This is a genomic window from Mycobacterium parascrofulaceum ATCC BAA-614, assembly GCF_000164135.1.
Taxonomy (GTDB): Bacteria; Actinomycetota; Actinomycetes; order Mycobacteriales; family Mycobacteriaceae; genus Mycobacterium; species Mycobacterium parascrofulaceum.
The window spans coordinates 140,113-189,337 of record NZ_GG770553.1 but is presented as its reverse complement, the minus strand read 5'-3'; the positions used below and the strand labels follow the sequence as shown (position 1 = coordinate 189,337).

General features: G+C 67.5%; 48 protein-coding genes. 31 read left to right on the top strand and 17 right to left on the bottom strand.

The features are described 5' to 3' along the window. Positions 1 to 79: 79 nt before the first annotated feature. From ipdE1 to fadA6, 14 genes are all read left to right on the top strand, one after another. Positions 80 to 1,228, top strand: a complete 1,149-nt coding sequence (gene ipdE1, locus HMPREF0591_RS00970; protein WP_007166508.1) for an acyl-CoA dehydrogenase IpdE1 — start codon at positions 80 to 82, stop codon at positions 1,226 to 1,228. Continuing rightward, positions 1,225 to 2,013 (top strand): (5R,7aS)-5-hydroxy-7a-methyl-1-oxo-2,3,5,6,7,7a-hexahydro-1H-indene-carboxyl-CoA reductase, encoded by a 789-nt coding sequence (gene ipdF, locus HMPREF0591_RS00965; RefSeq protein WP_007166507.1) that lies wholly within the window; start codon positions 1,225 to 1,227, stop codon positions 2,011 to 2,013. The genes ipdE1 and ipdF overlap by 4 nt, the downstream gene beginning before the upstream one ends. Positions 2,014 to 2,093: 80 nt before the next feature. Then, the gene (locus HMPREF0591_RS34620; protein ID WP_244268780.1) at positions 2,094 to 2,756 is read left to right on the top strand and encodes a DUF4190 domain-containing protein; all 663 of its coding nucleotides are present in this window, start codon (positions 2,094 to 2,096) and stop codon (positions 2,754 to 2,756) included. 101 nt (positions 2,757 to 2,857) lie between these two features. After that, complete coding sequence (locus HMPREF0591_RS30205) at positions 2,858 to 3,592, top strand: DUF4190 domain-containing protein (protein WP_083212271.1); 735 nt, start codon at positions 2,858 to 2,860, stop codon at positions 3,590 to 3,592. 264 nt (positions 3,593 to 3,856) lie between these two features. Next, the gene (locus HMPREF0591_RS30200) at positions 3,857 to 4,243 is read left to right on the top strand and encodes a hypothetical protein (protein ID WP_167310109.1); all 387 of its coding nucleotides are present in this window, start codon (positions 3,857 to 3,859) and stop codon (positions 4,241 to 4,243) included. 16 nt (positions 4,244 to 4,259) lie between these two features. Next, positions 4,260 to 6,950 carry a vWA domain-containing protein gene (locus HMPREF0591_RS00945; protein WP_244268779.1) on the top strand — a complete coding sequence of 897 codons (2,691 nt, stop codon included), beginning with the start codon at positions 4,260 to 4,262 and terminating at the stop codon, positions 6,948 to 6,950. Then, positions 6,950 to 10,507, top strand: coding sequence for a tubulin-like doman-containing protein (locus HMPREF0591_RS00940; RefSeq protein ID WP_007166502.1), 3,558 nt, complete (start codon positions 6,950 to 6,952; stop codon positions 10,505 to 10,507). The genes HMPREF0591_RS00945 and HMPREF0591_RS00940 overlap by 1 nt, the downstream gene beginning before the upstream one ends. A 2-nt stretch (positions 10,508 to 10,509) precedes the next feature. After that, positions 10,510 to 13,143 carry a hypothetical protein gene (locus tag HMPREF0591_RS00935; protein WP_007166501.1) on the top strand — a complete coding sequence of 878 codons (2,634 nt, stop codon included), beginning with the start codon at positions 10,510 to 10,512 and terminating at the stop codon, positions 13,141 to 13,143. Then, the gene (locus HMPREF0591_RS00930; protein ID WP_007166500.1) at positions 13,143 to 15,134 is read left to right on the top strand and encodes a SaeA-related protein; all 1,992 of its coding nucleotides are present in this window, start codon (positions 13,143 to 13,145) and stop codon (positions 15,132 to 15,134) included. Before HMPREF0591_RS00935 ends, HMPREF0591_RS00930 begins: the two co-directional genes overlap by 1 nt. Then, complete coding sequence (locus HMPREF0591_RS00925) at positions 15,131 to 16,225, top strand: GAP1-N2 domain-containing protein (RefSeq protein ID WP_007166499.1); 1,095 nt, start codon at positions 15,131 to 15,133, stop codon at positions 16,223 to 16,225. The genes HMPREF0591_RS00930 and HMPREF0591_RS00925 overlap by 4 nt, the downstream gene beginning before the upstream one ends. Further along, a complete protein-coding gene (locus tag HMPREF0591_RS00920) occupies positions 16,225 to 17,139 on the top strand; it encodes a hypothetical protein (protein WP_040621591.1) in 915 nt (304 codons plus the stop codon). Before HMPREF0591_RS00925 ends, HMPREF0591_RS00920 begins: the two co-directional genes overlap by 1 nt. Positions 17,140 to 17,146: 7 nt before the next feature. After that, positions 17,147 to 18,310 carry a hypothetical protein gene (locus tag HMPREF0591_RS00915; protein ID WP_007166497.1) on the top strand — a complete coding sequence of 388 codons (1,164 nt, stop codon included), beginning with the start codon at positions 17,147 to 17,149 and terminating at the stop codon, positions 18,308 to 18,310. Positions 18,311 to 18,360: 50 nt separating this feature from the next. After that, a complete protein-coding gene (gene kstR2 / locus HMPREF0591_RS00910; protein WP_007166496.1) occupies positions 18,361 to 18,963 on the top strand; it encodes a TetR family transcriptional regulator KstR2 in 603 nt (200 codons plus the stop codon). A gap of 55 nt (positions 18,964 to 19,018) precedes the next feature. Beyond that, positions 19,019 to 20,179 (top strand): steroid 3-ketoacyl-CoA thiolase FadA6, encoded by a 1,161-nt coding sequence (fadA6, locus tag HMPREF0591_RS00905; protein ID WP_040620846.1) that lies wholly within the window; start codon positions 19,019 to 19,021, stop codon positions 20,177 to 20,179. An 89-nt stretch (positions 20,180 to 20,268) separates the two neighbouring features. Here fadA6 and HMPREF0591_RS00900 read toward each other — a convergent pair whose 3' ends face one another. The 9 genes from HMPREF0591_RS00900 to echA20 form a co-directional block, all read right to left on the bottom strand. After that, complete coding sequence (locus HMPREF0591_RS00900) at positions 20,269 to 20,700, bottom strand: VOC family protein (protein WP_007166494.1); 432 nt, start codon at positions 20,698 to 20,700, stop codon at positions 20,269 to 20,271. After that, complete coding sequence (locus HMPREF0591_RS00895) at positions 20,693 to 21,169, bottom strand: helix-turn-helix transcriptional regulator (protein WP_007166493.1); 477 nt, start codon at positions 21,167 to 21,169, stop codon at positions 20,693 to 20,695. Before HMPREF0591_RS00895 ends, HMPREF0591_RS00900 begins: the two co-directional genes overlap by 8 nt. 19 nt (positions 21,170 to 21,188) lie before the next feature. Beyond that, on the bottom strand, positions 21,189 to 21,929 hold the full coding sequence (locus HMPREF0591_RS00890) for a hypothetical protein (RefSeq protein WP_007166492.1): 741 nt from the start codon (positions 21,927 to 21,929) through the stop codon (positions 21,189 to 21,191). Then, positions 21,926 to 22,573, bottom strand: coding sequence for a SatD family protein (locus tag HMPREF0591_RS00885; RefSeq protein WP_007166491.1), 648 nt, complete (start codon positions 22,571 to 22,573; stop codon positions 21,926 to 21,928). Before HMPREF0591_RS00885 ends, HMPREF0591_RS00890 begins: the two co-directional genes overlap by 4 nt. A gap of 70 nt (positions 22,574 to 22,643) precedes the next feature. After that, on the bottom strand, positions 22,644 to 23,066 hold the full coding sequence (locus tag HMPREF0591_RS00880) for a nitroreductase family deazaflavin-dependent oxidoreductase (RefSeq protein WP_007166490.1): 423 nt from the start codon (positions 23,064 to 23,066) through the stop codon (positions 22,644 to 22,646). 54 nt (positions 23,067 to 23,120) lie between these two features. Beyond that, positions 23,121 to 24,194, bottom strand: a complete 1,074-nt coding sequence (gene ipdC, locus HMPREF0591_RS00875; protein ID WP_007166489.1) for a (3aS,4S,5R,7aS)-5-hydroxy-7a-methyl-1-oxo-octahydro-1H-indene-4-carboxyl-CoA dehydrogenase — start codon at positions 24,192 to 24,194, stop codon at positions 23,121 to 23,123. Continuing rightward, complete coding sequence (gene ipdB, locus HMPREF0591_RS00870; RefSeq protein WP_007166488.1) at positions 24,191 to 24,934, bottom strand: cholesterol ring-cleaving hydrolase subunit IpdB; 744 nt, start codon at positions 24,932 to 24,934, stop codon at positions 24,191 to 24,193. The genes ipdC and ipdB overlap by 4 nt, the downstream gene beginning before the upstream one ends. Continuing rightward, the gene (gene ipdA, locus HMPREF0591_RS00865; protein WP_007166487.1) at positions 24,931 to 25,815 is read right to left on the bottom strand and encodes a cholesterol ring-cleaving hydrolase subunit IpdA; all 885 of its coding nucleotides are present in this window, start codon (positions 25,813 to 25,815) and stop codon (positions 24,931 to 24,933) included. Before ipdA ends, ipdB begins: the two co-directional genes overlap by 4 nt. Then, positions 25,812 to 26,567, bottom strand: a complete 756-nt coding sequence (echA20, locus tag HMPREF0591_RS00860) for a (7aS)-7a-methyl-1,5-dioxo-2,3,5,6,7,7a-hexahydro-1H-indene-carboxyl-CoA hydrolase (protein ID WP_007166486.1) — start codon at positions 26,565 to 26,567, stop codon at positions 25,812 to 25,814. The genes ipdA and echA20 overlap by 4 nt, the downstream gene beginning before the upstream one ends. Positions 26,568 to 26,626: 59 nt before the next feature. On the opposite strand from echA20, the gene HMPREF0591_RS00855 reads away from it, so the two are divergent. Beyond that, complete coding sequence (locus HMPREF0591_RS00855; protein WP_425270110.1) at positions 26,627 to 27,424, top strand: SDR family oxidoreductase; 798 nt, start codon at positions 26,627 to 26,629, stop codon at positions 27,422 to 27,424. A gap of 14 nt (positions 27,425 to 27,438) precedes the next feature. Next, entirely contained in the window at positions 27,439 to 28,344 is a 906-nt protein-coding gene (locus HMPREF0591_RS00850; protein ID WP_007166484.1) for an SDR family oxidoreductase, read from the top strand. Positions 28,345 to 28,408: 64 nt separating this feature from the next. Here HMPREF0591_RS00850 and HMPREF0591_RS00845 read toward each other — a convergent pair whose 3' ends face one another. From HMPREF0591_RS00845 to HMPREF0591_RS00830, 4 genes are read right to left on the bottom strand one after another with little or no spacing between them, the layout of a single operon-like run. Next, positions 28,409 to 28,864 carry a nitroreductase family deazaflavin-dependent oxidoreductase gene (locus HMPREF0591_RS00845; protein ID WP_040621579.1) on the bottom strand — a complete coding sequence of 152 codons (456 nt, stop codon included), beginning with the start codon at positions 28,862 to 28,864 and terminating at the stop codon, positions 28,409 to 28,411. 39 nt (positions 28,865 to 28,903) lie between these two features. Next, positions 28,904 to 29,356 (bottom strand): nitroreductase family deazaflavin-dependent oxidoreductase, encoded by a 453-nt coding sequence (locus tag HMPREF0591_RS00840; RefSeq protein WP_007166482.1) that lies wholly within the window; start codon positions 29,354 to 29,356, stop codon positions 28,904 to 28,906. A 9-nt stretch (positions 29,357 to 29,365) separates the two neighbouring features. Then, on the bottom strand, positions 29,366 to 29,752 hold the full coding sequence (locus HMPREF0591_RS00835) for a DUF8021 domain-containing protein (RefSeq protein WP_007166481.1): 387 nt from the start codon (positions 29,750 to 29,752) through the stop codon (positions 29,366 to 29,368). 3 nt (positions 29,753 to 29,755) lie between these two features. Further along, complete coding sequence (locus HMPREF0591_RS00830; protein WP_007166480.1) at positions 29,756 to 30,919, bottom strand: steroid 3-ketoacyl-CoA thiolase; 1,164 nt, start codon at positions 30,917 to 30,919, stop codon at positions 29,756 to 29,758. A 122-nt stretch (positions 30,920 to 31,041) separates the two neighbouring features. Between HMPREF0591_RS00830 and HMPREF0591_RS00825 the strand changes: the two genes are divergently transcribed. The 7 genes from HMPREF0591_RS00825 (at position 31,042) to HMPREF0591_RS00795 (ending at position 37,951) form a co-directional block, all read left to right on the top strand. After that, the gene (locus HMPREF0591_RS00825; protein WP_007166478.1) at positions 31,042 to 32,283 is read left to right on the top strand and encodes a cytochrome P450; all 1,242 of its coding nucleotides are present in this window, start codon (positions 31,042 to 31,044) and stop codon (positions 32,281 to 32,283) included. A 7-nt stretch (positions 32,284 to 32,290) separates the two neighbouring features. Further along, positions 32,291 to 33,304: an acyl-CoA dehydrogenase family protein gene (locus HMPREF0591_RS00820; protein WP_007166477.1), complete on the top strand. Its 1,014-nt coding sequence runs from the start codon at positions 32,291 to 32,293 to the stop codon at positions 33,302 to 33,304. Then, positions 33,295 to 34,458, top strand: a complete 1,164-nt coding sequence (fadE29, locus tag HMPREF0591_RS00815; RefSeq protein ID WP_007166476.1) for an acyl-CoA dehydrogenase FadE29 — start codon at positions 33,295 to 33,297, stop codon at positions 34,456 to 34,458. Before HMPREF0591_RS00820 ends, fadE29 begins: the two co-directional genes overlap by 10 nt. Continuing rightward, positions 34,455 to 35,408 (top strand): bifunctional MaoC family dehydratase N-terminal/OB-fold nucleic acid binding domain-containing protein, encoded by a 954-nt coding sequence (locus HMPREF0591_RS00810; protein ID WP_007166475.1) that lies wholly within the window; start codon positions 34,455 to 34,457, stop codon positions 35,406 to 35,408. Before fadE29 ends, HMPREF0591_RS00810 begins: the two co-directional genes overlap by 4 nt. After that, a complete protein-coding gene (locus HMPREF0591_RS00805; RefSeq protein ID WP_007166474.1) occupies positions 35,405 to 35,806 on the top strand; it encodes a MaoC family dehydratase in 402 nt (133 codons plus the stop codon). Before HMPREF0591_RS00810 ends, HMPREF0591_RS00805 begins: the two co-directional genes overlap by 4 nt. Beyond that, positions 35,806 to 36,975 carry a lipid-transfer protein gene (locus HMPREF0591_RS00800; protein ID WP_007166473.1) on the top strand — a complete coding sequence of 390 codons (1,170 nt, stop codon included), beginning with the start codon at positions 35,806 to 35,808 and terminating at the stop codon, positions 36,973 to 36,975. Before HMPREF0591_RS00805 ends, HMPREF0591_RS00800 begins: the two co-directional genes overlap by 1 nt. A gap of 130 nt (positions 36,976 to 37,105) precedes the next feature. Further along, a complete protein-coding gene (locus HMPREF0591_RS00795) occupies positions 37,106 to 37,951 on the top strand; it encodes a DUF559 domain-containing protein (RefSeq protein WP_007166472.1) in 846 nt (281 codons plus the stop codon). Between the two features lie 96 nt (positions 37,952 to 38,047). On the opposite strand, the gene HMPREF0591_RS00790 is transcribed toward HMPREF0591_RS00795, so the two are convergent. Together HMPREF0591_RS00790 and kstD are read right to left on the bottom strand one after the other, a co-directional pair. Beyond that, a complete protein-coding gene (locus tag HMPREF0591_RS00790; protein ID WP_007166471.1) occupies positions 38,048 to 38,908 on the bottom strand; it encodes a MaoC/PaaZ C-terminal domain-containing protein in 861 nt (286 codons plus the stop codon). A gap of 1 nt (position 38,909) precedes the next feature. Continuing rightward, positions 38,910 to 40,592, bottom strand: a complete 1,683-nt coding sequence (kstD, locus tag HMPREF0591_RS00785) for a 3-oxosteroid 1-dehydrogenase (RefSeq protein WP_040621577.1) — start codon at positions 40,590 to 40,592, stop codon at positions 38,910 to 38,912. A gap of 72 nt (positions 40,593 to 40,664) precedes the next feature. Between kstD and HMPREF0591_RS00780 the strand changes: the two genes are divergently transcribed. The 7 genes from HMPREF0591_RS00780 (at position 40,665) to HMPREF0591_RS00750 (ending at position 46,941) form a co-directional block, all read left to right on the top strand. Beyond that, on the top strand, positions 40,665 to 41,450 hold the full coding sequence (locus HMPREF0591_RS00780) for a 2-keto-4-pentenoate hydratase (protein ID WP_007166469.1): 786 nt from the start codon (positions 40,665 to 40,667) through the stop codon (positions 41,448 to 41,450). A gap of 10 nt (positions 41,451 to 41,460) precedes the next feature. Beyond that, positions 41,461 to 42,381: an acetaldehyde dehydrogenase (acetylating) gene (locus HMPREF0591_RS00775; RefSeq protein ID WP_040620839.1), complete on the top strand. Its 921-nt coding sequence runs from the start codon at positions 41,461 to 41,463 to the stop codon at positions 42,379 to 42,381. Beyond that, on the top strand, positions 42,378 to 43,439 hold the full coding sequence (gene dmpG, locus HMPREF0591_RS00770) for a 4-hydroxy-2-oxovalerate aldolase (protein ID WP_007166467.1): 1,062 nt from the start codon (positions 42,378 to 42,380) through the stop codon (positions 43,437 to 43,439). Before HMPREF0591_RS00775 ends, dmpG begins: the two co-directional genes overlap by 4 nt. A gap of 53 nt (positions 43,440 to 43,492) precedes the next feature. Beyond that, positions 43,493 to 43,795: an amidohydrolase family protein gene (locus HMPREF0591_RS30620; protein WP_007166466.1), complete on the top strand. Its 303-nt coding sequence runs from the start codon at positions 43,493 to 43,495 to the stop codon at positions 43,793 to 43,795. Between the two features lie 88 nt (positions 43,796 to 43,883). After that, on the top strand, positions 43,884 to 45,011 hold the full coding sequence (locus tag HMPREF0591_RS00760; protein ID WP_007166465.1) for a hypothetical protein: 1,128 nt from the start codon (positions 43,884 to 43,886) through the stop codon (positions 45,009 to 45,011). A 2-nt stretch (positions 45,012 to 45,013) separates the two neighbouring features. Next, complete coding sequence (locus HMPREF0591_RS00755) at positions 45,014 to 45,796, top strand: SDR family oxidoreductase (protein ID WP_040620835.1); 783 nt, start codon at positions 45,014 to 45,016, stop codon at positions 45,794 to 45,796. After that, positions 45,796 to 46,941, top strand: coding sequence for a sulfotransferase family protein (locus tag HMPREF0591_RS00750; protein WP_007166463.1), 1,146 nt, complete (start codon positions 45,796 to 45,798; stop codon positions 46,939 to 46,941). Before HMPREF0591_RS00755 ends, HMPREF0591_RS00750 begins: the two co-directional genes overlap by 1 nt. A 1-nt stretch (position 46,942) precedes the next feature. Here HMPREF0591_RS00750 and HMPREF0591_RS00745 read toward each other — a convergent pair whose 3' ends face one another. Beyond that, positions 46,943 to 47,410: a hypothetical protein gene (locus tag HMPREF0591_RS00745; protein ID WP_007166462.1), complete on the bottom strand. Its 468-nt coding sequence runs from the start codon at positions 47,408 to 47,410 to the stop codon at positions 46,943 to 46,945. A gap of 5 nt (positions 47,411 to 47,415) precedes the next feature. Further along, complete coding sequence (locus HMPREF0591_RS00740; RefSeq protein ID WP_007166461.1) at positions 47,416 to 48,576, bottom strand: 3-ketosteroid-9-alpha-monooxygenase, oxygenase component; 1,161 nt, start codon at positions 48,574 to 48,576, stop codon at positions 47,416 to 47,418. A 126-nt stretch (positions 48,577 to 48,702) separates the two neighbouring features. On the opposite strand from HMPREF0591_RS00740, the gene HMPREF0591_RS00735 reads away from it, so the two are divergent. Then, positions 48,703 to 49,225 (top strand): gamma carbonic anhydrase family protein (locus tag HMPREF0591_RS00735; protein WP_007166460.1); only part of this gene is annotated, 523 nt, incomplete at its 3' end.

Genomic DNA, 49,225 nt, shown 5'->3' with positions numbered 1-49,225 from the left:
TTTCCCATCACCTTCATACCGACCACGACACCCAAACAAAGCCTTGCCAACCGGCAGCGGCTTGACATAGGAGAAACGCATGCAGGACGTCGAGGAGTTCCGGGCGGAGGTCCGCGGTTGGCTCGCCGACAATCTGGTCGGCGAATTCGCCGCCCTCAAGGGCCTTGGCGGACCGGGGCGCGAGCACGAGGCCTTCGAAGAGCGCCGGGCCTGGAACCAGCATCTCGCCAAGGCCGGTCTGACCTGCCTGGGCTGGCCGGTCGAACACGGCGGCCGCGGGCTGTCCACCGCGCACCGGGTGGCCTTCTACGAGGAGTACGCCCGCGCCGACGCGCCGGACAAGGTCAACCACTTCGGCGAGGAACTGCTCGGCCCGACGCTCATCGCCTTCGGCACCCCCGAGCAGCAGCGGCGCTTCCTGCCGAAGATCCTCGACGTCACCGAGCTGTGGTGCCAGGGCTACTCCGAACCCGGCGCCGGCAGCGACCTGGCCAACGTGTCGACCACCGCCGAGTTGGACGGCGACGAGTGGGTGATCAACGGCCAGAAGGTGTGGACCTCGTTGGCGCACTGGGCGCAGTGGTGCTTCGTGGTGGCCCGCACCGAGAAGGGCTCCAAGCGGCATGCCGGGCTGTCCTACCTGCTGGTGCCGCTGGATCAGCCCGGGGTGCAGGTCCGGCCGATCATCCAGCTGACCGGCGACTCGGAATTCAACGAGGTCTTCTTCGACGACGCGCGCACCGAGGCTCAGCTGGTGGTGGGCGAGCCCGGCGACGGCTGGCGGGTCGCCATGGGCACGCTGACCTTCGAGCGCGGCGTGTCCACGCTGGGGCAGCAGATCCGCTATGCCCGTGAGCTTTCCAACCTGGCCGACCTCGCGCGGCGCAACGGCGCCGCCGACGACCCCTTCATCCGGGAGCGGCTGACCCGGGCGTGGACCGGGCTCCGGGCCATGCGTTCGTACGCGCTGGCCACGATGGACGTCGAGCAGCCCGGCCAGGACAACGTGTCGAAGTTGTTGTGGGCGAACTGGCATCGCGGTCTGGGCGAGCTGGCGATGGACGTGATCGGCAAGCCGGGCCTGACCCTCTCGGACGGCGAATTCGACGAATGGCAACGGCTCTTCCTGTTCACCCGCGCCGACACCATCTACGGCGGCTCCAACGAGATCCAGCGCAACATCATCGCCGAGCGCGTGCTCGGCCTGCCCCGGGAGGTAAAGGGATGAGCCTGTCCGAAGCTCCGAAAGAGGTTGCCGGACACGGGCTCCTGCAAGGTAGGGTGGTCGTCGTAACCGCGGCGGCGGGCACCGGCATCGGCTCCGCGACCGCGCGCCGCGCCCTGGTCGAGGGCGCCGACGTGGTGGTGTCCGACCACCACGAACGCCGGCTCGGGGAGACCGCCGACGAACTGTCCGCCCTGGGGCTGGGCCGCGTCGAGAGCGTGCTGTGCGACGTGACGTCCACCGCGCAGGTGGACGCGCTGATCGCCTCGACCACCGCCCGGATGGGCCGGCTCGACGTCTTGGTCAACAACGCCGGGCTGGGCGGCCAGACGCCGGTGGTCGACATGACCGACGACGAGTGGGACCGCGTCCTGAACGTGACGCTGTCGTCGGTGTTCCGGGCCACCCGCGCGGCGCTGCGTTACTTCCGCCAGGCCGGCCACGGCGGGGTGATCGTCAACAACGCCAGCGTCCTGGGCTGGCGGGCGCAGCACTCGCAGTCGCATTATGCCGCCGCCAAGGCGGGCGTGATGGCGTTGACCCGTTGCAGCGCAATCGAAGCCGTCGAATACGGGGTGCGGATCAACGCGGTGTCCCCCAGCATCGCCCGGCACAAGTTCCTGGACAAGACCACCTCGGCGGACCTGCTCGACCGGCTGTCCGCCGGTGAGGCGTTCGGGCGGGCCGCCGAGCCCTGGGAGGTGGCGGCCACCGTCGCGTTCCTGGCCAGCGACTACTCCAGCTACCTGACCGGCGAGGTCATTTCCGTCTCCAGCCAGCATCCATAAAACGAACGGCTCTGCGCGAGCGGGTTAGGCTGGGCATTGCTCGGAGGTGGTCGGGGGAAAGCGATCACCAGGGGGTGCTTGTGAGTTTCGCCGGCCAGCGCGCGGAGGGGCCGAATCCGTTCGACGGGGATCCGTTCGGCACGTCTGGGTCTTTGACCCAAGAGCCAATGCCGTTGCCCGGGCGGCCGCCGTCGCCATCGAGTGGCGAGGTCAACACGTTCGCCACGTTGTCGGTTGTCTTTGCGTTCGTGTTTGCGCCCGCGGGAGCGGTGCTGGGCCACCTCGCCCTCGCCCAGATCAAACGCACTCGCCAACCGGGGCATCGGCGGGCGGTGCTCGGTCTGACGCTGTCGTACGTCTTTATCACGCTGGCAGTAATTGCCCTCGTCGTCTGGCTGCTGCTGGGAGACCACGGTGGTGACAACGGCAGCACGAAACAGTCGGCCGCCGTGGCGCCGCCCGTGATCACGTCCACCGTGATCACTCCGCCGCCGCAGAGCCGTCCGCGGGTCAGCGTGGCGGAGCTGCGGGTCGGCGACTGCGTCGAGATCCAAAAGAACCAGCCCGACCCCACCAGGGCCAACACCGACCAGGTCTTCATCTACCGAACCCGGTGCGAAGTCCGCGACGGCGTCTTCCAGGTGCGGCGGAAGGGCACGGATGCCGCCCAATGTCCGCCAGGCGAATACCTCACGAACGATCAAGAGAACATCGTCGCGTGCTTTGTGAAATACGGGCAGTGATTGGAACCCGACGGCCGCACCGGATGCGCCGCGCGCGCAGCCGGTTTCGCCATGTGCACCACATGTGTAATGCGTGCGAGGCGGGGTAGGACCGCGAAGTGATGAGCAGTGGGGACCCCTTCGCACCGCCATCGGGTGATCCATTCGCCGCCTATGGCGTGGCTCCCGATGATGATGCCGGCCCGCCGACCAGTTACGGCGGGCCGCAGACGGAACCGTCCGACGGCGGCCGGCCGGACAACGCATCCGCGCCTGGGGATCCGTTCGACTTCGCGCCGGCACCGCCTCCGGCGGCGCGCCCGCCGCTGAATACCTACGCATTGCTCGCACCGGTGTTCGGCGTCCTGGCGCCCCCCGCCGGTGTGGTGCTCGGGCACCTGGCCCTGCCACAGATCAAGCGCACCGGCGAGCGAGGATGGCTGGCTGCCGTGTGTGGGCTGGTCGTCGGCTACCTGCTCTCGGTCGTCCTGGTGGCCTTGCTGATTTGGCTCCTGGCGCGGGATGGCGGCGCAGCGAACGGCGGCCGTGCCGCCTCGCCGGCGGGTGCCGCTCCATCGACGAGCGTCATCACGTCCGTCGCGCCCCGCCCGATGCGGCCCAGGCACAAGATCACACTCGATCACGCGACGGTTGGCAAGTGCGTCGAGATCGAAAAGCGCGACAGCAGTGGCGGCGTCAGCGATGACGAAGCGCTGGACCTATTCGAGGTGCCCTGTGAGCACCGCGTCGGCGTTTACACGGTGACCTCGCGGGTACCCGCCGACGCGGAGTGCAACTCCACCTATGTTGCCGCGCCTCCGGACCGGTCTTTCGCCGTCTGCCTGAACCGGTATTGACCAGACAGCGACACCCGGGACAGGCCGTGTGAGCGGGGCCCAAATCACACTGAAACCCAACCACAGCCTCCATAGAACTGATGGGAGAGCCTGATGGATAGCATCAGCGTCGACCGGACGGCACCGGCGTCATCCGCCTCGGATCCGTTCGACTTCAGCGACTTCGGCGGTCGCGCCTCCGGGGGGCCGGGGCACCCCGAACTTCAGTCGCGACCGGGCGTGCCGAGCGGCGGTTTCGACCCATTCGAGGGTCAGGCACCGACGGTGACGACATCGGCCGTTGCGGAAACCTTCGCCGATCCGGCAAACGCGGAGCCGGCCTCCGCCTTTGCGGTGGCAGGCCCACCCCTGCGACTCTTCAGCGCGGCGTTTGCGGTCGCCGCCCTGGGCGTGGTATCGGCGCTCCTCAGTTATATTGCAACGCAGGGCAATTCGTCTGTCATGCTGGCGTTCGTCGGCTGGTTGCTCGCCGGACCGGCCGCGATCGGTGTCCTGGCCTGGTGCAGTCGGCTTGACACCCGTCGGCGCTTGAGCGCGGTGTATTCGGCGCCGGCCTGGCTGCGCCCCGCCTATTGGGCGGTGCTGGCAACTTGTGCGGCGGGGATCGGGATGGGCGCCTGGCAACTCGCGCTGTGGGCCGGCAGGTTCTAGGGGCGCCGCGGCGATGATGCATCTGCGACGGACCCGATGGCCGGTTGTCGCCCGGCTGATTGCGGCCGTCGTGATGCCGTTCGGCATTCTGCTGGCCGGCTTGCTCACCCCGCTCGCGGGTGCCGATACTCCCGACCGTAGCGCCGCCGTCAGCCGCTACGGCGGTTGTCTCGCGTCGCAGAAGGCAGGGGACCTCCTGCTCCTGGTCGACGAGTCGGGCAGCCTGAAGAGCACGGACCCGAAGGCGGCGCGGGTAGATGCGGCGAAGTACCTCGTGAAAACCCTTGGTGATTACGCGGATCGGACAAATGTAAATCTTGACGTGGCGATCGCCGGCTTCTCCGAGGGTTATGCGGTCAGGCAAGGCTGGAGACGGTTGGATTCGGCATCGGTCGACTCCGTCGACGACCAACTGCAGACGCTGGCTCAACACAACAGCGGTGCCGACACCGATTACTGGTTGGCGCTGGACGGGGCACGACAAACGCTGGCCGACCACGTGCAGGGCAATCCCAACCGGTGCCAGGCAATCGCCTGGTTCTCTGACGGCAAGCTCGACTTCAGCAAACGACCGGGCGGGCGGCCCTACGCCCCCGGAGTGGATCTGGGCAGCGACGACGGTGTCGCCGAAATGATTCGCCGGGCAACAGATTCCATCTGCAGGCCGGGCGGACTGGCCGATCAGCTCAGGGCCGCGCATGTAGTGATGTTGGGCGTCGGCCTCGGGAATGACGACTCCGATTTCGACGTGATGTCGGCGATCAGCACCGGCGCCGGCCCGAACGGCACCCGCTGCGGCGGCATCACCGACCCCAAACCCGGCGCCTTCTATCGTGTTTCGAACATCGACCAGATGCTTTTCGCGTTCGATGCGCTCAATCCCACGCCCCGATCCGACGACAGCAAGCCGGTCTGCCGAGAGAAGGTGTGCCAGGAGGCACGGCACAATTTCGTACTGGACCGGTCGGTGAAGTCGGTCAACATCGTGGGCTCCGGCGGAATGCCCGGCATAGTGCCGTACCTGATCTCGCCGTCGGGACAACAGGTGCAGCTACCCAAAAAAGACGGCAACGTCAGCGTCAACGTCGACGGCATACCGGTCAGCTACCAGTGGCCGTCCGAGTCGGCGCAGACGATCTCCATGCATGACGCCGGCAACCCGAGCTGGCCGGGCCAGTGGGCGATCGTGTACGTCGACACCACCGGCAAACATCCCGGCGCCGTGTCGCGCGTCGCCATCCACATCAGCACGGACATCTTCCCGGCCGTCAACAGCGACAAGGAATCCTGGCACGCCGGCCAGGTAGTGAAGGGCGTTACGTTCGGATTGGTCGACGGAAAGGGCAATCCCGTCGATCCCACCGGCCTCGCCGGTGATGCCACCGTGTCCGCGGTCCTCGCCGTCGGCGGCGCCGCACCGGTCAAATTGCTGGACTCGGTGCCCAAGGCCGACATCGGCAAACCGGTCGACGTCGACCTCACCAAGGTGAAGCCGGGTCCGGCGACCGTACGCATGTCGCTGGTGATCACCACTGCGCCCGCGCCGAATCCCCACGGCGGCCCGCCGATCGCCGGCACCACCCTCTCGCCGCAGCACGTCGACACGCCCGTGCGGATTTTGCCCAGGGTCGGTCTGCCCGCGCCGGGCGAACGAATCGACTTCGGAACGGTCGAGGGCAGCAAGGGCGCCGCGGCCACACTCGATATCACCGGGCCGGGCTGCGTGTGGATCGCGAAGGGTGACCGGCCGTCGATCGTGGCGGCACCCGAGGATCTGGGTTCCGTCGAGGTCAGCTCGACGGCCGACGGGCCGGGCAACTGTCTCAAGGTCGACCGGGACCGGAAGGCCGCCCTGCCCGTCACGCTGCAAACCCAGCACAACGGCCACGGCGGCCTCACCGGCACCGTTCCCGTTCACATTGCGGCCGAACACAACCCGAACGATGCACAGGTCGTCGACGTCACCTTCGTGGCCTCCATGGTGCGTCCCTTGAGCACGACCAACTTCCTGCTGGTGCTCATCGCGGCGTTGCTGCTGGGTCCCGGCATACCGTTGGCCCTGCTGTATGCGGCCAAGTGGTATGTGGGAAAGATTCCCCCCGTTCCCATGGTTGCCGAACGCATTCCCGTCGAAGTCGTCGACGGCATCGTCCTGCGGGACGGCAGGCCCTTCGAGATGGCTGATACGGATCTCGTGACGCCGGTTACCGGTCTGTCGCGCGGCACTCGGCACTTGACCGTGCTTGGTGTGCAGTTGTCGGCGGAATTGGGCCGCAGTCCATTCGGGACTGCCCATGTGCACGTCGACGCTCCTGGATACGTCACCGCCGGGTCGGAGTTACCGTCAACCGACGACAGCGGGCTGCGCGCTGTGCTGCCGCTGGCGGTACACGGCAAATGGGTTGTCCTGCACAACCCGAACGACGCGCCAAACAGGGCCGAAGTACTACTGATGGTCAACGGGCAAGCCGATGTCACCCAGCGCAAGAAGATCTACGAAGCCGTCGAACGCCGGCTGCCGGAGGTGCTGAGCCAACTACGCCACCGCGCGGCGGAAGCGCTGCTCACCGCCAAGGAACCCGGTGAGCCGGACGCTTCCTCACCTTTCGGCCCCAGTCCCGTACCCGACACCGGCTTCGACCCTTTCGCGGACACCGACGACGTTCGCGCTGAGCAGAAGCCGTTCAACCCAGGAGGAGGAACCTGATGCGTCGGTTTTTGGTGGTCGGTTGCGGCGGGTCCGGCGGAGCCACGCTGGCCTACATGATGGACCAGCTGCGCTCCGAACTCCTTGCGGCAGGGGTCCAATCACTGCCGATCGGCTGGCAATTCGTCCACATCGACGTTCCCAGCGGCGCTGAAGCGGGACCCGACGGCCTGGCCAACGTCGCCGGCCAAGGCGGAACGTACATCGGGGCCGGGCCGCAGGGCAGCAGTTACGCGATCCTGGACAGCGCCTTGTCGCACCGGCTGACCGCCGAGTCGGCGCTCGACACCATCGCGACGTGGGCGCCGCGTCAGCCCGATGCGGTGACGAACCCGATCTCCGCCGGCGCCGGCCAGTACCGCGCCATCGGCAGGATGATCACCTTGAGCAAGGCCGGCGAGATACGGCAACGGCTGCAGAACGCGTGGGACCAATTGTTCCGCGTGGAGGCGATGTCCCAGATGGCGCAGCTCGACGTTCCCGGCATGGGTGCATTCGACCCCAACGAGCCCCCGCTGGTGTTGGTGGTGTCGTCGATGGCCGGTGGCGCGGGCGCCTCGATGGCGCTCGACGTGTGCCGGCTCCTGACTCTGGTCGCGGGCCTGGACCCCAAGCTGATGGGGGTGTTCATGGTAACTCCCGACATCTTCGACTCGCTGCCGGAAAGCGCACGAATCGGCGTGCGCGCCAACGCGTTGGCGCTGCTCGGCGAAATTGTGGCGAGCCAATCGGGAGCCGCCCGGGACCATGACGTACGCATTCTGCGCGCGCTCGGCCAGCAGCACGGCGAGGGCGAGGCGATTCCGTTCGCGCGTGTCTTCCCGGTCGGCCGCTACGTCGGTGCCGACCGAACGCTTTTCGGTGACGGCTCCCAAAACGCCGTCTATCGCGGGCTGGGCCGTGGGCTGGCCGGACTGATGATGAGCGGGACGGCCAGCGAACAGTTCGTTTCGTACGACCTGGGAAACACCGCTTCCCCATCCGGAGACCGGGATCTGCTCGGCTGGGGCAACGAGGTGTGGGACCCATTGCCCTGGGGCACCTATGGTTTCGGCAGCCTGTCGATGGGCCGGGACCGCTACGCCGAGTACGCGGCACAACGGCTCGCGCGCAGCTGCGTGGACAAGCTGCTGTTCGGTCATTTGCAGCGCGGAAATCCGGCGTCGGGCGGTGAGCAACTCGAATCGCTGTTGGACAGCCAGTGGCCGGCGACTTGTGACAGCCTCGGCCTCCCCGCCACCTCTGGTGAAGAGACCAGCCGCGTGCGGCTGCTGGGCAACTGGATTACGACCGTGGCTTTTCCGGCCCGTGCCGGCAGCTCCACCACCGCCACTCTCATCGACCGTCAGCTCCGCGGATTCCTGCCCAGCCCGGAAGGCGTGATGGCCGAGCAATGGGTGCCGATCTTCCGCCAGGCGGTGGCCAACCGGCGGGCGCCGCTGACCAAAGCGGTGAACGACGCCGCATACGCGATGGCATTCGCGTGGCACCGCGAATTCCTGCACCGCATCGACACCCTGGTCACACGGTGCGTCGCCGACTTCGGCCTGCCCTACACCCGCGGTGTCGTCGAGCGCCTGCGTCGTTACATCGACGAGGAACTGACCACGGCCGTCGAGGATCTGGGCTCGATGGGGCCTAAAGACGTTGTGGCGTTGGCATCCAACGTCGAATCCGCGGTGAACTCCCTGCGCGGCGTCATGTCGAATGCCGACCAGGTGCTGCGCACCGCGCTCGACGGGTTCCAGGGCAACATCCGCCGCGCCCTGTACGCCAGCGCCTCCACCAAGGTCGCCGACGTCCTCAAAGTCATAGGCGGCGAACTCCTGGGGCCGTTGAGCGCCGCGCTGAGTGAGGCGCAGGTGATCCTCGAGAACGCGCAATCCGAGGCGCCGTCCGACGTCGGGCTGGCGCGGCTGGTCACCGACCAGTACACCGCCTGGCCCTCGGATGCCGACGAGCTGGTGCCGGGCCGCTTCGCCGAAGCGAACAACGAGGTGCTGTTGATCAATTCCACCGCCTTCAAGGAGCGCTACGAAGTCGACTTGCCCAAGGCGCTGGTTACCGGGCACGCATCGCCACCGTTTTCCGACGCCGTCGTGGAGAGCACGGCCCGGGTGATCGCCGGAGAGTGGAGAACCACCGGCGGGGTACCGGCGCCGGGCGGGCTGCTGGACCGCACCTCGAATTGGGTGACACGGGCCTTCGGCGCCGACCCCGACACGGGCGCTTCACTGGTCCCGTCGTTGGCTCAGTACGATATCCACACGCACCCAACGGAATTGCTCAGGCGGGCGCGACTATACGTGGGACGCCCCGGAGAAGCCTTTGCGGAGTTCTGCAAAGTGTCGCTGCGCGATTTCGTCCAGGGCGCGGGTGTGCCCGAGTCCGAGCTCGCCACCCGGCGCCGCGACATCGTCGCCAAGTTCAACGAAGCGCTCGCGCTGGCGCGGCCACTTGCCAGCATCAACGATCAGTCACTGCAGGCGGTGCACCCCGGACAGCAGCTCGAGTACCGCTACAAATTCTCCGAAATCCCCTTCCTGGGGCAGTCGGTCGCGGAGGCGCTCAGCGACGCGCTGCGCCAGAATCCCAGAATCGACCAGGCGACGAAGGACAATTTCGCCCGGTCGCTCAGCGACGAGGACAGCGTGACCCGTATCGACATCTTCGGGTCCTATCCGAATTACTCGCCGCTTGCCTTCGATTCGGTACTCACCCCGGCGGCCCAACAGTGGTCGGCGACGGCCGGCCCGGGCAGGGCCGCGTTCTGGCGGTACCGGCGCAGCCGCCCACTGCAGGCCTCCTTGCCGATGGCGGACGCGGAACGCCGGTCGATGACCGCGGGCTGGTTCCTGGGTCAACTGACCGGCCAGATACAGATCCCGTCGTCGCCGTTTACCGAGCCCGTCCGGATCTTCGACGAAGAGCATCTGCAGTGGCTGGCCTTCCCAAACCCGTTGCTTACCCCGCCCGCCCAATTCACCGCATCGTATGACTGGCTCCCCGCGGTCCTGGAAGGCATTTTGCTGGCGATCGCGCAATCGCACGAGCCCCCGGTCATGCGGTCACTGCGCCCATACCAGGTCCTGCGCCGGCTTTTCGATTCGCACTCACAAGATCCGGCGAGCGGCATCGTGGAACTGGCGGCGGCCGGGCGGCTAGTGGAATTCCTGCGCGGCGGAAGCGAAGCCCACCAACTGGTTTCCCGCATCCCGGAGGTGGCGGCCGCCGAAACGCCCGCCGCGCGAGCCGATGCCGCCGTGGAGTGGCTGTCCACCATCCGTGGCGTGGCCGCCGAGTACCTGCCCGCAGGCAACGACGGGGCGGCCGCGACCGGCAGCTATACGCAGATCGGAAGTCGGGGCAAGGCGGGCAGGACCCCGATTTTCCGTGACGTGGCACCCGATGTGTATTGGGCCACGGGCATCCTCGCCCGGTTGGTGCGGGAAGCCCAGGACGAACTGGAAAAGCAACCTGTCGCGCACCACGTCGCCAACGATGGCGCCCCGGTCGGAGCGGAAGACGCGGTGATTCCGCAAGGCGGGACGTTCTGACCGTGACCCCCGCCGACCGTGCCCCAGGCCAGTCTGCGCTGACCGTGCTGCTCGCCGCGCGTGGTGACGCTGATGAAGTCGTCGCCCTGCTTGCCGACTACGCCGCCGTCGGGCTGGTTGCCCCGTTCGTCTGGGTCTACGCGTCCAACGTCGACGGCTCGTCGGTTCCCGCGACCCTCGTCCGGGACGGGCGTTCGTCAGCGGTAGTGCTGCAACAGTTTCTGACGGCAGAGCGCTTTGACCGCCTCCGGCTCGCCGTCTTGGTTCCCGCGGACGCGCCGGCCGACCAACGGGTGCCCTGTGCGGCCGAACAGACGCTCGAACAGATGGTCCGCGGCTGTGCGGTGGGCGCCCCGGTGACGTTGCTGCGGTTGCTGTTCTGTCGCGGCGCCCCCGCGCGGCACAGCAACGGCCGGTATGCTCCCGAGTTGGTCCTCGAGGGCTGGCACAACCTGCTTGTGGCGCCCGAAGATTCGGCCGGCCCCGGCCTGGGCAGCGTGGCGCTGGACCGGCTGGCGGACCCCGTCGACGTTGCGCGGCATGTGGCCCCGGTGGTTGCCTCGGTCGCCGGACTGTGGACCGGTATCAAGCGGGTGCCCTTCGACGACATCGCGATCCTCCCCGGTCAGACCCTGCGCGCCGTCCGCGCTTTCTACCGCCAGCTCGATGCGACCGGCGTCGAGGACCAGCTCCGGCGGCAGTTGTTCGACGCCGCGGGCCGGCTTCCGCTGCCCCGTAGCGCGCAAGGACCGGTGGTGTACGTCCAAGATGTCGCCTTGGCGAACCAGACCGTGGCGCGCTCGGTGTGGCGGAAACATCGCGACGTGCTGCGCGGCGGTCGCATCGAAATCGGCGGCCATGAACAGCAAGCCATTTCGCCCTGGGCCGCCTGCAAGATCTTCTTCTCCTTCCTGTGGGCCGCGTTGCGCAATGCGCCGTCGGTGTGGCTCGGGGGCATGCTGAGCTCGGTTTCATCCGTGCTGGCGACCACGGTGCAGCACGCGGTGTTCGGTCGGTCGGATTCGGCGTACGCGGTGGTGGCCGGCGGTGCGGTGACGAGTTGGCAGGACATCGAGCGGGGTGCCGAGCAGCTGAGCACGCTGCTGGGCGAACATTCCGAGGCCAGGCACATGGTGCAGACCGACCTCACCCCGCTGTGGGTGGATTACGTCAACGGGGCGCTCACGCTGGCCGATGGTGGCCGCCGCTCGGCGGGCATCGAACCGGTCAGGGTCGGCATAGGAATCGGCGTGGTGCACGACAGCGGGGATGTGGTGCCCAGCGCGGCCGACGCGTTCGCGGCGATCCATCCGTCACTGGCGGCGGTCATCGGCGCGCGGGGTGTCCAGGGCGGTGACATCTTGGGGGCCGCGGACGTCAAGAACCGGCTGGAACGCACCTTCGGTGACGCGGCGGCCGGCCTGGAGGCGCGCCATGCCTTCGCTCGGTTGACCGAGTGGGAGGAAGCCCACGCGAAAAGCTATGCGACACAGTGCGCGTCAATACTGACCGAATTCCTGGGACGCGCCCGAGGCGAGGTCGCCGATCTGGTCCAGCGCATCCGCCAGGCCGCCGAGGATGACGGGGTGGAGCAAAGGCTGCGTCGGCGTGAACGGGTGATCGCGACGATCACCCGCACCGCCGGCTGGGCGGTGTTCTTCGCCCTGATCGCTCTGTTGGTCGTCGCCGGCTTCGGCTGGGTCGGGTGGGACTTCTCGCTGGTGGTGGGCGCCGTCCTCGTCGGTGTCTATGTGCTTGCGGCGTTGCTGCTGTTCGTCCTCGGTCAGCGCCATCTGTTCGCCGAGCTGAATCGGCGCCAGAATCAGATGACCGACTTGGAGGCGATGCACTTCAATCTGCGCGCGGCACTGCAGGATGTGAGCCGGCTGTCCTCGGCGTACGGCCAACTGATGGCCTGGAACCGCGTGCTCGGCGAGGTGTTGCGGGCTCCCTTCGGCCCGATAGCGCCGGCGCGGCCGACGGATGCGCAGGTCGTCGACGGACTACCGCGCTCCGTCCAGATCGGTGTCGCGGCGACGGCCGACGGGGCCGCGGAGTCGGCCGCGAATTCCCTGCAGCAGCGCCTCTATTCGGTGGGATGGCTGTCGCGTCCGTGGGAGCAGATGCTCGATTCCATGGGCCGTCAGTCCGGTGACGATGCGGCCACCCTCTTCCGGATGCCCGGCGCCGGTTCGGGCTCGGTGCTGGATGAATGGTCGGCCGAAGTCGCGTCCGGGGCGGTGCGCCCCCCGGGCGCCGACGCCCTGTGGAAGCAGGTCCAGGGCATCTTCGACGACCCCGCGAGCGGGGTCGCCGACACGCTGACGGACGGGGTCGTCGTGCCCGCGACCGGCGAGCGGATTCCGTTGGCCCGGTTCAGCGGGGTACTGGAAAAACGTTCGGCGCCGGCGCCGTTCGATGCCCGGCTGTTCACCGATGCCGCGGCCACCGCCGGGCGGTCGATGGTCGCCGTCGATGACACCGTCGTCGACCGGCACGGGCTCAGCTACCAAGCCGTGGTCACCCAGGCCGGTGACGGACTGCCGACCTATGACTTCTCGATGTTCTCTCCCGAGTTGGCGGCCGCTTCCTGTGAGGAGGAGCCGCCACCCGAATCCGGATCACTGGTGTTCTGATGACAGACCTGCAACACGTCGATGGCGATGCCCGCCTGGCCGCATTGATGCGGTGGCGCAGCGAATTGATCGACGCGGGGGCGGTGCCTGGGTCCTCCTTCAAAGAGGCGCATGTCCGGTTGGTGCTGAGGTCCGGTGTCACCGACATCGACGAGATTCGCGCGATGCTGCCCGGTTCGGTGGCCGCACATGCCGAAGAAATGGCGCGGGTGCTGCAGGCGGCTGACGGGGATACCGACGAAAGCGCCGGTGACCCCGGCGATGCGGCGCCGGCGCGGTTCGCTCGTTACTCCTACGAGACGGACGAGCACGAGGTGCATCAGCTCTCGTTGCGGCGCACTTCCGACGGCGATTCGCCGACCACGGCATTGGAGGTGTCGTGGTCGCCGCTGCCCGGGACGGAAGACGGCGCGGCCGACCACGTCGTCTACCGCTTGGTGAGCACCGAAGGCGCACGCGGGTATTCGCCCGACAGCGGACACCTCGTGCAGACGACGACGGCCACGGCCGCGACCGATGATCGTCCGATCACCAGCGCCGTTCGTCACTTCCAGGTGTGGGCAAACACCGGGGCATCGGTTGACGAAGCCCTTGCCGCACAACCCGTTCTGCACGCCGCGGGGGTCATCATCGGCACGCCGATGGATGTCGAGGTCCGTGAGGACTTCGGACGCGTGATAGGTCGATGGTCGGCTTTGCCCGGCGTCGACGCCATCCGCGTCTACCGTGTTCCCGCGGAGCTCGCCGAACATGACGGCCCCGCATTCCGCATCGCGGCCGACCAACCAAACCTCACCGGCTTTGTCGACGACGACGCGGAGCGTGGTTGCCGGTACGTCTACCGCGTGCGGTGCGAAGTGGAGGTCGACGGTGTCGTCAGGCTGTCGGAGGCGATCGAATCCGCGATACAGATGTCGGCGGTCCGCGAGCCTGTCACCGACCTGACCCTGACGCTGCCCGCTGAGCCCGAGGGCACCGACGGCACCGTCATCGACCTGGCCTGGACACCCCCCAGGTTCGGCCACGTGCTGGTGTTCCGAACGCCCGACCCGCCCAGCGCCGACGCGCACGGCATCGAGCTGGACGGCTCTGTCCTGGACCAAGTTGGGCTGAACCGTGATTCGCTGCTTCGCCACCCGGTCTCGGAGCGGGTCGACGACCAAGGTGTGCGCCGGTCGGTGTTGGCCGGGGTGCCGTGGCCGCACGGGTGGAACCGCGCATACTTCACGCCGGTCACCGTGCTGGACGGCCGCGCCTGCGTGGGCAAGTCCGTATCCGCCGTGCGGACAGGCCTGATCCGCGACATTGCCCTGATGGAATACTGCAACAAGCAGGTGCTCACCTTCGACTGGCCGCAGGGTGCGGCGTCGGTCATGGTGTACATCGCGCCCAAGCATCACGATCCGCGCCAGGGACTGACCGGCCGCTGCTACGAAATCGCCCTGGCGGACTACGAAAAATACGGGGGCATGCGGTTCGCCGGTGATCTGCCCAACGTCGGTTGCTCGCTGCACCTGGTGCCGGTGGCATTCACCGGCGGGCGCCGCGTCCTCGGTGCGCCGGCGTCCATCGAATACGGCGGCCTGCTGCGGCTCTGGTATGACGTGCGGATCGGACGCGACGAGTTCGGGTTTCCGTTGAACGCCGCGGTGACCATCCGCGCGGAGTCCGAAGCCACCGGCTCGCCGCCGTTCGTCCTGGTGAACAATCCGGAGCGAATACCCTTGACCGTGCACGACGGCGATGCAATCGACATGTATCAGACCGACGCGCGTGGCAGGCCTACTTCGCTGCAGTCCAAGGAGTTTCAGTGGTCAAGCCTGGAACGGGACGGGTCGCGGAACGAGGTGTGGGTGGGCGACGTTCGCGGCCTGCGCGGCTGGATCCGGTTGTTCGCGAACCTGCCCGCCAAGCGCCTGCGAATTCTGGCGCTGCTCGACCCGCCCGTGGAGTCTCTGATGCTGACGCCGCCCGGGGCGATCACGCGATGACCCCGCGGTACGGCCAATTGAGCTACACGTCATTCGATGCGTTCGGCGCCTTCGGTGGTTGGCAGGTAAAGCAGACCGCCGGGGGCATCACCCCTGACGAGGCACGCACGCTGGTGTCCGGCATCCACATCGCCGTGAACTATTCGATCGACCGACTACCTTCATATCCGACACCGACTCAGTTGAAATCCGTGCCACGCAGGCTCAGCTATCGCCGAATCGACGATGACCGGGCCGCGTACTGGCACACCGCACCCGCTGGACTCGACAGCATGGGCCGGCCGGGCAATGTCTTCGCGCACGTGCTGCTCGACCGCGATGCCTCGCAATCCGAGCGTCCGAGCCGGCCCATCGAGTTGTGGAGATCCGCGGGATGGCTCACACCCTATGGCGCTCGCGCGGTGTCGGCCGCGACGCTGCCCGCGCGCGAGCCGGACGCCGGTGGCGCGGTCACACCGGAAGGCGTGGTCGAATTCGCCTGCGATACCGAGACTTGGCGGCTCAACACGCTATGCGGACTGTTGGATGCGGTTGCGGCGGCTATGACGGGAGGGCCTGCCGTCGTGTTGGGCGTCGACTCCCCCGACGCCGCAGCGCAATGGATCGGCGTGGTGAGCTTCCTGATGTCCCCGGGCACGGCCCGACGGCTCAGTTTCTCCACGTTCGACCGCAGTTCCGACGTCAAACGTTGGCCACGGCTCAACCACCACCTCGTCGGGGTACCCCGCACCGATCTGGCCGACCTCGCCGACGTTCCGCGCGGCGCGCTGGTGATCGACGAAGCTGAGAAGCTTTCGGTGGGCGAGTTCCACGGCGAGAATCACCGTACGGCGCGCGGTCAGGAGATCGAGGTCACCGCCTGGTCGGCGATGGCGCAGGTGGCCTTCCTGAACTCGGCTTGGGTACTGGAACTTCTGACGGACATCGACGAAATCTCCGCCGACAGCGGAGACGTCGGATTACCGCCCGCGTTACCGATGGCGCTGTCGGTGTCACAACGATATTGGGGGAAAGACGCTGTGCCCGAGGCCGAGTCGGTCATCGGCGACTACGGGCACCCCGCTTCCGCGGCACCGCTATGGAGGTCTTGATGCCGATTTACCTACTGGGATCCCGGACACCCAGCGTCGAAATCCCCAATGAGACGGTGTCGATCTCGATCGCGGGGTCGGTCGCCGGAGCTTCCCTGTATGTCAACGCCGCCGAAGGGCACAGAGTCATCCGCATCAACCCGCACCTGGCGATCGTCCCCCGGATCGCGTCGGAATTGACGGTAGGCGTCGAACCGGTGGGGGCATCGACGTTCGGCCACGACACCGTCGTGCACCTTTCGGTCGGACTGGATTCGCCCAAGGAGCTCGACCCGGTGCAAGTGGGCTTCGACTCCGTAAATGTCTCCGGTCGCGGCGCGACGGAACTTGCCGCGCTGAACCCGCACGGCGACCGCGTGGAGGTATCCGTGCGTACGGCGGCGGACATCCCGCTGAGCCCGTTGGCCAGCATGGCCCGCACCGCTGCGCGGCGCGGCGCCGGGGCCGGGCCGCACTCGGAAAGCGGCTCGTTGTGCATCGGAGTAGATACCTCCGCCTCGATGCGGAGCGCCTTCATGGACGGAAGTGTCGGCGCCGCGGTCGATTTACTCGTCGGGGTCGCCGACGTCGCCGGCATCCGCGAGTGCACCGCGATCCTGGTCGGCGAGTCCGGCACGCCGGTCCACGCGCCGCCGGCCGAACTCGCCGGCGCGGTGTCTCGCGCTTCCGCGCGATGGTGCGCCGGCGCCCGCTGGTCGGTGCTTCCCGAGGCCGAACACACGTTCTGGGTAAGCGATTTCGCCGATTCGTCCGTTCCGTTTCCCACGCTGTGCATCTCGGCCGACGAGAGGTTGCGGGCGGTAACCCCGCTACTGACGACGCCGCCGCCGGGCGGCACCGCCGAACAGCATCTGTCCACGAAACCCGCGTTGGTCGAGGACATCGCCAACGCATTGCTCCCGATCCTGAGCTGAGTGAGCCATGCCGACCAAGTGCCCCCGATGCTTCTCCGTTCTCGACGACAACGCCTACGCATGGACGGTTGCGCCGGAGCTGGCCAATATGAGGTATTACCGGGACCCCGTCGCGTCGGCGTATGCCGGCGTGGAGACGCATTGCGGCCCCATCCATGTCGTCAACCGCCCGCCACGCTACCGAGGCCCCCTGCAGTCCGCCGGCGACGCCTGCCAAGCACTGAACGCCCCGGTCGTGGAGATCTGCCCGGTGTGCCACTTCACGTTGCCGACGGGATGGCGCCACGGGCATGCGATCTGCCTGGCGATGGCCGGCGCCCGGGCCACCGGCAAGAGTCTGTATATGGCCGTTCTGGTCAAGCAACTCGAAGTCCTCTGCGAACGGCTCGGGGTGTCGATGGAGCCGGCGACACCGGCCACCGCGTCCGCCTACGCGCACAACTACGAAAGGCCGCTTTATGTGCAGCGCGGCCTCATTCCGCCCACGCCGGCCTCGCACACGGAGGCCTCCCATCAACGGGAGCCGCTGGTGTTCAGCATCGGAGCCTGGCAGGGCGTGCGTCGTTACGTGGTGTTGCGCGATGTCGCCGGGGAAGACCTGGAGTCCGGCAACCTCGACGCGCCCCATTTTCGGTTCTTCACCAACGCCGATGCGGTTCTGTTCATGTTCGATCCGCTACGCGTGCAGGTGATCCGCGACCAGTTGCACGACCTGGTTCCCCCGCAGTCGTGGAGTGGCGTCGATCCGCGATCGGTGCTGACCAACCTGCTGCTTGCCGTGGGCCCCGGGCGGCCCCGCCTTGCGGTGGTCATGTCGAAGTTCGACGTCTTGCGTGCGCTCAACGAAGTCGAGGGCTCCACCTGGAGTCACGTGATGTCCAATTCGGGGGCGGCGTTCATGCGGGACAGTTCCTCGACGCGACACTACGACGAGATCGACGGGCAGCTGCTGCATGAGGAGGTCCGCAGCCTACTGTTGCGGCTGCACGGTGCTTCCATCGTGGCGGCGGTCGAAAACCCCTCCAATGGGATCAGGCTGAACCACCGTTACTTCGTCGTGTCGGCGTTGGGGCAGCCGCCGGTGGGCAACCGGCTCAACCCCAGGGGCATCGCGCCGTTCCGTTGCGTCGATCCGCTGCGCTGGGTGACCGCGGGCCACGGCGTCCTGTAGCAACGGCACGCCCGCTGGCCAAGCAAGCGCTTGGTTGATATCCTGTCCGGGTGGAGCGAGTGGCCGGTCAGGCGAACAGCCGCCGCGACGAGTTGTTGGAGCTCGCGGCGACCATGTTCGCCGAGCGCGGATTGCGCGCCACCACCGTGCGCGACATCGCGGACAGCGCCGGCATCCTGTCCGGCAGCCTCTATCACCACTTCTCCTCCAAGGAGGAGATGGTCGACGAGCTGCTGCGCAGCTTCCTGGACTGGTTGTTCGCCCGCTACCGCGAGATCGTCGACAGCGAGGCCAACCCGCTGGAGCGGCTCAAAGGGCTTTTCATGGCGTCGTTCGAGGCGATCGAGCATCGGCACGCGCAGGTCGTCATCTATCAGGACGAAGCCCAACGGCTGTTGTCGCAGCCACGGTTCTCCTATATCGAGGACATGAATCGCCAGCAGCGCAAGATGTGGGTCGAGGTGATCAACCAGGGCATCGACGAGGGCTACTTCCAGCCCGACCTCAACGTCGACCTCGTCTACCGTTTCATTCGTGACACCACGTGGGTGTCGGTGCGCTGGTATCAACCCGGCGGACCCCTGACCGCACAACAGGTGGGTCAGCAATACCTCGCCATCGTTCTCGGTGGGATTACCAAAGAAGGAGTCTGACAAATGGCTCGTGTCGGCGACGATGCAAAGCGAAGCGATGAGGAGGAGCGACACAATGGCTGAGGCGTACGTCATCGACGCTGTGCGTACTGCGGTGGGCAAGCGCAACGGATCGCTGGCCGGGGTGCATCCCGTCGACCTCGGTGCCTTTGCGTGGCGCGGATTGCTCGACCGGGTCGACGTCGACCCCGCCGCCGTCGACGACGTGATCGCCGGCTGTGTCGACGCCATCGGGGGCCAGGCGGGCAACATCGCCCGGCTGTCGTGGCTCGCCGCGGGCTACCCCGAGGAGGTCCCCGGCGTCACCGTGGACCGGCAATGCGGGTCCAGCCAGCAGGCGATTTCGTTTGGGGCCCAGGCGATCATGGCCGGTACCGCGGACCTCATCGTGGCCGGCGGCGTGCAGAACATGAGCCAGATCCCGATCTCGTCGGCGATGACCGTCGGCGAGCAGTTCGGGTTCACCTCGCCGACCAACGAGTCCAAGCAGTGGCTGCACCGGTACGGCGACCAGGAGATCTCCCAGTTCCGCGGCTCGGAGCTGATCGCCGAGAAGTGGAACCTGTCGCGCGAGGAGATGGAGCGGTACGCGCTGGCCAGCCACGAGCGCGCGTTCGCCGCGATCCGCGGCGGTCACTTCGACAACGAAATCCTCACCGTCGAAACGGAATCCGGGCCGTTCCGGGTCGACGAGGGGCCGCGTGAGTCGTCACTGGAGAAGATGGCCGGGCTGAAGACGCTCGTCGAGGGCGGCCGGTTGACGGCGGCGATGGCCAGCCAGATCTCCGACGGCGCGAGCGCGGTGCTGCTCGCCTCGGAGCAGGCGGTCAAGGACCACAAGCTGACGCCGCGGGCGCGCATCCACCACATCAGTGCCCGCGCGGCCGACCCGGTGTTCATGCTGACCGGCCCCATTCCGGCCACGCGCTACGCGCTGGACAAGGCCGGCCTGTCGATCGACGACATCGACACCGTCGAGATCAACGAGGCGTTCGCCCCGGTGGTGATGGCCTGGCTCAAGGAGATCAAGGCCGACCCGGAGAAGGTGAACCCGAACGGCGGCGCGATCGCGCTCGGGCATCCGCTGGGCGCCACCGGAGCGAAGCTGTTCGCCACCATGCTCAACGAACTCGAGCGCGTCGGCGGCCGCTACGGCCTACAGACGATGTGCGAGGGCGGCGGCACCGCCAACGTCACCATCATCGAGCGGCTGTAATCCCCGTTCCGGCCGAGCGTGCCTGTCCGCACGCCGACACGCCGTAAGTCGCGTACCCCAGCGCACGCTCGGCGGCGCGGGCGAGTGAATCAGCCGCGTGCCGGATCGAACTCGAGCACTTCGGTGAGCCGAATGTTGTTGCCGGATGGGTCGCGGAAGGAAGTGTCGATACCGTAGGCCTGCGGCGTGGGCGGGTCGGTGAATGTGACGCCGCGAGCAGACAATTCGTCGTAGGCGGCTTGGCAATCGTCGGTCTCCAGGAACAAGGTGCCACCGGCTCCTTTGGCCACCAGCTCGGCCAGTTGGGCGCTGGCCGCAGCGTCGAGCATCGGCGGCCCTGGAACGGGCATCAGCACCAGCCCGACGTCGTCCCGCTCGACGGGCCCGACGCATAGCCACCGGAAGTTCCATGCCTCCATCGTCACGTCTGCCCGGACTTCCCAGCCGAGCGTCTTGGTGTAGAACTGCAGCGCCGCGTCTTGGTCGTGCACCCAGAACTGCGCGTTGGCAATCTTAATCATCGGTTCTCCTGACTTCGTCGCGTTGCGTTGACGCTACGGCCGACGCGGGCTCGTCGTCTTCTCGAAACGTGCGGTTTTGCGGGCGCCCGTAGCCCAGCGCGACGCAGCGCGGAATTCGCACATGACGCTCGGCGGGTGGGAACTTCGCCCGATAGTTCTGTGGCGTCACGCCGAATATGCGGCGAAAGCTCGTGGTGAACGAGCCGACGCTGTCCCAACCCACAGCGATGCACACGGCGGCCACCGTCCAGTCGGTCGCGCTTAGCAACGCGGCGGCTCGTTCCAGCCGCCGCGTCAGCAGGTACTGGTGGGGCGACTCGCCGAACGTCTGCTTGAAGAGCCGACTGAAGTGCGCCGGAGACAGGCCTGCGGCCGCAGCCAGGTCGGCGACGAAAAGCGGTTCGTAGTAACGCGCGTCAACGAGGTCTTTGGCCCGAAGCAGCTGCCGGGCCACCGGTGCGGATGCCATCCCCACAGTCTGCCCGCCGTCACCGGGCTGACAGCACCAGCGCGATTCCGCCAAGCGCGAGCAGCCAACTCGTGAAGCTGCCCACCAGAAAGTACTCGGTCACCTCGTCGATGCCGACGTCCCCATTGCGGGCTTTTTGGGCGCTCAACTCGGGGAAGCGGATGATGCCCTTGGCGGCGACGACGGCGCTGGCCGCGGCCACTTGTCCGCCGGCGCCCAGGCTCAGGATCAGCAGGCGTTCCAGCGGCCCCAGCAGGCGGCCGCCCTTGAGCCGGTCCGACGGCTGCGGTTCACCCGCCGGGCGTACCGCTCCGACCGAGCCGAGCACCAGGCGGACCAACTGGTTCGCGGTCGCGAATTGCACCAGCACGACGCCGACGATCATGAGCAGCCGATCGGGCGTGACGTGGCCGAGCGGCAAGTGCGCCCAGCCGATCCACCGCGCGATGGCGCCATTGACCGGCGACGACCATCCGGACATCAACGTCAACAGGGCCAGCGCCGCGGCGAACAGCGCCAGCGGCGCGGCTTGCTGGCCGCCGCTGCGTTCGCTGCGCGCGCACAACCACTCCCATGCCACGACCGAGGCGGTCGCGAGCACCAGCAGCGGGATGTCACCGGCATGCCACAAAGCGCCCAGCCCCGAGAGCGCCGCCACCACGACGGGCCCGACGACCAGTGGCACCCACACCGCGCGCACGGCCCGCCGACTCAGATCGGCAATGCCGAGGGCGGTGAGCAGGACGGCGATGACGCTCACGGCAGCCCCCGAAGGTATTGGCTGGCAAGGACAATCAGATCCAAACCATCGCGGCTCGCGCGCTGCGACACCGCCGACGGACTGATGCCCTCGGCGGCGGCGAGCTCCTTTTTGGTCCGGCCGGTCATCAGCCCCCTCGCGATCCGCAACGACCTCTCATCGAGCGATCCAAGCAGATGGTCCCGACACATCAGCGCGGCGTTGACCGCGGCGACGTCGGGGCGTGTCTCGCCCGCCGCCCGAAATGTCGTGCGCACCAGCTTGAAGCCGGGCTGCCGTTGGGTCTCCGCCGTCTGCTGGATGGCTTCCCGGGCGGTCCACCAGCCGGGCCCGTCCTGGATTCGCGCGTCGGCATCGAGGACGGTGACCGCGCCCCACCCGAGCCCGAATCGGACGTCGATGTCGGGCGCAAGGAGCAGGCGCACGGTCAACGCGGCATCGATGGCACCACCGAGAGTGGGATAGCTGCCCTGGAACTCATCGCCGACGGTGAAGGCGGGTGGGTCGATCGCTCCGGCGGCGACCTGGCCGACGGCGGTGGCGACGCGCCGGTGCAGGGCGGCTCGGTCGCGGGCCCGCCGGGAACCCACGACGTCGCCGATCATCGTCGCGCGGGTTGAAGGCCATACCTTCATTGCCACCATATGAAGATTATAGCTTAATTCAACTCATATTTAGTATTCAGCTTAATCGAGTGCGCGATCGAGATGCCGTTCAGCTCGCCGGCTGGTCCTTGACCCTCACGTACGCCTCTATGCCGACGCGTTCGAAGGTGCGTCGCCGGGAAGCCGACACCATGGGCAGAGCCTCGGCCGCATCGACGATCTCGGGCTGGACCACCTGGTATGTCTCGCCGTGCGAGGAGATGGTCGCTCGCCCCGCGGCACGAAGGTTCTGCAACCAATCCACGTCGGTGCCGTAGGGCAGCGGGATGAGGAAGCCGTCGGTGGTTCGCTCGGCCACGACCGGTGTGGTGTACACCTTGCCCGAGCGTCGTCCGGTGTGCTCGATCGCCGCCGCATACCAGTTCTTGCGGCCGGCGAGCCGCAGCATCAGCGGGTTGAGCAGGTATTTGTTGGAAGTGCGAATCGCGTTCAGCAGGGGAGTGGGCCAGGTTGCCGGTTCCAGGGTCATCATGCATCGAGGGTGACGCCGCGCACCGGGCCGGAGCCAGGGTCTTTGGTCGCCGGCTTACGGTTCTTCGATGAGCGCCGACGCCGCCTGAAGGTGCTTGATCGCGTCGCGCACGATCGAGTCGATGAGCTCGGCGCACGACGGCAGGTCCTCCAGGATGCCGGCCACCTGGCCGGAGGCGAGCACCCCGGCCTCGGTGTTGCCCTCGACCAGCCCGGCCTTGAGCAGCATCGGGGTGTTGGCCGCCATCACCACCTGCGACCAGGTCATTTCCTTGCCGTGGCGCATCGCCATGCCGTCGCGGATCATCGACCGCCAGGTCATCTGCGACATGTGTTTGAACTTCGCCGCGTTGCGCACCGCCGCGGTGAGGCCCCGCACCGGCGAACCGCTTTCCAGCCGTTCGACCAGGCCGGTGCGCAGCACGCGGTGCGGCATGCCGTCGACGCGCGTGGTGACCACCGTGCCGTCCAGCGCCGCCTCCAGGTAGCGCCGCTTGACCGCATCGGGCACGGTCGAATCGGAGGTCAACAGGAAGCGCGTGCCCATCGCCACGCCCGCGGCGCCGTAGCTCAACGCGGCGGCGAGCCCACGCCCGTCGAAGAATCCGCCGGCCGCGATCACCGGAATTCCGGTGCCCCGCACCGCGTCCAGCACCGAGGGCAGCAGCAGCGTGGTGGCGACGGGCCCGGTGTGGCCGCCGCCCTCGCCGCCCTGCACGATCATCGCGTCGGCGCCCCAGGCCGCGACCTTGCGCGCGTGTTTGGCCGCGCCGATCGACGGGATGACCACGGCGCCGGCCTCTTTCAGGCGGGCGATGAGCTCCTGCTTGGGTGCCAGGGCGAACGACGCCACCTTCACGCCCTCGCGGATCATCAGGTCGACGCGGTCGCCGGCGTCCGCGGCGTCGGCGCGGATATTCACCCCGAACGGCTTGTCCGTGGCGGCCTTGACCTTGCCGATGGCCGTCGCCAACTCGTCCAGCGTCATGGTGGCCGAGGCCAGGATGCCCAGTCCGCCCGCGTTGGCGGTGGCGGCCACCAGCCGCGCGCCGGCCACCCATCCCATGCCGGTCTGCACCACCGGATGCTCGACGCCGACCAGCTCGGTCAGCGGCGTGCGCAATTTCACCGTATCTCCTTGTCGCGCAGCGACTTCGGGTCGATCACCTCGCGGATGAGGCGCAGTTCTTCGTCCGACGGCGGCCGGGTCTCGCCGGCTTCGTCCACGCCGTGCACCTCGAATGAGGTGGCCTCGCGCACGTCGTCGGGTGACACCCCGGGGTGCAGCGAGAGGGCGCGCATCGTGTGGTCGGGCCCGCCGAAGTCGAACACGCCCAGGTTGGAGACCACGCGGTAGGGATTGGCGAACCGGAACGCCGGGTTGCCCGGGTCGATCTTGTCCCAGCCGATGCCGCAGACCACGTCGACGGCCTCGCAGAACACCCGCTTGGAGTGGTTGCCCACCCAGTAGCTGGTGGCGTGGTTGATCGCGTTGCCGGGCGCGCCCCGCAGGCCGAACATCTGCCGGGTCGGGTGTTGCAGCGGGCCGAACGCGGAGATGTTCTGATTGCCAAAGCGGTCAACCTGATTCGCGCCCATCACCACGTGTCGCCGGCCCCACGCCAGCGTCTCGAACACCCGGCCGAACGGCATCCAGCCCTCGACGGGTCCGGCTTTGCCGAGCGCCGGGGTGTCGGCCAGCAGCTGCGCCTCGCCGTCGGTGAGCACGATGTCGGGGGAGAAGGTCAACCGCGCCAGCCGCGCGCCGACCGAGGCCATGTTGGTCATCGGGCTGATCATGATTTCGCCTGCGTTCCGGAACAATTCGGCGCAGGCGACTGCGCACACTTCGGCGCGGGTGCTGCTCACTTGGCGGCCTCCTCTGCGAACGCGCGAACCGCGGCCTGGTAGTCGTCCTCGCCGCCGGCCAGGTAGGTCGCGACGAACTGCCGCCAGCCCTCTTCGGTCGAGGCGGCCTCGGCGTAATGCCGCTGGAATTTTTCGTCGCGACCGTAATCCGGTGCGGCCGTGGTGAAGTGGGCACCGCCCGGCGCCTCCACCACGGAGTCAACCATCATCCGGTTCACCAGCAGCGCCTGCGGGGGCACGGCCTTGACCAGCTCCTCGGTGGAGACGACGCGCTCGACGGACAGGAAGCGCCGCTCGGCGGCCATCAGGAACAGGTCGTCGAAGTACGGGTCGATCCCGGTGTAGGCCGCATTCCCCCGGCAGTCACCGAGATTGAGGTGCACGAAGGCGGCGTCCAAGCGCAGCGCCGGCATGGCGATCAGCGTCTCGTGACCGCCCTCGGCCGCGGGGTAGGGGCTGGTCACCGTCTGCAGCTCGCCCTCCCAGAAGTCGGGGACCGAGCTGCCCAGCCCGGCCCGGATGGGCAGGAACGGCAGGCGTTGCGCGGCGGCTTGCAGGCCGCAGCGCAGCATGCCCTCGTCCATCTCGCGGGCCTCGATCGCGCCGCCGGTGCGCGCCTTGGCGAACCAGGGGTCGTAGAACGGCGGGGAGTCCAGCGAGACGAAGCCGTAGTAGACCCGCTTGACCTTGCCGGCCGAGCACAACAGTCCCAGGTCCGGCCCGCCGTAGGTGACCACCGTCAAATCCTTGACGTCGGTGCGCAGCATGGCGCGCACGAACGCCATCGGCTTGCGGCGCGAACCCCAGCCGCCGATGCCGATCGTCATGCCGCTGCGCAACTGCGCGACGGCCTCGTCGAGGGTGGTCCGCTTGTCGCTCACTTCTTGCCCTTCTCCGTGCCGGCGAACGCGTCGCGGTGCTCGTCTGCGACGCCGGCGAGGTTGAGCTCGAACGTAAAGCCTTGTTCCATCCGGTAACTCGAGTTGACCCGCTGGACGTCGATCAGGTTCAGCGCCTCCTTGGCCGCGCGGATGACGCGGGTGTCCTTGGCGGCGATGTCGCGGGCGACCCGCAACGCGGCCTCGTCCAGTTCGTCGCGCGGCACCACCTCGTGCACCGAGCCGAAGTGGTGCAGGGTGGCGGCGTCCACGGTGGCGGCGGTGAAGAACAGCCGCCGCATCATGTGCTGGGGCACCAGCCGGGACAGGTGGGTGGCCGCGCCCAGTGCGCCGCGTTCCACCTCGGGCAGCCCGAAGGTGGCGTCGTCGGAGGCGACGATGACGTCGGAGTTGCCCACCAGGCCGATGCCGCCGCCGACACAGAACCCGTTGACGGCGGCGACGACGGGCACCGCGCACTCGTAGACGGCGCGGAATGCGGCGAAGCAACCGCGGTTGGCGTCGATCAGCGCGGTGAATCCCTCGGTGCGCTGCATCTCCTTGATGTCGACCCCGGCGTTGAAGCCGCGCCCTTCCGCCCGCAGGATGACGACGTGGGTCCCGGGGTTGCGGCCGGCGTCCGTGATCACGTCGGCCAGCTCGAACCAGCCGCGCGACGGAATGGCGTTGACCGGGGGAAAGTCGACGGTGACCGCGACGATGCCCGGTTCGGTGGTTTTGGATGTGATGGGCAAGGTGCCACTTCCTTGTGGGGTAACTACCTAAGCAAGCACTTGCTTGGTACGCTAGCACAGTGACTCGCGCCGAAGCACGCCCCCCAATTGGAGAAGCCATCAACTTGGGGCTGGCCGGACGGGTGGTGCTGGTCACCGGCGGGGTTCGCGGAGTCGGCGCCGGAATCAGCTCGGTCTTCGCCGGCCAGGGCGCGACCGTCATCACCTGCGCGCGGCGGGCCGTCGAGGGTTTGCCCTATGAGTTTCACTCTTGCGACGTCCGCGACGACGACGCCGTCAAGGCGCTGATCGACTCGATCGTCGAGCAACACGGCAGGCTCGACGTCGTGGTCAACAACGCCGGCGGTTCGCCGTACGTGCCGACCGCGGAGTCCAGCGCGAAGTTCAACCGCAAGATCATCGAGCTGAACCTGATTGGCGCGCTGTCGGTTTCGCAACACGCCAACGAGAACATGCAGAACCAACCGCACGGCGGGTCGATCATCAACATCTGCAGCCTCAGCGGCCGGCGGCCCTCCCCGGGGACCGGGGCGTACGGGGCGGCCAAGGCGGGACTGGAAAGCCTCACGCAGACGCTGGCGGTGGAATGGGGGCCGAAGGTCCGGGTGAACGCCTGCGTGGTCGGCATGGTGGAGACCGAACAGTCGGAACTGTTCTACGGCGACGCCGATTCCATCGCGGCTATCTCCAAGAACGTTCCGCTGGGCCGGCTGGCCCAGCCGGATGACATCGGTTGGGCCGCGGCATTTTTGGCCTCGGACGCGGCGTCCTACATCAGCGGCGCCTCGCTGGAGGTGCACGGCGGCGGCGAGCCGCCGCACTATCTGGCCACAACGAACGCGAGCGCGATCAAGTAGAGGGGACACGAACAATGGGAGTGGTTGACGGCCGCGTCGTCATCGTCACCGGAGCGGGCGGCGGTATCGGTCGCGCGCACGCGCTGGCCTTCGCGGCCGAAGGCGCGCGCGTGGTGGTCAACGACATCGGGGTGGGCCTGGACGGCTCACCGGCGGGCGGGGGCAGCGCGGCCCAGGGCGTGGTCGACGAAATCACCGCGGCCGGTGGGGAAGCCGTCGTCAACGGGTCCAACGTCGCCGACTGGAACGAAGCGGCCGGCCTGATCCAGACCGCCGTCGACACCTTCGGCGGGCTGGACGTCTTGGTGAACAACGCCGGCATCGTGCGCGACCGGATGATGGCCAACACCAGCGAGGAGGAGTTCGACGCCGTCATCGCCGTGCACCTCAAGGGCCACTTCGCCACGATGCGGCACGCCGCGTCGTACTGGCGCGGGCTGTCCAAAGAGGGCAAGGCCGTCGACGCGCGAATCATCAACACCAGCTCGGGCGCCGGCCTGCAGGGCAGCGTCGGACAGGGCAACTACAGCGCCGCCAAGGCCGGCATCGCGGCGATGACGCTGGTCGGCGCGGCCGAGATGGGCCGCTACGGCGTGACCGTCAACGCGATCGCGCCGTCGGCACGCACCCGCATGACCGAGACCGTCTTCGCCGAGATGATGGCAACACAGGGCCAGGATTTCGACGCCATGGCGCCGGAGAACGTCTCGCCCTTGGTGGTGTGGCTGGGCAGCGCCGGATCGCGCGACGTCACCGGGAAGGTCTTCGAGGTCGAGGGCGGCAAGATCCGGGTCGCCGAGGGCTGGGCGCACGGACCGCAGATCGACAAGGGCGCGAGGTGGGACCCCGCGGAACTGGGACCCGTCGTCGCCGACCTGCTGGCCAAGGCGCGGCCGCCGGTCCCCGTTTACGGGGCGTAGCGGGCGGAACCGCTCGCCGAACGTGAACTGGCGGCGAGGATTTCGCCGATTTTTCGCCGTGGTTTCACGCTCGGCGCGGCGGTTCGCAGACGACTAGCGGAATCACCCGGTCGGTGACCTCGCGGTACTTGCGGTACGGCGGGTACATCCGAATCAGCGACGGCCAGTAGCGGTCCCGCTCGGCGTCGGTGGCGTCGCGCGCGACCATTCTCATGCGCTGCGCCCGGACCTGCACCTGCACCTCAGGGTTCTCCTGCACGTTGAGGTACCACAGCGGGTGTTCGTCCCGCCCGCCGAACGAGGCGGGCAATATGACCCGATCGCCGTCGCGCAGGTAGAGGGTCGCGGTGGTCCGCGGCTGGTCCGACTTCCGCCCGGTCGTCGTGATCAGTGCCGCCGGGAACCGCAACAGTTTGGCGCCGATCCTGCCGTCGGTCCGGCGGTACACCCAGATGTGGGCGCGCGCGAAATACTTGAGCAACAGGGCGATCGGCCGCGAGTTGCGGATCCAGTTTGGCATCTTGCCCTGGTGATTCCCCACCCGGGCACGGCAGAAACGTTACGGGTCGCAGATGACGATCGGAATCACCCGATCCGTCCACGACCGGTAGTCGCCGAACGACGGGTACATTTTGTCCAGCTTCGGCCAGTACTCCTCGCGTTCCGCCTCGGTCGCGTCGCGGGCCCGCAGCCGCAGCACCTCGTCCTTGATCTGCACGGAGACTTCGGGATTGGCCTTGAGGTTGAGGTACCACAGCGGGTTCTTGTCGCTACCGCCCTTGGATGCGACCAGCACCACCCGGTTCCCCTCGCGCAGGTAGAGCAGCGGGCTCACCCGCGGCTCACCGGTCTTGCGCCCCGTCGTGGTGAGCAGCGCCACGGGTGCGTTGCCGAAGGTGCCGCCCAATCGTCCGTTGCTGTGGCGGTAGATCCAGGTGTTGCCCTTGGCCATCCATTTGATGATGAAGCCGACCCAGGGTGCGTTCAACGAGCGTGGCTTGGGTTTGGGCATGAGGTGTCCTTAGCGCTGAATGAACGGTCGGAAGCGAACCTTGATGTGCTGGATCTCTGCTCTGCCGCTTGGGTTTTCGGCGGGAATCACGAACGTCTCGTCGACCCGCGCGGCCAGCCGCCGGCGGCCGAACGCCGCCTTGGTCAGCACGGCATACGCCGCGTGCACCCGGTCGCCGTCGACCCGGTAGTCCGGCGGCGTCGTGTCCGCGATCAGGCGGTACTGAGCCCCGCGATTCAGGCTGCGCCGCAAGTGATTACCGGAGAACCCGTTCTTGATCCCCTGCTCGATGCGGGTGCACCGGGCAGCGAACGGCACGGAGTCGCCGTCATGGCTGACCAGCGCGTCGATGTAGGACTGCGCCGCGGCGACGCGGCTCTGCTCCGAGACGATCAAGTGCTAAATGCGCTCGATGATGGTGCCGGTCGACAGCGCACCGCCCGCGCACATGGTGATCAGCGCGGTGGTCTGGTCGGTGCGCTCCAGCTCGTGCAGCGCCGTGGTGATCAGCCGGCTGCCCGTGCTGCCCACCGGGTGGCCCAGCGCGATCGCCCCACCGTTCACATTCACCTTGTCCATGTCGGGGTTGTGCACCCGCGCCCAGGACAGCACCACCGACGCGAACGCCTCGTTGATCTCGGTGATGTCGATGTCGCCCATCTTCATGCCGGCCTTCTCCAGCACCTTGGCCGTCGACTGCACCGGGCCGTCCAGGTGGTAGTAGGGCTCGGCGCCGACCAGCGCCTGGCTGACGATGCGAGCCCGCGGCCGCAACCCGAGGGCCTTGGCCTTGTCCTCGTCCATCCACAGCACCGCCGCGGCGCCGTCGGAAATCTGCGACGACGTTCCCGCCGTGTGGATGCCGCCCTCGATGACGGGCTTGAGGGAGCTCAGCCCCGACAGGGTCGTGTCGCGCAGGCCCTGGTCGCGGGAGATGGTGACCCGCTCGGACGTCGGTTGCTTGTTCTCGTCCAGCGCCGGCGCCTCGATCGGGGAGATCTCGCGGTCGAAACGACCTTCCTCCCACGCCTGCTTGGCCTTCGCCTGCGACTGGTAGCCGAACTCGTCGATGTCCTCGCGGGTGATGCCGCGCCGCTTGGCGATCCGCTCGGCCGCGGTGAACTGATCGGGCAGGTCGATGTCCCACGACGCGGGCCGCAGGATGCTGCGATCGGGACCGGCATTGGCGCCCAGGCCGACGCGGCTCATCGCCTCGATTCCGCACGCGATGCCGATGTCGATGGCGCCCGCCGCGATGAGGCCGGCGACCAGGCCGTTGGCCTGCTGGCCGCTGCCGCACTGGCAGTCCACGGTCATCGCGCCGACGTGCTCGGGCAGCCCGGCGACGAGCCAGCTAACCCGGGAGATGTTGTTCGACTGCTCGCCGAACTGCGTCACGCAGCCGCCGATCACCTGCTCGACGTCGCCGGGGTCGATGCCGGCCTTCTCCACCAATGCCTTCTGCACCGCACCAAGCAGCTCGGTGGCGTGCAGTCCTGACAACCACCCGTTGCGTTTGCCGATCGGGCTGCGGGTGGCTTCGACGATTACCGGGTTACCCATTCCGTCAGGCTAGAACACGTTTCATTAGTCTGACAAGCGAGGATGGTGACCTGCCTTTTATCTGCGCAGGAGCCGTGTTTTACTGGCACTAGAACACGTTGCAATTGAGGAGCGCACACATCATGGCACCCCCCAACATTCCCGCCGACTTCGACTTCCTTGACCCTGACGTCAACCTCGCGGGGTTGCCGGTCGAGGAACTCGCCTGGCTGCGCAAGGCGGAGCCGATCCACTGGGTCGACATCCCCAACGGCTCGGGCGGGTTCGAGGACCACGGCTATTGGATCGTCACCAAGCACGCCGACGTCAAGGAGGTCTCGAAGCGCAGCGACATCTTTTCGAGCTGGCTGAACGGCGCCATCCCGACGTGGCCGCCGGAGATGAAGCGCGAACAGGTCGAACTGCAGCGCAGCGTCATGCTCAACATGGACGCGCCGCACCACACCCGGCTGCGCAAGATCATCTCCCGCGGGTTCACCCCGCGGGCCATCGGGCGGCTGGAAGCCGAGCTGGCCCAGCGCGCCCAGAACATCGCCAAGACCGCGGCGAGCGAGGGCAGCGGCGACTTCGTCGAGCAGGTCTCGTGTGAGCTGCCCCTGCAAGCCATCGCGGGCCTGCTCGGCGTGCCCCAGGAGGATCGCGACAAGCTCTTCCGCTGGTCCAACGAGATGACCGGCGGCACCGACCCCGAGTACGCCCACGTCGATCCCGCGCAGTCGTCGATGGAACTGATCACGTACGCGATGGCGATGGCCGAGGAGCGGGGCAAGAACCCCACGGACGACATCGTCACCACGCTGATCCAGGCCGACATCGACGGCGAGAAGCTCTCCGACGACGAGTTCGGTTTCTTCGTCGTCATGCTCGCCGTGGCCGGCAACGAGACCACGCGCAACTCGATCACCCACGGGATGATCGCGATGGCGAACAACCCCGATCAGTGGGAGCTGTTCAAGCGGGAGCGGCCGTCCACCACCGCCGACGAGATCATCCGGTGGGCCACCCCGGTGTCGGCCTTCCAGCGGACCGCCAACGAGGACACCGAGCTGTCCGGCGTGCAGATCAAGAAGGGCCAGCGCGTGGTGATGTCCTACCGGTCGGCCAACTTCGACGAAGAGGTCTTCGACGACCCGCACACCTTCAACATCCTGCGGGACCCGAATCCCCATGTCGGTTTCGGCGGCACCGGCGCGCACTACTGCATCGGCGCGAACCTGGCCCGGATGACGATCAACCTGATCTTCAACGCCGTGGCCGACCACATGCCGGACCTCACGCCGATCGGCGAGCCCGAGCGGCTGCGGTCGGGCTGGCTGAACGGGATCAAGCACTGGCAGGTCGACTACTCCGGCGCAACGCGGTGACGTCCTGATGGACTTCAATCTCACTGCGACGCAACAGGCCGTCGCCGACGTGGTGACGTCCGTCCTGAACCGGGATCTCAGCTGGGACGCGTTGGTCAGCGGCGGCGTGCCGGCGCTGCCGGTGCCCGAACGGCTCGGCGGGGACGGCGTGGGCCTGCCCGAGGTCGCGACGGTGCTGACCGAGGTCGGCCGCCACGGCGCCATTACGCCCGCACTGGCCACCCTCGGCCTTGGCGTGATGCCGCTGCTGGACCTGGCGTCCGACGAACAGCAGGACCGGTTCCTGGCCGGCGTGCCCAAGGGCGGCGTGCTGACGGCCGCGCTCAACGAGCCCGGCACCGCGCTGCCCGACCGTCCGTCGACCACCTTCGCCGACGGGCGGCTGTCGGGAACGAAAGTCGCTGTGCCCTATGCCGCGTCGGCGGACTGGATCATCGTCACCGCCGACAGCGCGGTCGTCGTCGTGGCACCGAAGGCCGACGGCGTGCAGCTGGCCCACACCCCGACGTCGAACGGCGCCGACGAGTACACGGTGACGTTCGTCGACGTCGCCGTCGACGGCTCCGACGTGCTGGCCGGCGCGACGCCGTCGCGGGTGAACCAGCTGGCGCTGGCGGCCATCGGCGCGTACGCCGACGGGCTGGTGGCCGGCGCGCTGCGCCTCACCGCGGACTACGTGGCCAACCGCAAGCAGTTCGGCAAGCCGCTGTCGACGTTTCAGACGGTGGCCGCACAGCTCGCCGAGGTCTACATCGCCTCGCGCACCATCGATTTGGCGGCCAAGTCGGTCGTCTGGCGGCTGTCCGAAGGGCGGGATGCGGACGACGACCTGGATGTCCTCGGATACTGGATCACCTCGCAGGCACCGCCGGTGATGCAGACCTGCCATCACCTGCACGGCGGCATGGGCATGGACATCACCTACCCGATGCACCGGTACTACTCCACGATCAAAGACCTGACCCGCCTGCTGGGCGGGCCTTCTCATCGTCTCGACCTGGTGGGAGCGCAATGTTCATAGACTTGACCCCGGAGCAGCGTCAGCTGCAAGCCGAACTGCGGGAATACTTTTCGAACCTCATCTCGTCCGACGAGATGAAGGCGATGGAGCAGGACCGGCACAACGAGGCCTACCGTGCGGTGATCCGGCGGATGGGCCGGGACCGCAAGCTCGGCGTCGGCTGGCCAAAGGAGTTCGGCGGCTTGGGCTTCGGCCCGATCGAGCAGTCGATCTTCGTCAACGAGGCGCACCGGGCCGACGTGCCGCTGCCCGCGGTGACGTTGCAGACGGTCGGCCCGACCCTGCAACAGTTCGGCACCGAGGCGCAGAAGAAGAAGTTCCTGCCGGCGATCCTGGCCGGCGAGGTGCACTTCGCGATCGGATACAGCGAGCCCGAGGCGGGGACGGACCTGGCCTCGCTGCGGACGACCGCCGTGCGGCACGGCGACGAGTACATCGTCAACGGCCAGAAGATGTGGACGACCGGCGGTCACGACGCGGACTACATCTGGCTGGCCTGCCGCACGGACCCCGAAGCGGTGAAGCACAAGGGCATTTCGATCCTGATCGTCGACACCAAGGACCCGGGCTTCTCCTGGACGCCGGTCATCCTGTCCGACGGCGCCCACCACACCAATGCCACCTACTACAACGACGTCCGGGTGCCCGCCGACATGCTGGTCGGCGAGGAGAACGGCGGGTGGAAGCTGATCACCACCCAGCTCAACAACGAACGGGTGATGCTGGGCCCCGCGGGCCGCACCGCCGGCATCTACGACCGCGTGCGCGCCTGGGCATCCAAGCCGGGTGCCGACGGGGTCACGCCGATCGACCATCCGGACGTCAAGCGTGCGCTCGGCGAGATCCACGCGATGTGGCGGATCAACGAGCTGCTGAACTGGCAGGTCGCCGCCGCGGGCGAGGACATCAACATGGCCGACGCCGCGTCGACGAAAGTGTTTGGTACCGAGCGGATCCAGTACATCGGCCGACTGGCCGAAGAGATCGTCGGCAAGTACGGCAACCCGGCCGAGCCGGACACCGCCGACCTGCTGAACTGGCTGGATTCGCAAACCAAGCGAAACCTGGTGATCACCTTCGGTGGAGGCGTGAACGAAGTCATGCGGGAGATGATCGCGGCGGCCGGACTCAAAGTGCCGAGGGTCCCCCGGTGACCGACATCCACGAGGCCGTCGCCGAGATCAAGGCGGCCGGCGGCCCGAAGCCGCGCGCCGGCCGCGACCCGGTGAACCAGCCGATGATCAACAACTGGGTGGAGGCCATCGGCGACCGCAACCCCATCTACGTCGACGAGGCGGCCGCCCGCGCCGTCGGGCACCCCGGAATCGTGGCCCCGCCGGCCATGATTCAGGTATGGACCATGTTCGGCCTGGGCGGGGAGCGCCCGAAGGACGATCCGATGGGCCCCATCATGCAGCTGTTCGACGACGCCGGCTACATCGGTGTGGTCGCCACCAACTGCGAGCAGACGTATCACCGCTACCTGCAGCCCGGCGAGCACGTCAGCATCACCTCGGAAATGGGCGACGTGATCGGCCCCAAGCAGACCGGTCTGGGCGAGGGCTACTTCATCAACCAGCACATCATCTGGCGGGTCGGCGACGAGGACGTCGCCGAGATGAACTGGCGCATCCTCAAATTCAAGCCCCGCGAGTCCTCCGAGCCGACGTCGTCGGTGCCGGCGGACCTCGATCCCGACGTCATGATGCGTCCGGCGTCGTCGCGCGACACCGCGTTCTTCTGGGAGGGCGTCAAGGCGCACGAGCTGAGGATTCAGCGGCGGCCCGACGGGAGCCTGCAGCACCCGCCGGTGCCGGCCGTGTGGCAAGACAAAACCGCCCCGATCGACTACGTGGTGGCGAGCGGCAAGGGCACGGTGTTCAGTTTCGTGGTGCACCATGCGCCGAAGGTGCCCGGCCGAACGCTGCCGTTCGTGATCGCGTTGGTGGAGCTCGAGGAGGGCGTGCGGATGCTGGGCGAGCTGCGTGGTGTGGACCCGGCCAAGGTGAAGATCGGAATGCCCGTGCGCGCAACCTATATCGACTTTCCGGCGGGGGACAGCGGCCCGGAGTGGACCCTGTACGCGTGGGAGCCCGCGGCATGAGCGCACCGGTCATCGAAGTCGGCACCGTCTTGCCCGAGCTCAAGCTGCACGGTGACCCGACGTTCATCATCTCGACGGCCCTGGCCACCCGGGACTTCCAGGACGTGCACCACGACCGGGATCTCGCGCAGGCCAAGGGTTCCAAGGACATCTTCGTCAACATCCTGACCGACACCGGGCTGGTGCAGCGCTACGTCACCGACTGGGCGGGTCCGTCGGCGCTGATCAAGTCCATCGGGCTGCGGCTGGGCGTGCCGTGGTACGCCTATGACACGGTGACCTTCTCCGGTGAGGTGACCGCCGTGGACGACGGCCTGGTCACGGTAAAGGTGTTCGGCCGCAACAGCCTTGGTGACCACGTCATCGCCACCGTGACGCTGACGATGGGGGATTCCTGATGTTGTCGGGTAAGGCTGCGATCGTCGGCATCGGCGCGACCGACTTCTCGAAGGACTCCGGTCGCAGCGAACTGCGGCTGGCGGCCGAGGCGGTGCTGGATGCGTTGGACGACGCCGGCCTGTCGCCGTCGGACGTCGACGGGCTGACCACGTTCACGATGGACACCAACAACGAGACCGCGGTCGCGCGTGCGGTGGGCATCGGCGATCTGAAGTTCTTCTCGCAGATCGGGTACGGCGGCGGCGCGGCCTGCGCGACCGTTCAGCAGGCGGCGATGGCCGTTGCGACCGGCGTGGCCGACGTGGTGGTGGCGTACCGGGCGTTCAACGAGCGGTCCGGCATGCGTTTCGGTCAGGTGCAGACGCGGCTGGCGGGAGACGCCCGCGCCCAAGCCGATTCGACGGCGGCGGACAATTCGTTCTCCTACCCGCATGGGCTTTCCACGCCGGCGGCACAGGTCGCGATGATCGCCCAGCGCTACATGCACCTCTCCGGTGCGACGAGCCGCGACTTCGGTGTCATCTCGGTGGCCGACCGCAAGCACGCGGCCAAGAACCCCAAGGCGTACTTCTACGAGAAGCCGATCACGATCGAGGACCACCAGAACTCCCGGTGGATCGCCGAGCCGTTGCGGCTGCTGGACTGCTGCCAGGAGACCGACGGCGCGGTCGCGATCGTGGTGACGTCGGTGGAGCGCGCGCGGGATCTCGAGCAGCGGCCGGCGGTCATCGAGGCGGCGTCGCAGGGCTCGAGCCCCGATCAGTACACGATGGTCAGCTACTACCGGCCGGAGCTTGGCCTGCCCGAGATGGGCGTGGTGGGCCGGCAGCTGTGGGGACAGTCCGGCCTCAAGCCGTCGGATATTCAGACCGCCATCCTGTACGACCACTTCACCCCCTTCACGCTGATTCAGTTGGAGGAGTTGGGGTTCTGCGGCAAGGGCGAAGCCAAGGACTTCATCGCCGACGGCGCGATCGAGGTGGGCGGCCGGCTTCCCATCAACACGCATGGCGGTCAACTCGGTGAGGCCTACATCCACGGCATGAACGGAATCGCCGAGGGCGTGCGGCAATTGCGCGGGACTTCGGTGAACCCGGTCCCCGACGTCGAGCACGTCCTCGTCACCGCGGGTACCGGCGTGCCCACGTCCGGCTTGATCCTGGGCTAGCGTTCGCAGTCTTTCTTGCCGAGTGTGCGGCCAGCTGCACACTCGCGCTCGAAGGTGCGGCTAGCCGCACCTTCGACGACTTGTGGATAGCTGAAGTGACCGACGTGGCGCTGCCTGCGACGCTTCCGTCGTGAGACAGCCGTTCATCGGCAGCGAGGCCGTCGCCGCAGGGGCTTTGACCAAGACTCAGCTGGCTACCCGATGCCGCCGAGTGTTCCCTGACGTCTATACGGGACGCGATGTCGCCATGAATGCCGAGTCACGGGCGCGGGCAGGCTGGCTTTGGGCCCACCGCCGCGGTGTCATCGCAGGATTCTCAGCTGCCGCGCTGCATGGGAGTAAATGGGTCGACGATGGACAGGTGGTGGAGTTGCTTCACGACAACCGGCGCAGCCCGCCTGGGATCAAGACGCACCGTGACCGGATCGAGGACGACGAGATCTCGCTGGTGGCCGGGCTGCCGGTCACGTCCCCGGCGAGGACGGCACTGGATCTCGCCTGTTGGTACCCGACAACGACGGCTGTGGCGGGGATTGACGCGCTCGCTAGAGTCACCGAGCTCAAGGCCGTTGATATTGATCTGCTGGCTCGCAGATACGCCAAGCGCAGAGGGATCATGCGAGCACGCCGAGCGGTAGACCTTTTTGACCCGGGTGCGCAGTCGCCGAAAGAGTCATGGCTTCGCATCGTGCTGGTCGAGGCCGGCTTGCCGCGGCCCCAGACACAGATTCCGGTGTTCGACGAATTCGGCAGCGTGTTCGCCTATCTGGACATGGGCTGGGACGACGTCAAAGTAGCGGTTGAATATGACGGCGAGCAACACCGCAACGATCGTCGGCAATATAGCTGGGACGTCCGGAGATTGGAGACGCTTGAGCGCCTGGGTTGGATCGTCATCCGGGTCGTGGCGGGGGATCGGCCCGCAGAAATCGTTCGCCGTGTTCGCGTGGCATTCGACCGTCGAGTGTGCGGCTAGCCGCGCACTCGCAACCCAGTGTGCGGCTAGCCGCACAGTCGCGGGTCGAGAAGCCCCGGCAGGCGGGGCGCTCGGCGACAAAGGGTCCCGAAAGCCCTACGCGGGCACCAGCTCGACGCCGCTCAGCACCACCGCGTTGTCGCGCGAAGGCGCGACAACGCTGGCCAGCAACCGCCCGCCTTCCTTCCAGATGCCGACATTGAGCGTCTCGCCGGGGAACGCCACCCCGGCGAAACGCGCGCCGTAGGCGGCCACCGCGCCGGCGTCGCCGTCCAGCAGCGTGTCGACGATGGCCTTGCAGGTCATCCCGTACGTGCACAGGCCGTGCAGGATCGGCTGCGAAAAACCGGCGGCCGCAGCGAATTCCGGATCGGAGTGCAGCGGGTTGCGGTCGCCGCAGAGCCGGTACAGCAGCGCCTGCTGCGGCAGGATCGGCACCTCGACCTCCACGTCGGGCGCGCGGTCCGGCGCCGCGTCCGACGTCGAGGGCCCGCGCTCGCCGCCGAAACCGCCTTCACCGCGGGCGAAGATGGACCGCCGCTGCGTCCACAGCAGCGTGCCGTCGGGAGCGCTGACCGTCGTCTCGCTCCAGATCACCGCGGCCTTGCCCTTGTCCCAGATGTCGGTGAACCGGGTGACGGCGCGAGCGGACCCCGACGGCGGCAACGGCCCCGGCACCTCAACCCGCTCGCTGGCGTGCAGCACCTTGCCCAGCTCGATGTCGATGCCGGGGAACTGCACGGTCGGCGGCTTGGTCATGTGGAAGGAGGCCGCCACGTTGCCGAACGTCGGCAGGACCTGCGGTGTGTCGTCGACCAGATAGCGCAGTTCGCGCGGGTCCATCGGATCCTTGCCCACCCCCAACGCCAGGTGGTAGAGCTGCACATCGCTGCTCGTCCAGGCGAATTCGATGGGGTCCAGCTCGGCGGCCAGCGCGACTTCTACGTCAATGGGCATATCAGCGTTCCCCCGCGATGTGCAGTGCGGCCAGGTAGCCGAAGGTCATCGCCGGTCCAATGGTGCCACCCGGGCCCGGGTAGGTGTGGCCCATCACCGGGGCGCTGACATTGCCCGCGGCGTAAAGGCCTTCGATGATCGTGCCGTCGTCCCGCAGCGCGCGGCCGTGCACGTCCGTGCGGACGCCGCCCTTGGTGCCCAGGTCGCCGGGCACCATCTTGGCCGCGTAGTACGGCGCGTGCGTGAGCTCGCCGAGGTTGGGATTCGGCTTGTTGGTCGGGTCACCGTAGTAACGGTCGTACGCGCTCTCGCCGCGGTGGAAGTCCTCGTCGACGCCCGAGCGGGCAAAGCCGTTGAAGCGGGCCACCGTCGCGGCGAAGTCCGCAACCGGGAGGCCGGCCTTCTGGGCCAGCTCCTCGAGCGTGTCGGCGGAGATGATGACCCCGGACTCCAGCCATTTACGCGGAATCCGTTGGCCCGGCTGCAATCCCGCGAAGATGTAGCGGTCCCGGTATTGCTGGTCGAATACCAGCCAGGCGGGAATGTTCTCGCCCGGCCCGGGGCCCTGGCCGAACTCGCCGCCGTACATGTGGTGGCACGCCTCCACGTAGGGCATCGACTCGTTCATGAACCGCTTGCCCGACATGTTGACGATGATCGAGCCCGGGGAATTGCGTTCCGACAACGCGAACCAGGGCGCACCCACCAGCGGCACGGTCGGCCCCCACCAGGCGTCTTCCATCAGTTCCAATGCGGCACCCAACTTTTCGGCCGCCACGATCCCGTCGCCGGTGTTGGCCTTCGCGCCGACCGTCCACTCCGTGGTGATCGGCGCGCGCTGGTACTTCACCCGCATCTGCTCGTTGTGCTCGAAACCGCCGGAGGCGAGGATCACCCCGCGCCGCGCCCGGATCAGCCGCGGCTCGGAGGACTCCGATGCGTCGGTGTCGCGAACGTACACGCCGCGCACCACGCCGTCCTCGACGTACAGGTCGGTCAGCGCCGTGTTGAGCAGCACCGGAACGCCGGCCCGCTGCAGCCCGATCCGCAGCGGACCGATCAACGCCCGGCCCATGCCGACGAGGTTCTTGCCGGTCGCCTTCGCCCACATCGTGCGGGCGCCGACCTTCAGGCTGCGCAGCACGCCCCGTGGGTGTCGCTTCAGCTGGTTCAGCCGCACGTAGTCCTGTTGCATCACAACCACGTTGAGCGGCACCTTGCCGTATGCCGGCTCCAGGCCGGGCATGTCAGCACCCAGCTTGCGGGCATCGAACGGCTTGGGCTCGATCGAGCGGCCCTCGGCGCGGCCGCCCGGCGCCTCCGGGTAGTAGTCGGAGTAGCGCGGGACCCAGCACATCTTGAGCGGCGTGTGCTCGAGCACGAACGACAGCATCTCGGGTCCGCGGTCGAGGTAGGTGTCGATGCGTTCGGGCTCGACGATGTTGCCGATGATGCCGTGCAGGTAGGTCCGGGCCGCCTCGGGGTTGTCGCGGACGCCGTCACGCTTGAGGATCTCGTTGTTCGGGATCCAGACGCCGCCGCCCGAGCGGGCGGTGGAGCCGCCATAGTGCGCAGCCTTTTCGATGACTACTGTGGAAAGGCCCCGGTGAGCGGCGGTAAGGGCAGCCACCATGCCGGCTCCGCCGCTCCCCACCACGACGACGTCGAGCTCCTGTGCTGTCATGTAGAACACGTTATAGAATTGCGCGGGCCGGGCGCTACTGGGCCGGTCACACGAACGAGGAGACTTCCGCAGATGCTCAGTGTTGCGACGCGAGACGAGCTTGCTGCCGACCTGGCGCAGGCGGAGCGAAGCCGCGAGCCGATCGCGCCGCTGACCGCTGTCCACCCGGAGATCGATGTGGTCGACGCGTATGAGATTCAGTTGATCAACATCCGCCAGCGGGTCGCCGAGGGCGCCCGGGTGCTGGGCCACAAGGTGGGCCTGTCGTCCAAGGCGATCCAGCAGATGATGGGGGTCGACGAGCCCGACTACGGGCATTTGCTGGACGAGATGCAGTTGTTCGAGGACACCCGGGTCAAGGCGAGTCGATACCTGTGGCCGCGCGTCGAGGTGGAGGTGGGTTTCCTCCTGAATGCCGACCTGCCGGGGGCCGAGTGCACCGAGGGCGACGTGCTGGCGGCCACCGAGGCGTTGGTGCCCTCGATCGAGTTGATCGACACCCGGATCACCGACTGGAAGATCGAGTTGTGCGACACGATCGCCGACAACGCCTCGTCGGCGGGCTTCGTGCTCGGTGAGGCACGCGTTGCGCCGCGCGACATCGACGTCAAGGGCATCGATGCGGTGCTGCGCTGCAACGGTGAGGTGGTGGCCACGGGGCGTACCGACGCGGTGCTGGGCAATCCGGTCACCGCGGTGGCCTGGCTGGCCCGCAAGGTGGAGGGCTTCGGCGTGCGGTTGCGCAAGGGCGACCTGGTGCTTCCCGGATCGTGCACGCGAGCCATCGACGCGCACGCCGGCGACGACTTTGTGGCCGACTTCACGGGCCTGGGCTGTGTCCGGCTGTCATTCGAATAGGAGCGTTATCGTGCCGTCTAAGGCGAGTGTGGCCATTGTCGGGTCGGGCAACATCAGCACTGACCTGCTCTACAAGTTGTTGCGGTCCGACTGGCTGGAGCCGCGGTGGATGGTGGGCATCGACCCGGAAAGCGAGGGGCTGGCCCGGGCCCGCAAGCTGGGTTTGGAGACCACCCACGAGGGGGTGGACTGGCTGCTGGCCCGGTCCGAGAAGCCCGACTTGGTGTTCGAGGCGACCAGTGCCTATGTGCATCGCGACGCCGCGCCGAAGTATGCGGCGGCGGGGATTAGGGCCATCGATTTGACCCCGGCCGCGGTGGGCCCGGCGGTGATTCCGCCGGCGAATCTGCGCCAGCATTTGGACGCGCCGAACGTCAACATGATCACCTGCGGGGGGCAGGCGACCATCCCGATCGTCTACGCGGTCTCCCGGGTCGTGGAGGTGCCGTACGCCGAGATCGTGGCGTCGGTGGCGTCGGTCTCCGCCGGCCCCGGGACGCGGGCCAACATCGACGAGTTCACCAAGACCACCAGTAGGGGTGTGCAGACCATCGGGGGCGCCAAGCGCGGTAAGGCGATCATCATCTTGAATCCGGCCGATCCGCCGATGATCATGCGCGACACCATCTTCTGCGCGATCCCCGAGGACGCCGACCGCGACGCGATCGCGGCGTCGATCCACGAGGTGGTGGCCGAGGTGCAGACCTACGTGCCGGGCTACCGGCTGCTCAACGAGCCGCAGTTCGACGAGCCGTCGCTCAATTCCGGCGGTCAGGCCGTGGTCACCACGTTCGTCGAGGTCGAGGGCGCCGGCGATTACCTGCCCCCGTATGCGGGCAACCTGGACATCATGACCGCCGCGGCGACCAAGGTCGGCGAGGAGATCGCCAAGGAATCCTTGTCCGCGACGGCGCCAGGAGCGCAGGCATGAGCACCCAAGAGATTTTCTTCAACCCGATCTGGGATGTGCGGCTGACCGACACGTCGCTGCGGGACGGCTCGCATCACAAGCGCCACCAGTTCACCAAAGACGAGGTGGGCGCGATCGTGGCCGCCCTGGACACCGCCGGCGTGCCGGTCATCGAGGTCACCCACGGCGACGGGCTGGGCGGGTCGAGCTTCAACTACGGCTTCTCCAGAACCCCCGAGCAGGAGCTGATCAAGCTGGCCGCCGCCACGGCCAAGGAAGCCAAGATCGCCTTTCTGATGCTGCCCGGGGTGGGCACCAAGGAGGACATCAAAGAAGCCCAGAACAACGGCGGCTCGATCTGCCGGATCGCCACCCACTGCACCGAGGCCGACGTCTCCATCCAGCACTTCGGCCTGGCCCGCGAGCTGGGCCTGGAAACCGTCGGGTTCCTGATGATGAGCCACACCATCGCGCCGGAAAAACTCGCCGCCCAGGCCCGCATCATGGCCGACGCCGGCTGCCAGTGCGTCTACGTGGTCGACTCGGCCGGCGCGCTGGTCCTCGAGGGCGTGCGCGACCGGGTGGCCGCGCTGGTCGCCGAACTCGGCGACGACGCCCAAGTCGGCTTCCACGGGCATGAGAACCTCGGCCTCGGGGTGGCCAACTCGGTGGAGGCCGTGCGCGCGGGCGCCAAGCAGATCGACGGCTCGTGCCGCCGGTTCGGCGCCGGAGCCGGCAACGCCCCCGTCGAGGCGCTCATCGGGGTGTTCGACAAGATCGGCGTCAAGACCGGCATCGACTTCTTCGACATCGCCGACGCCGCCGAAGAGGTCGTCGCCCCGGCCATGCCCGCCGAATGCCTGCTGGACCGCAACGCCCTGATCATGGGCTACTCCGGGGTCTACTCCAGCTTCCTCAAACACGCCATCCGCCAATCCGAACGCTACGGCGTACCCGCCCACCAACTGCTGCACCGCGCCGGCCAACGCAAACTCATCGGCGGCCAAGAAGACCAACTCATCGACATCGCGCTGGAGATCAAACGCGAGCAAGAAAGCGGCTCGGCGGTCGCCAAGTAGCCCGCTTCCGCGCGCACAGGCGACGCAAAGGAACCGCGAGTAGCCTGGCGCGCATGAGCACGACAGACAAGAAAGTCGGTCCTCGCCGGGGACGGTACGGCCTGCTCGCCGGGGGACTACTCACCGCCATCGCCGCGACGACGATCGCACTGCCAACGGCCAACGCCGCTCCCCAGTGCAATCAGGACGTGGGTGCATCCATCAACTCGTACCTGCAGCGGCATCCGGACCTCCATGCGCAGCTGCAGGCCAGATCCGAGGCGGAAGGTGGCGGCCCCAACGTCATCGACTACCTGAACCGGCATCCCGACGTACGCCAGCACCTCATCGACCTCTCCCACTCCTGCCCACCGTAGCGAGCCGGCCTCGTCCGTGAACGCCGCGGCCGACGCGCGGGAACGTTCGCCATTGACGAAAAAGTAGAACACGTTCTAGCGTCTAGGCGTGTTCACTGATCCTCTCACCTCCGCGATCGCCGAAGCCGAGAAACTGGTCGCCGACGCGCCCTTCATCGAGACCGAAGCCGACCTGCTCGAAGGAATGCAATATCTCGCCGGCTGCATCGCCGGCTGCATGCACCTGGCCTTCGACTACGACCGCGACCACCCATTCCTGCAGTCGGGCACCGGCCCGTTCACCAAGATGGGCCTGGACAATCCCGACACCCTCTACTTCGGCACCCGGGTGCACGCCAATCACGACTACGTCGTCACCGGCCGGCGCGGCACCACGACCGACCTGAGCTTCCAGCTGCTCGGCGGTGAATACACCGACGACAACGTACCGGCCAGCCAGGCCGCGTTCGACGACCGTGAACTCGAGATCGCCGCCGACGGCAGCTTCGAGTGGCGGGTGCGTCCCACCAGCCCCGGCCAACTGGTCATCCGCGAGGTCTACGGCGACTGGTCCGCACAGCGCGGCACCCTGGCCATCTCCCGGCTGGACACCGCGGGCACCGCCCCACCGCCGCTGACCCGCGAAACCATCGAAAAGCGTTACGCCACCGCCGGAAAGCAGCTCGTCAACCGGGTGAAGACGTGGCTGCAATTCCCGCAGTGGTTCTATCTCGACCTCCCGGTGAACACGATGGTGGCGCCCCGGTTGACGCCGGGTGGCCTGGCAACGCAGTATTCGTCGGTCGGCCACTACGACCTGAGGCCCGATCAGGCCCTGGTGATCACCATCCCGGTCTCCGACGCGCCCTACCTCGGCTTTCAACTGGGCAGCCTGTGGTACATCTCGCTGGACTACATCAACCACCAGACGTCGCTGAACAACACTCAGGCGCAGGCGGATCCGGATGGGAAAGTGCGAATCGTCGTCGCCGACCGGAACCCGGGGGTGACCAACTGGGTGGAGACCCTGGGCCATCGGCGGGGTATTCTGCAGTTCCGCTGGCAGCGGGTGTCGCGGGAGCTCACCGAGGCCGATGGCCCCACCGTGGAGCTGGTCGACTTCGACGCCATACCGGCCAAGCTGCCCCACTACGAACACAATAAGATCTCCGACGACGAGTGGCGTGCGCGAATAGCGCTGCGCCAGCAACAAATTGCGGCCAGGATGCTGGGGTGACGATGTCAGGATTGCTAGCGGAGAAGGTCGTCGTCATCAGCGGTGTCGGCCCGGGGCTGGGCACCACCCTGGCCCACAGGTGCTCCCAAAATGGCGCCGACCTGGTGCTGGCGGCGCGGACGGTCGAGCGGCTGGAGAGCGTGGCCAAGCAGGTCAACGACACCGGGCGCAGGGCGTTGGCGGTGCGCGCCGACATCACCGACGACGACGAGGTGAACTACCTCGTCGAGACCACCATGGCGACCTACGGCAAGGTCGACGTGCTGATCAACAACGCGTTCCGGGTGCCCTCGATGAAACCGTTGGCGGGCACCAGTTTCCAGCACATCCGTGACGCGATCGAGCTCAGCGCCCTGGGCGCGCTGCGCCTCATCCAGGCTTTCACGCCCGCGCTGGAGAAGTCGCACGGATCGATCGTCAACGTCAACTCGATGGTGCTGCGCCACTCCCAGGCCAAGTACGGCGCCTACAAGATGGCCAAGTCGGCGCTGCTGTCCATGTCACAATCGCTGGCCACCGAGCTGGGCGAGAAGGGAATCCGCGTCAATTCCGTTGCACCCGGATATATCTGGGGCGAAACATTGCAGGCTTATTTCGAGCACCAGGCCGGCAAGTATGGCACCACGGCGGACCAGATCTACGCGGCCACCGCGGCGAACTCCGACCTGAAGCGCTTGCCCACCGAAGACGAGGTCGCCTCGGCGATCCTTTTCCTGGCCAGCGATCTGTCCAGCGGCATCACCGGACAGACCCTGGACGTCAACTGCGGGGAGTACCACCACTGATGTCCGATCGCACCGACATCGGCACCGTCGACGAGTTGCACGCGTCGGCCACCAAGCTGACCGGGCTCGACGACTTCGGCGCCGACGACGACAACTATCGCGAAGCGCTGGAGGTGCTGCTGGACTCCTATCGGCGCGAGGCGGGCCTTACGGTGTTGGGCAGCAAGATGAATCGGTTCTTCCTGCGCGGCGCGCTGGTGGCCAGGCTGCTGTCCGAGGCGTCCTGGAAGCAGTATCCCCAGCACGCCGACGTGGTGATCGAACGGCCGATCTTCGTCACCGGCCTGGTGCGCACCGGCACCACCGCGCTGCACCGCCTGCTGGGCGCAGACCCCACGCATCAGGGCCTGCACATGTGGCTGGCCGAGTTCCCGCAGCCGCGACCACCGCGCGAAACCTGGGAGTCCCACCCGCTCTACCAGCAGCTCGACGCGCAATTCACCCGGCACCACCAGGAGAATCCCGGCTACACCGGCCTGCATTTCATGGCCGCCTACGAACTCGAGGAATGCTGGCAGCTGCTCCGGCAGTCGCTGCACTCGGTGTCCTACGAGACGCTGGCGCACCTCCCGAGCTACGCGCACTGGCTGTCGGAGCAGGATTGGACGCCGTCCTACCAGCGGCACCGCAAAAACCTGCAGCTGATCGGGCTCAATGACACCGAAAAGCGCTGGGTGCTGAAGAATCCCAGCCATCTGTTCGCGTTGGACGCCTTGATGGCGACCTACCCCGACGCGCTGGTGATCCAGACGCATCGGCCGGTCGAGACGATCATGGCGTCGATGTGCTCGCTGGCCCAGCACACCGCCGAGGGATGGTCGACGACGTTCGACGGGGCCCAAATCGGCGCCGACGCAATGGACACCTGGTCGCGGGGCCTGGAGCGCTTCAACACCGCGCGCGCCAAATACTCGCCGGCCCAGTTCTACGACGTTGACTACAAGGACCTGATCGCCGATCCGCTCGGCACGGTGACCGACATCTACCGGCACTTCGGCCTGACGCTGACCGACGAGGCGCGGACGGCGATGGAGAAGACGCACGCCGCCAGCCAGTCCGGCGAGCGGGCGCCGAAACATCGTTACTCGCTGGCCGATTACGGGCTGACCGTCGAAACCGTCAAGGAGCGCTTCGCCGGGCTGTAGATCAGTCGTCCTCGGGAGCCGGCTCGCCCAGATAACCCTCCGCGACCGCGTGCTCGATGCTGTCGGTCAACTTGGGGCATGACCGGATGCGCGCGGTGTCGCCACCGGAGTTGCGCACCTCGGTGAAATGCGCGCAGCGCTGCCACGCTTCGGTGTTCCACTGCACCGCGGTGTGGCCGGGACCGAGCCGCCGCACGGTGACCGTGACGTGGCAGAACCGGCAATCCACCGGCAGCAGCCCCGAGCTGAGGTAGCGCTCGCGGTCGGCGCGGCTGGCCTCGGCCACCGCGGCGGCGCGTTGCGGGTCGTTGCTGAAATCCCTTGACTTCGACGCTAAACCAGCACGAGCTCCGCCGTTGCCGTCCGAACTCGAGGGCCGCTCGTCGTGGTCGTGCCCGTCGCCGTGCAGCAACAGCATCGATCGAGCGAGCCGATCGACGTCAGGAACTGCCGGCTGATCGTCGGGCATATCGGTCAGTGCTGCTCCGCGGGGACTTCTTCGGAATCCTTGGCCGCCTTCAGGTTCTCTTCGACCTCGGCGTTCCAGTACTCGTTGGCGCGGGTGGTGTCGACCTCGATCTCGAAGCGCTCCACCATCTCCGGCTGGATGTCGGCGACGTCGACGTAGAACTGTTGGTACCAGCGGCGCAGCTGGTAGACGGCACCGTCCTCCTCGACCAGCAGCGGGTTGTCGATGCGGGTCTTGTGCCTCCAGATTTCGACGTCCTGCAAAAAGCCCTTGCTGACGCCTTCGGTGAACACCCGCGACAGCTTGTCGGTCATCTCCTCGTCCATGCCCTTGGGCTTTTCGACGATGACTCCCCACTGCAGCACGAACGAGTTCTGGGTCACCGGGTAGTGGCAGTTGATCAGGATCGACTCGGCCTTGTAGCCGCCGTAGCTGTTGTGCAGCCAGTTGATCATGAACGACGGCCCGAAGTAGGACGCCTCCGAGTCGAGGTGCGCCTCGCCGTAGGAGGTGCCCAGGTCGTTGACGTCCGGCCGGCCCACGTTGTGCAGGTATTGCGACGCGATGTGGCCCTCGAAGACGTTCTTGAAGTACGTCGGCAGACCGAAATGGATGTAGAAGAAGTGCGCCATGTCGGTGACGTTGTCGATGATGTCGCGGCAGTTCGACCCCTCGATGAGGATGCGATTCCACCGCCATTCGGTCCACTCGTCGCTGGCGGCTTCCGGGATGTCCGGAATCCGGACCGCGGGGTCCGGCGGATTCTGCTCGTGGTCGTGCCAGACGAACAGCAGGCCCCCGCGCACATCGGTCGTCCACGAGCGGGTGCGCGCCGTCTTGGGCGTGCGCTTGGCGTACGGCACCAGCTTGCAGCGGCCATCACCGCCCCAGCGCCAGTCGTGGAACGGGCAGGCCACCTCGTCACCCTTGATGGTGCCCTCCGACAGGTCACCACCCATGTGCCGGCAGTAGCCGTCCAGCACCTTGATGTCGCCGTGGGAGTCGGCGAAGACAACCAGCTTGGTGCCGAACGCCTCGATCGAGTGCGGCTTGCCGTCCTGGAAATCCTTCGCGACGCCCAGGCAATGCCAGCCCCGGGCGTACCTCGTCGGCAATGCGCCGGGATCGATCTCCCGGATGCCGACCGCCTTGGTGTCGGTACTCACCTGTCACCTCCAACTCGCTGGCCCTCTAACTAGAACACGTTACAGTTTTGCGGCGGGGGCGCGCAATGACGGCGCGTCTGGCTGCGGATACGCCCGGCGTATGCGCGCTCGGGGTATATCTAGACGATGCCGCTGTTCGCTTTCGAGGGTCGTGCGCCGCGGGTCGACCCGACCGCGTTCGTCGCCCCGACCGCCACCCTGATCGGCGACGTCGTCGTCGAGGCCGGCGCATCGGTGTGGTTCAACACCGTGCTGCGCGGCGATTATGGGCCCATCGTGGTGCGGGAGGGCGCGAACGTGCAGGACGGGTCCGTGCTGCACGCGCCGCCCGGCATCCCGGTCGACATCGGACCGGGTGCCACCGTGGCGCACATGTGCTGCATTCACGGGGCGCACGTCGGGTCCGAGGCCCTGATCGCCAACCACGCCACGGTCCTCGACGGTGCGGTGATCGGCGCGCGCAGCCTGGTCGCGGCCCACTCGCTGGTGACGGCGGGCACCCAGATCCCGGCCGGGATGCTGGCGGTGGGCGCGCCGGCGCAGATCAAGGGCCCGGTCGCGGGAACGGGCGCGGAGATGTGGGTCAAGGTCAATCCGCAGGCCTACCGCGAACTGGCGCAGCGGCACCTGGCGGGCCTCGAGCCGCTCT

Excerpts from the sequence above, each read along its gene's own strand:
- ipdE1 (WP_007166508.1), top strand. The coding sequence starts at position 80 with ATGCAGGACGTCGAGGAGTTCCGGGCGGAGGTCCGCGGTTGGCTCGCC.
- ipdF (WP_007166507.1), top strand. The coding sequence starts at position 1,225 with ATGAGCCTGTCCGAAGCTCCGAAAGAGGTTGCCGGACACGGGCTCCTG.
- HMPREF0591_RS30205 (WP_083212271.1), top strand. The coding sequence starts at position 2,858 with ATGAGCAGTGGGGACCCCTTCGCACCGCCATCGGGTGATCCATTCGCC.
- HMPREF0591_RS00945 (WP_244268779.1), top strand. The coding sequence starts at position 4,260 with ATGCATCTGCGACGGACCCGATGGCCGGTTGTCGCCCGGCTGATTGCG.
- HMPREF0591_RS00940 (WP_007166502.1), top strand. The coding sequence starts at position 6,950 with ATGCGTCGGTTTTTGGTGGTCGGTTGCGGCGGGTCCGGCGGAGCCACG.
- HMPREF0591_RS00930 (WP_007166500.1), top strand. The coding sequence starts at position 13,143 with ATGACAGACCTGCAACACGTCGATGGCGATGCCCGCCTGGCCGCATTG.
- HMPREF0591_RS00925 (WP_007166499.1), top strand. The coding sequence starts at position 15,131 with ATGACCCCGCGGTACGGCCAATTGAGCTACACGTCATTCGATGCGTTC.
- HMPREF0591_RS00920 (WP_040621591.1), top strand. The coding sequence starts at position 16,225 with ATGCCGATTTACCTACTGGGATCCCGGACACCCAGCGTCGAAATCCCC.
- HMPREF0591_RS00915 (WP_007166497.1), top strand. The coding sequence starts at position 17,147 with ATGCCGACCAAGTGCCCCCGATGCTTCTCCGTTCTCGACGACAACGCC.
- fadA6 (WP_040620846.1), top strand. The coding sequence starts at position 19,019 with ATGGCTGAGGCGTACGTCATCGACGCTGTGCGTACTGCGGTGGGCAAG.
- HMPREF0591_RS00900 (WP_007166494.1), bottom strand. The coding sequence starts at position 20,700 with ATGATTAAGATTGCCAACGCGCAGTTCTGGGTGCACGACCAAGACGCG.
- HMPREF0591_RS00895 (WP_007166493.1), bottom strand. The coding sequence starts at position 21,169 with ATGGCATCCGCACCGGTGGCCCGGCAGCTGCTTCGGGCCAAAGACCTC.
- HMPREF0591_RS00885 (WP_007166491.1), bottom strand. The coding sequence starts at position 22,573 with ATGGTGGCAATGAAGGTATGGCCTTCAACCCGCGCGACGATGATCGGC.
- HMPREF0591_RS00880 (WP_007166490.1), bottom strand. The coding sequence starts at position 23,066 with ATGATGACCCTGGAACCGGCAACCTGGCCCACTCCCCTGCTGAACGCG.
- HMPREF0591_RS00850 (WP_007166484.1), top strand. The coding sequence starts at position 27,439 with ATGGGAGTGGTTGACGGCCGCGTCGTCATCGTCACCGGAGCGGGCGGC.
- HMPREF0591_RS00845 (WP_040621579.1), bottom strand. The coding sequence starts at position 28,864 with ATGCCAAACTGGATCCGCAACTCGCGGCCGATCGCCCTGTTGCTCAAG.
- HMPREF0591_RS00840 (WP_007166482.1), bottom strand. The coding sequence starts at position 29,356 with ATGCCCAAACCCAAGCCACGCTCGTTGAACGCACCCTGGGTCGGCTTC.
- HMPREF0591_RS00830 (WP_007166480.1), bottom strand. The coding sequence starts at position 30,919 with ATGGGTAACCCGGTAATCGTCGAAGCCACCCGCAGCCCGATCGGCAAA.
- HMPREF0591_RS00825 (WP_007166478.1), top strand. The coding sequence starts at position 31,042 with ATGGCACCCCCCAACATTCCCGCCGACTTCGACTTCCTTGACCCTGAC.
- HMPREF0591_RS00820 (WP_007166477.1), top strand. The coding sequence starts at position 32,291 with ATGGACTTCAATCTCACTGCGACGCAACAGGCCGTCGCCGACGTGGTG.
- fadE29 (WP_007166476.1), top strand. The coding sequence starts at position 33,295 with ATGTTCATAGACTTGACCCCGGAGCAGCGTCAGCTGCAAGCCGAACTG.
- HMPREF0591_RS00805 (WP_007166474.1), top strand. The coding sequence starts at position 35,405 with ATGAGCGCACCGGTCATCGAAGTCGGCACCGTCTTGCCCGAGCTCAAG.
- HMPREF0591_RS00800 (WP_007166473.1), top strand. The coding sequence starts at position 35,806 with ATGTTGTCGGGTAAGGCTGCGATCGTCGGCATCGGCGCGACCGACTTC.
- HMPREF0591_RS00790 (WP_007166471.1), bottom strand. The coding sequence starts at position 38,908 with ATGCCCATTGACGTAGAAGTCGCGCTGGCCGCCGAGCTGGACCCCATC.
- kstD (WP_040621577.1), bottom strand. The coding sequence starts at position 40,592 with ATGACAGCACAGGAGCTCGACGTCGTCGTGGTGGGGAGCGGCGGAGCC.
- HMPREF0591_RS00780 (WP_007166469.1), top strand. The coding sequence starts at position 40,665 with ATGCTCAGTGTTGCGACGCGAGACGAGCTTGCTGCCGACCTGGCGCAG.
- dmpG (WP_007166467.1), top strand. The coding sequence starts at position 42,378 with ATGAGCACCCAAGAGATTTTCTTCAACCCGATCTGGGATGTGCGGCTG.
- HMPREF0591_RS30620 (WP_007166466.1), top strand. The coding sequence starts at position 43,493 with ATGAGCACGACAGACAAGAAAGTCGGTCCTCGCCGGGGACGGTACGGC.
- HMPREF0591_RS00755 (WP_040620835.1), top strand. The coding sequence starts at position 45,014 with ATGTCAGGATTGCTAGCGGAGAAGGTCGTCGTCATCAGCGGTGTCGGC.
- HMPREF0591_RS00750 (WP_007166463.1), top strand. The coding sequence starts at position 45,796 with ATGTCCGATCGCACCGACATCGGCACCGTCGACGAGTTGCACGCGTCG.
- HMPREF0591_RS00745 (WP_007166462.1), bottom strand. The coding sequence starts at position 47,410 with ATGCCCGACGATCAGCCGGCAGTTCCTGACGTCGATCGGCTCGCTCGA.